Here is a 57,671-nt window from a genome sequence, read left to right as displayed (position 1 = left end):
TATGGCTCCAAACGCTGTTAAATATGGAAAACCGATCATACGAACTGGTAATTTACGGGTCCCTTCCCGATCCCACTTACGGCGAAAAAATAAATGAGTAACAAAAATCATAAACCATGCAAACATAGCGCCGAAACTGGATAATGAAATCATTAAGTTGAAAGCGCTGTCAGGTGAAACAATTGAAAAGATTACCGCAATAACAACCCCCGCCGCTGATAATATAAGGGCCCTCACCGGAACGCCTTTGGTGCTAAGTTTCCCAAGTCCTTGTGGTGCAAATTTAGCTCTGGACAATGAAAACATCATTCGGGTAGAAGTATATAGCTGGCTGTTCATGGCGGAAAGTGCAGCAATAAGGACAACAAAATTCATAATTCCGCCTGCACCAGGGATATTAAGAATATCCATGACTTTAACAAACGGGCTTTCATTGTTCCCGGCAAAATTCCATGGAACAATCATCAACATTAACGCGAGCGTTAAAATATAAAATAGCACAAGTCGAAAAACGGCAGATTTAAGTGCAATGGGGACAGCTTTTTCTGGTTCTTTTGCCTCTCCGGCACTTACCGCAATCATTTCGATACTTAAATAACTAAAAAGCGAAATAAATGTGGCAAACCACATGCCGCCAAAACCATTTGGAAAGAATCCGCCTTTATTTACATAGTTTTGAGGACCAATTTCTGAATGACTTCCTGTACCGAATACAACAAAAAAGGCTAAAAGAATAAAACCAACTATCGCTATGATTTTTACTAAAGAAAACCAATATTCAACAACACCAAACATGTTCACACTTGTCGCATTGACATAAAGGAGGACGGCAGAAAAAACAACTATCCATACATATCCTGGGATATTTGGAAACCAATATTTCATATAGATAGCAATGGCAGTAACTTCCGTCCCAATAGAACAAATAAGGCTAAACCAATAAGAATAGCGGACAGTAAAACCCGACCATGGATTAATATAACGTTCTGCATAAACACCAAATGATCCGGAGGTAGGATGGGCAACTGTCATTTCTGAAAGACAGCCCATAAGCAACAAGGCAATGGCTGCTCCAATAGCATAGCTAATGATGACACTCGGACCCGCTGTTTTGATAGCGGATCCACTTCCAAGAAATAAACCAGTCCCAATAGCGCCCCCAATGGCGATCATTGATAGCTGGCGGGTCGTTAAGCTTTTTTTTAATCCCTTTTCTCCCTCCGTAATGTCTTGAATTTTTTCGGAGTTACTGGCCATATAAATTCCAACCTTTCTTTTGTCTATTAGGAGACTACGCCCCGCTTATTTTCATACTTCTCATACTGCTTGTCTAACATTATTTTCTTTAAGATTTGCACTGTTTTAAAGATATCTTCATATGAAGTATAAAAAGCGATTGGTGCTAGACGAATGATATTAGGCGCCCTAAAGTCCGGCGTAATCTGATTTTCTTTTAGCGCTTTACAAATTCGAATAGCTTCTTCATGTTCTAAACAAATATGGCCGCCCCGACGTTCATCTTCAAGCGGGTTTCCAATTGTAAATCCCATGTTTGAGAGTTCTTCTTTAATTAAATCCATAAAGTATTGAGTCTTGCTAAGGGAGTTCTTTCGAATATTCTCAATAGATACCTTTGCAAACATTTCTAAAGAACTGATAAGCGGTGCTAAACTTAATACATGAGGCGTCCCTATTTGAAAGGCACCAGCTGTTTCTTCAGGAACTAATGTGTGTTCCATATCAAATTGTTTATTCTTATTCGAGCTGTACCATCCTGCTAACCCCGGATGTCTGCCAAAATGTTTTTTATTTACATACAACGCTGCGACACTTCCTGGACCGCCATTTAAATATTTATAAGTACACCAAAATCCAAAATCAACATCCCACTGACTAAAATAGTGAGGAATAGCTCCTACAGAATGACATCCATCAAAACCAATAAGAATGCCTCGCTTATGCGCTTCCGCTGTTAAACGTTGAATATCGAACAGCTGACCGCTTCGGTAAAGTACCGTAGGTAAAACAATTAAAGCAACCTCATCTGTCATTTCCTTAATGATGTCATCTTCTTCAATGAATCTTCCATCACCGCTCTTAACCCGAATCAAATGTTCTTCCGGATCATATCCATGCAGCATCAGCTGACTTTTCAGTGCATAAATATCCGAGGGGAAAGTTAATTCGTCTGCAATGATCTTCGTTCGCTTTCCTTCAGGTTTATAAAAAGTAGCAACAAGTTGATGTAAATTTACTGTCGTGGAACCGGTTACAATTACTTCCTTTGCTTCAGCCCCTACCAGCGGAGCCATCATTTCTCCTAACCTTTCAGATATAAAAAACCATGGATAGGTTCCCTGAGTCCAACCATCAATACCAAGTGTTTTCCAATCGTTTAAAATTTCACTCACCTTATTTTCTGAATGTTTGTTCATTAATCCTAATGAATTTCCATCAAGATAGATCGATCCAGGATTTAAATAGAATTCGTTTCGGTAATCCTTAAATTCGTCTAAGTTATCAAGCTGTAAAGCATAATCATTAGTTACTTGAACTGTTCCATTGGTCATAATTATCTCCCCTATTATACATAATAAATAATATTTTGAATTTATTTAAATATAAAGGAAATATGACGCGATGTCAATATTATTCATCCTTTAATATTTTAATTATTTATAAGAGTCTATCAAAACGACCGCTGTTAAAGTAAAAATTAGCCATTAATATTTAATATTCTTAAAATCCCTTTTATTTTTTAACATTAACATGTATCCTTATATGTTAAAGGGGGGAGGTTCGTGAAAGGCTCAAAAGAAGAAATTGTTGATGGCCGCCATAAGCGTTCAATGTTAACACGTCAAAAATTACTCGATGCCGCACGTTATGTCTTTCTTGAGGAAGGTTTTCAAAAAGCAACGATTTCGCAGATCATTAAACGTGCAAACACTGGTTATGGAACCGCATATGTTCATTTTTCGGGTAAAGACGATTTACTAATCGTATTAATGGAAGATGTCATGGCGGAGTTTATTGAAATCGCAAAAACTTCCTTTTTTCCAACAACAAAAGAAGAAGCAAAAAAAATGGTATTAAACCAAGTAACAGCCTTTCTTAGTTTGGCTCAATCCAATCGCAAGATGATGGAGGTTTTTCAAGAGGCCGTTGGTCTTTCAACCGCAATTAATTTGAAATGGGAAGAAATACGAAATACATTCATTCACTGTATTACTAATGATATTACTTATTCCCAGTGTAAAGGACTAGCCCGTACTGATTTAAAACCGGAATTAGTGGCGCGTATGTGGTTTTTTGCAAATGAAACATATCAATGGGAAATTGTTCGAAATACACACCAGGATACGCTTGAAGAAATCGCGGAAACTCTTACATCAATGTATGTTGACGGGCTTTATCTATAATTTTAAATTTCAATCTGCCGATTAAACATTCATAAAAAATAAACCACTAGTTGTGGTTTATTTCCCCCCCTTTTTAAGATTGTTTAGGCATTTTTATTTTTCTGAATCCGCTATTATTCCCAAAGTGATTTAGAATTAGCTACTTAATTTCCGAATCCCTATTTAATTAATTCTATAAATCTTTTACACAACGAAACCCGAGGTTTCCCGCAGAACTGTCAGGGGTATTTGATGTCCTTGCCGCAACCCGATAGCGATTGCAATAGGATTCATGGCAGAGATAGGATCCGCCTCTCATTGACTTCGTACTCCCTTTAGATGGTCCTTTAGGATTAACTTTAGACTCGTGCAAATGGAATTTTGGACTAAACCAGTTTGAACACCACTCCCATACGTTTCCCGCCATATTATATAAACCAAATCCATTAGGATAGAAAGCATTTACTGGTGCTGTTCCTAAGTACCCGTCTAAGGCGGTATTCTCATTTGGAAATTCACCTTGCCATATATTGCAATAGTGCTCCCCCCCTGGTTCCAAAATATCTCCCCATGGATACTTTTTCTGAACGAGTCCTCCTCTAGCGGCATATTCCCATTCTGCTTCTGTTGGAAGTCTTTTACCAGACCATTTACAATAAGCAACAGCATCATTCCATGAAATGTGAACAACGGGATGATTCATTCGATCAGCAATGCTTGAATCAGGTCCTTCAGGTTTTAACCAAAAAGCGCCTTCAACAGCCGCCCACCATGGCGTTCCTGAAGGAAACTGTTTTACCTTTCTCGCAGTCTTCTTTGATATCAGTTTATAAAAGACAAAGGACCAGCCAAATTTCTCAGCATCAGTTTTATAACTAGTTGCTGATACAAATTCCGCAAATTTAGCGTTAGTTACTGCAAAGCGGTCTATGAAAAATGAATTAACTTTTACTTTTCTTATTGGACCTTCTCCATCTGCATGGAAACCATCTTTATCATTCGTTCCCATGAGAAATTCACCTCCATTGATTAAAACCATTTCTTCTTGATGAAATTCTGCTGCAGTATTCTTATTTAATTCTACCGGTGATTTGATCATGTCTGTTCCTACTGCTATCCTACTAACAGAACAACAAGATGCCTTTTTATTTAAATCCATCATTTATTGACTCCTTTATATTTTAATAAATTTTCTTAAAGTATTTTTTTGCGTAATCTCTAGTTATTCGACTGGATCTTTTTACTCCCAAATGAATTGTTAAGCATTTTTTGAATCTCCATTAGCTTCATCTTAGAATAATAGATATCTATCCTTTTGTAATATTTTTTAATTACCGTTAATATAAGTAGTGCCAAAACAAAAATAAAGCGCTTAGGAAAACGCTTTATTAATAAAATACCTTTTATTTTATTTATCCTGCGCACATGTACAAAGCAGCCATTCTTTTGCAAAATTAACAGCCACACGCTGCCGAAATAAAACAGAATCAGCTGAACCGACTTTTCCTCGTTTTTACGGGAACAGTCTGCGCTATTTCACTTCCAATTTGATGAAAAGAATCATCATCAAATTCAATATCTTTTAATTCTTTTACTAGAAACATTGAAAACGCTTAATTTTATTTTTTCAAAACACCTTTAAGAACAAAGGCTACATTGGCCGGCCGCTCTGCTAAGCGGCGCATGTTATATCCGTACCAATCATCGCCGTACGGTACGTAAATCCGCATATTGTAACCTTCTTTAATGATTTCTTCTTGGCGTTCAGGACGAATACCATAAAGCATTTGGAATTCAAACTGATCTTTCGGGATATTATGCTTTTTGACCAGTTCTTTTGTAAAACGGATAATTTCATCATCATGGGTGGCGATTGATGTGAAGTTTCCTCTTAATAGATGAATTTGAATTAAATTTTTGAAATTTTGGTCGACATCTTTTTTATTTGGAAATGCCACTTCTTCCGGCTCTTTGTAAGCACCTTTTACGATGCGAAGTCTTGGATGATATTCGTCTAATTCATTGAGATCATCGATTGTACGGTACAGGTAAGCTTGAATGACTGTGCCGATGTTATCGTATTCTTTCTTCAGTTCTTTAAATACATCAAGGGTAACACCGCAGCGGGAATGATCTTCCATATCAATGGTAACGAATACGTCATGTTTTTTCGCTGTATCTAAAATCCGGCGCATGTTCTTCATGCAAAGTTCGCGGCTGATATCTAATCCCATTGATGTAATTTTTAACGATAATTGTGAATCAAGATTGTGCCGGTCGATAGCTTCAATAGCTTCAATACAATGATCCGCCATTTCATTTGCTTCTTTTTCATTATCGACAAACTCGCCGAGGTGATCAAGTGTAACCGAAAAACCTTTTTCATTTAATTTATGGAGAGCTTCAAGCGAACCTTCAAGCGTTGCTCCAGCTACAAAACGGCTTGCTCCTAAACTAAGTCCGTATTTTTTAGCAAGCTTCGTCAATTTTTTGTTATCCCCCAGGAACAAAAAGAAATTACGCATCATTTGTTCAATCACGGTGTTCCCTCCTAAAACGCTTTCATAAACTCTTCTTGTTAAATATACCATAACATGACTTAATTTTGGAGAATTTTAAATTAATTTCTGTTCAAACTATTTCCTTTAAATTACAACTTTTGTCGAAATCTTTTTTACCTTATACATCATATTTTATACGGAAAAAGGGCGGACCGCTTACGTCTGCCCTTTATAAAATGGAAACTATTCCTTAATATAAGTCCAACCTTCTTTTTGATAAACTTTCCCTTCTTTCATTAGTCTCCCAAGCGCACGCTTAAATGCCGCTTTACTCATGTTAAATCTTGCTTTAATATCATCGGGATGACTTTTATCCGAATAAGGCATTGAACCATTGCGCCCTTCAAGATAAACATATATTTTTTCGGCATCCGTATCCATTGTTTCATGGCTTCTACCTAATAAAGAAACATTCACTGATCCATCTTCCTTAACTTCAATAATCCTTCCTTCAATCTTCTGACCGAGGCGAGGCTCCTCTCTTCTCTCAGATTTATGAATAAAACCGAGAAAGCCTTCTTCCGTTATGATAAATGATCCTTCTTTTATTAAGCGGTAAACTCTTCCTGCGATATTTTTGTTAAAGTCGTCTTCTGCAGCTTGTTCAGCTATTTCATGCATCACATTTTCTGTCGCCAGCGCTCCAAACAAACGGCCTTTTTTATCAGTTTTTAAAGAACAATATAATTGGTCTCCTTTAACCGGCCATAAATCAATGATATCAGGTAAATCATCCATTGAAATTAGAATATCTTTGCTGATGCCGATTGAAACAAAAACACCTAATTTGGGCTTTACTGCAACAACTTCAGCCCAATCATAACTTCCGATTTTTATAGTCGGAATCGTCATTGTTGCTGAAAGTCTGCCTTGATGATCCTGATACAAAAAAACTGTTTGCGGCTGACTCGCGTCAAAATCCTCACTCAGCTCATTATTATGTAATAGAACATCTTCTTTGCCATTTGATAAAAAGTATCCAAAAGGCGCCTGCCGTTCAACCTTTAAGGTTTGAACAGTACCCGCTTGTAATTTTGTCATTTTCATCCTCTTTTCACACATAAATTCATTTAAATCGTTACCTAAACAAAAGGCAATTATAACATTTTCAGTTGGAATAAAAGGTTTCATTTAAAAGAAAAAGACAGCTTAGTGCTGTCCATCCTTAGTTCAAGTCTATTCAATAACAAAATCAACGGCAAGCGTATCCTCCAAGCCAATTTCATGCAAATAAGCAAGAACAGCTTGATGTTCCTCAGAAGGACCATAATGGTCAAATGCTTCTTTTGATTCCAGACGAACGGTAAGCCCCATCGTATAGCCTTTTCCGCGATCAGTAAAGTTATGCCCCGCCTTAATATCGATAATGCCTGGCAAAACGTCGGCTAATTGACAAAGACGCTTAATGGCTTCATCCTTCTGTTCTTTTGTTGTTTCATCTTTAAACTTAAATAAAACGATGTGTTCTATCATGTACATGACTCCCTCATTACATTATTATCTATTAACAAGATAGCATAATATTTATACAAATCATATCAATAATAAGGAAATTAGATTTCTATTCTTAGACAGAGGGTGAACTTCGGTTAGTAAAATCTATGATCTTTGTTGAGAGCCATTGGCAAACAATAGCATAAATAACAATTTTTAAATCAATAACAAGAGCGGTCATCAGGAAAATTGATATATTGATCCAAAACATAGTTTGTCCAGGCCGGAAACTTCGTGAAGTAGATATTAACAGCGCCGGAACAACCATGCCGCCGCTTGATGCATCATACTTTATCAAAATGCCGACACCTATGCCAAAAAGTATGCCGCCAAGCAATAAATCCAATGCAATATGTACATGGGGTATGGATATAAATAAACTGCACCAATATACTGTCATTGATGTTACGGTTACCGCGTACATCGTTCTTATTGTCCAGGCAAAACCAAACCATTTAAAAGCCATAAACAGCATAGTAAAGTTATTCAGCCATAATGAAAATCCTAAAGATAATGGTGTCAAATGGTTCATTAAGACAGCAATCCCGGCCGAACCGCCGGATGGAACATGATGCGGAAAAAGAAAAAGGGACATTCCCAACCCTTGTACAAATCCCCCTAATGTCAGCATAACAAACCTGATCATTTCTTTATTAAATTCCATATATCGTTTAACTCCCGCCGCTGAAATGAAATAGGATTACTAAAGTATATTTGTCCATGCATCAATTTAGTCATGTAAATTCAGAACGGGAGCTGAGCGGCAAAATTCAGGCTTGTTTCTCTTGCCATCGTCTTTCTGCATAAGCCAAATCATAAATTGGACTATTGGACTTCTCAATGCAAAATAAAAGAAGGAATTTCCAGACGGACTAACTCATTGTTATTGACCTTGATTCTATTCATTTGATTTATATCACCATAATTAATGATAGAAATCATCCCCCTTATCCATGACCCGTGCCCAAAAATCAAAACTTGTTCATATTTCCCATACTGATGAATGAATTGAAAAAGCCTGTGTTCAAAATCAATAAGCCTTTCCCCTAATGTTAACTTTCGCGGATTAATTATCCAGATTTTATTGTTCTGAACAAACTCATCCTTTTCCTTTCCTTCAAATTCTCCAAAATCCAGTTCATTTAATAAAGGTTCCGGACTATAGTCATATCCGTAAATTTCGGCTGTTTGCTGAGTCCTTATTAATTCACTCGATAATATGCAATCAAACGGCTTAAATTTCTCAAGAAGTTCCTTGTTACGCAAAATGCCATCCTTTTGATCTATTAACAAATGCTTATCTATAGGAATGTTTCTTTTCCCTTGTAAAATCCCTTTTTTATTCCATGCAGTGGGAAGATGCCTAATTAATAAAAGCCGCATCGGCTTTCTCCTCCATAAAAAAGGTTTCTGAACGAAGACCTTGACGCTGGGCTTCTAATAATAAAACATCGTGAATTTTGACATTACCCAGATTGACATTAGATCCAATCTGGTTGATAAAAAACATCTGACTTTTTGGATGCGGTGCCTCAAAAATAATCTTTTTGCTGTTAACATTTTGAATCACATCAAAAATTAAGCCTTCTTTAATCTCACCATTGCTTTGATAAATACCGGCTGTACCCGAATCCCTGCCTTCCGTAATCACGTATTGGCAGCCTGCATCTAATAAGGCGATTAATTCATTTTTCCAATCAGGAGCAGCCATATCTTTTTGAATATCTTTGGATCCAACCTCACCGATGACTTTAAAATCCCTTTTTAATCTCAGCACTAAGTCCAAGCGTTTTTCAAGGGGAATATCTATAATGCCTGTCGATATTTCTATATAGTCCAGGCCCAGCTCTTTCAAATATAATAGGTACTTATCCAATTTATTTTGCGAGTAAAATTTCTCAAAAAGTGTACCGCCGCAATAAGGGATGATATTAAACGATTGATAAACGTCTATTTTTTGACGGATATTTGGCGTAACATAAGCTGATCCTATACCAATCTTTGCAATATCAATATATTCATGATAATCAGACAAAGTATTTTTCAGCTCTTTCACTGGAATCCCAAAGTCAACAATTGATGTCATGCCATATGAGCGGCTCTTTTTTGTTCTATAAGGCAATTTCAAATCACCCAATGACTCAGCACCTCCCTAGAGTATGCTGTATGTTATGCGATGAAATAAAAAAAGTGCCCATTTAAAAAACGAATAGAACTTGCAAAATTAGAAATGCTAAAAGAGCATAATATCACAAAAGGGAGTGCAGACTTTGTCAGACCAAAAACCAACAGGGCTGACGATTTTAGCTCTCGGATCAATCCCTATGATTTTAGTACTGGGGAACTCCATGTTGATTCCGATCTTGCCTAAAATGAAGTCCGTATTAAATATTTCACAATTTCAAGTGAGCTTAGTGATTACTGCCTTTTCAGCTGCGGCGGCTATTTCTATCCCAATAATGGGTTATTTATCTGATCGGTTTTCCCGAAAAGCAGTCATTATCCCTTCTTTAATTCTTTTTGGGGGCGGCGGTATTTTGGCAGGATCTTCTGTGGCCTGGTTTGGCAACCATGCTTATATATGGATGTTAACAGGGCGGATCATACAAGGGATTGGCGGTGCAGGTACTGCGTATATTGCGATGGCTTTAGCAGGAGATTTATTTAAAGGGGCCGAGCAAAGTAAAGTTCTTGGCATCATTGAGGCTTCCAATGGTTTTGGCAAAGTGATTTCTCCGATTCTTGGATCACTTCTTGCTTTACTGATTTGGTATGCCGTCTTTTTTGCATTTCCCGCTTTTTGTCTTATTTCTATTCTTCTTACATTATTTTTCGTTAAAGAGAAGGCTAAAAGTGCGGAACCGCCATCACCGGGAGAATATACTAAAGGACTGTTTTCTGTTTTTAAACATGAAGGCCTTTGGTTAATCGTCACATATTTTACTGGCACCGCCTGTCTATTAACATTATTCGGTATTTTATTTTATTTATCTGATGTCCTGGAAAAAAAATATCACATTGATGGTTTGTTAAAGGGATTTATTCTTGCTATTCCATTATTGTTTATGACAACAACTTCTTACATCACCGGTGCCAAGATAATGAAAAACCTAAAATTGATGAAGGTATTAATTATCATTGGCTTATTATTAATGACCCTTTCGTTTGCAACATTAGTCTTCTTCAGCAAGCTGGTTCCTTTCATTTCTATTTTAGCTGTCAGCAGTATTGGAACAGGCTTGGTGCTGCCTTGTATCAACAGTTTTATTACAGGTTCAGTTAATAAGGATCTTCGCGGTTTTGTGACATCATTATACGGATCTGTCAGATTTATCGGGGTTGCCGCAGGACCGCCGATTTATGGTTGGCTAATGGGCTGGTCAAGGTCGGGGATGTTTCTTTGCACAGCCGCACTAACGTTACTCGCAGGCGTGTTGATGCTTCTTTTTATCCATGTAAGCAATCCTTCTTCAGAAGAATCAACAAAATCTTTATTTCAAAAATTAAAATTAACGACAGAATGACGAAAGGAGGACATCGCATTGGAAGTTTACTTTTCACCTGAATTAATTAAGCCGGAGACGCAAATTTTAAATGTTATCAATCAAAACAGTAAACCGGTCGGCTATGTTTCTTTTTTATTTAATGAGAAAAAATTATATATTCATGGTCAAGTTGAAGAATCAGGTGTCAGTGAGGATTTTAAAGATCTCGTCAAACCTTATATTAAAGGATTAATGAACTTAAAACCTGACTGTGAGGTTTATTCTTATTTATCGGCTGGCGGGGAAAAAATTGAAATTGAGCAAAGCAATAATAAGAACCAATAACCTGTTTTCGAAAATACAGAGTATCCCCTAAAAAGCTAAATAGCATTTTCAGGGGATATCTTCTTAAAACCTGTCGTCTTCTTTTTACGCTTATCCTTCAACAAGTTTTTCTTTGTTTGTTACTTGCCTATTTCAGGCAACACTGTTTTGGCGATTTTTCCATCTAAGTCTTCATAATCGTAGTGTTGAATCGTTTCATATAATTCTTTTCTTGTCTGCATGTCATCGAGTGAAGCCTTTTGCGTACCTTTCTCCATAATTTCGGTAAAAACCCGCTCATAGGCTTTTGCAGCCACCCGCAAAGAGGTTACCGGGTAAATCACCATCTGAAAGCCCCAAGATTCAAATTGCTCGGCGGTATAGTATGGTGTCCGTCCAAACTCTGTCATATTCGCTAATAGCGGTGCATCGATTTCTTTAGCAAATTGCCGAAACTCCTCTTCGTTCTGCAAGGCTTCCGGAAAAATCCCGTCTGCTCCCGCTTCCAAATAGCATTTTGCCCGCTCAATTGCGGCATCCATGCCCTCTACTCCTTTTGCATCCGTACGTGCAATGACTGCGAGTGTTGGAGAGACTTCTTTGATTGCTTTAATTTTTTGCATCATTTCTTCTGTTGAAACAAGCTGTTTTCCATTTAAATGACCGCATTTTTTCGGTAGCTGCTGATCTTCAATTTGAACAGCCGCTACCTTTGCCTCTGCCATTTCCCTTGCCGTTCTGGCAACGTTTAACACGCCGCCAAATCCCGTATCAATGTCAACTAACACAGGCAGACCTGTGGCTCTGACTAAATCGCGGGCCCTGTCGGCGACTTCTTGGGAATGAAGAATTCCCAAATCAGGCAAACCGCGGCTTGCCGTATAGGCGCCGCCGGATAAGTAAAGCGCCTCAAAACCAACCTTTTTGGCGATAAGCGCTGCCATGCCGTCATGCGCACCCGGCATCTTCAAAATTTGCGGGGATTGGATGCTTTTAAGAAATTGTTCAGCTAATTCGGATTGGCTGTATTCTTTTCCTACTAACCATGTCATAACATTGTTCCTCCAATATTTCTAGATGACAAATAGTTTCATAAACTCATTAACAGGCGTATTCTCAAGACGCTTTTGATCCATCGTCAGATCCAAAATCTGCTCCAGCTTTTGTTTTGGAAAACGTGTCGATAAGTTTTCTTTATATTTTTCAATTAGTCTAGGGATGCCTTCATTACGGCGCCTGCGATGGCCGATTGGATACTCGCATTCTACTTCTTCGGTTGACGTGCCGTCTTTAAAGTAAACCTTAATGGCATTGGCAATAGAGCGTTTATCCGGATCTAGATAATCCTTACTGTATTGCGGATTTTCCGTAACAACCATTTTATCGCGCAGTGCGTCAATGCGCGGATCGCCGGCGACATCTGCTTCGTAATGATCGGCAGTTAAATCTCCAAAAATAAGACCAATAGCCGTCACATACTGAATACAATGATCACGGTCCGCCGGATTTGTCAACGGGCCTTTTTTGTCAATAATCCGGATAGCTGCCTCGTGTGTCATTATTTCTATTTTATCAATATCTTCAAGACAATCTTTGACAACCGGATGTAACTGAATAGCACATTCAGCCGCGGTTTGAGCATGGAATTCTGCCGGGTAGGCAACTTTTAATAAGACATTTTCCATGACATAAGAACCAAATGACCTTGCCAGCTTGAGCTCCTGACCATTAAATAGAACATCATTAAATCCCCATGTTTTAGCGGACAATGCAGTTGGATAGCCCATCTCGCCATTCATCGCCATTAATGCTAACCGTACGGCACGGCTTGTTGCATCTCCCGCCGCCCATGATTTCCGCGAGCCGGTATTTGGCGCATGACGATAAGTACGCAAGCTGGCACCGTCAATCCAAGCATTTGACAATGCGTTAAGCACCTGCTCACGATCACCGCCCAACATGGCCGTAATGACAGCTGTTGAAGCAACCTTTACAAATTGTACATGGTCCAGCCCTACACGGTTCAAGCTGTTTTCTAAAGCAAGGACCCCTTGAATCTCATGGGCTTTAATCATCGCTGTTAATACATCTTTCATCGAAAGCGGTTGTTTACCCTCAGCCGTACGGGTCCGGCTGAGGTAATCGGCTACAGCTAATATACCGCCTAAGTTATCTGAAGGGTGTCCCCACTCCTTGGCGAGCCACGTGTCATTGTAATCTAACCAGCGAATAATACAGCCAATATTAAAAGCGGCATGTACCGGGTCTAATTCAAATTGTGTCCCAGGGACGCGTGCACCGTTTGGGACAACTGTCCCCGGCACTATTGGTCCCAGATGCTTCGTGCATTCCGGATAGCGAAGCGCAAGCAGCCCGCAGCCAATAGTATCTAATAGAACATGGTGTGCTGTATCGTAGGCTTCTTGACTGTTAATTTTAAAATCAACAGCGTAGTCAGCAATTTCCTGTAAAACTTTATCAAATGCTTCAGATTTTGTTTGGTTTGTTTGTGTAACAGAACTGGTCATGTTTTGTTTTCCTCCGTTCCAGAGATTAAATATTGGATGTTATTTTTAAAGAAAAGCTATGCCTCTTAACTTCTTCTAGGATGTAAATTACGCGGACCCATATAACGAATGCGCGGCCTGAACAAACGGTTATTTTCGTGCTGCTCAATGACATGAGCGCTGATGCCAACGGTCCTTGCAGCCAAAAAGACCGGTGTATACAGATCAATGGGAATATCCAATAAGTAATAAACAGGTGCAGCATAGTAATCAAGATTTGGATAAAGGCCTTTTTCACGGCGCATGACATCTTCGCCAATCTCACACATTTCATACAAATCATGCCGGCCTTTTTCATCTGCCAGTTTCAGTAAAGCTTGCTTCATTAATTGAGCACGCGGATCCATTTTCTTCATATATACACGATGTCCAAAGCCCATAATCCGCTCTTTATTTTTCAGTTTTTTCATAATTAATGGTTCAATTTGGCTTTGATCCCCGGCTTCCAAAAGCATTTTCATAACAGCTTCATTGGCTCCGCCATGCAAGGTTCCTTTCAAGGAGGCAACAGATCCGGTTAATGCTCCATAAAGATCAGATTGCGTTGAAGCAATAACACGGGCCGCAAATGTTGAATTCGGCATTTCATGCTCACTGTACACCATCAATGATTGATCAAACGCCTTGGCTTCACTCTCTGAAGGCACACGGCCCGTAATCATATACAAAAAGTTAGCGCTGTATGACAGATCTTTCCTGGGTTCAATCGGAGATTTACCCATTTTTATATGGTAGCTGTTAGCAACTATAGCCGGTACTTTTGCCAAAAGACGAATCGCTTTTCGGCGATTAGCTTCCCTTGAACGGTCCTCCAGTTCCTTGTCAAAGCCGGCTAATGCTGAAATACCGGTACGAAGCGCATCCATGGCATGAGTATCCTTTGGAAGGGCTTTCAAAATTGAGATAACTGCTTCCGGAATATCGTATTCGGCTTTCAAATCCTTTTCCAAGGATTCACGTTCTGCCTCATTCGGGAGCTTACCATCAAGCAAAAGTCCAACAATATCCAAGTAGCTTACTTTTGTGGCAAGTTCAATGAGATCATAACCGCGAATAACAATTTCTTCCGCATCAACATCAAGAAATGAGAGACTTGTTTCACTGGCAATAACACCTTCAAGACCTGGTCGATAATCTTGTTCGATCGGCATAGCTTTTCCTCTCCTTTGTTATTTCAGAAATTTAAATATCCCCATTCACTAAATTTAATCGAATCTGTTGTAAAGGAGTATAATTGTATACAATTATACCGTCTAGTCTAATTGTATACATTTCGGAAATGAGTGTCAATTAAAAAAATAATGACACGTGAATTTCTTACAAAAGCTGTCAACAAAAATCATTTTGATCAAGATAATACTGCAGTGTTTTTTTAGTTAATTCTAGGCTGCGCCGGATATGTGCACGCATTGCTTTTTCCGCCTCATCCAAATGATGTTCCCGTATGCAGTTAAAAATATTCCGGTGCTCTTGAACAGGCAGCATAGGTACATATTTGGGATTCAAAAAACCGCCAAGACGGCGATATCGCTCAATTCGGCTGTTTATTTGTTCCAGAAAACGGACAGCAGTTTCATTCTTTCCAGCTGTATACAAAATATGATGAAACTCGCTGCCATGACGGATAAGACTAGTATTTTTTCCTTTTTCCGCGGCTCGTTCCATAATAAACAGCACTTCCTCCAACTTATCGCTTTGCTCATCAGTGATATGCTCTGCGGCTTCTCTTGCGATCAAGCCTTCTAACATTTCACGCACCTTAAAAACTTCCTCAGCCTCTTCAATGGTAACAGAGGCCACAGCAATTCTTCCGTTCGCCCGCCGGTTGATCAGCCCTTCTAATTCTAACCGGTGCAAAGCCTGTCTAAGAGGCGTACGGCTTATATTGAGTTCGTTAGTCAGCATTTCTTCACTAAGCGATTGACCCGGTTTGTAATCCAAATCAATAATTTTCTTTTTTATATCATTGTAAGCAACATCACTGACTGATTGTCGTTTAAATTCTAAGTTTGACATCACTTTACGCCCTTCCTGTTCTGTGAATGAAATTTTCAGTCAATTGTATACATATATACTGTATTTTTTAATTCTATTTTTACATAAATAATGATTTATTGCATCCGAACAAAAATTCTGGGTGCTGAATGCGGGCTATTAACCCTTTGCAGTTAGAAGCAGAACAATTTAATTAGAATATATGAATTTATTTCCATTAAAAAGAAAACGAACTTTTCTCTTGATGTAACCGTCTTTTTTCATGAAAGCAACTTACATCAATCGACATACCGCCATTTGATTGTAGAATAATGCGGTCTGTCAAGGAGGATATTATGATCTATCAAATCTATTTCCTAATGAATAAGATTGAAATGGTTCGCGGCGGGATGACAAAAGCACTCTTTAATCGCGCTAATCTCTTATCCGATAATTTTAAACAAATTCATATCCTTTCCTTTAATTTTAATCCGGATTATGACCTCATTCGGCAAGAATTATATCGTTTAGGAAAAATTAAAGGGAATGTTATTATTCATAATCTATATGAATTTCTGGCAAATAAAACAAAGTCGCCTTTTAACGTTCCTATTATTAATCATCCAATTGAAGAAAATGGTTTAGTCGCGCATAAAGATAAAGACCCGAAAAAGAATGCTTATCGCCTTTATAAAGATGGATTATATATAAAATACAAGAAATATAATGAAGACAATAAGCTGGAATTTATCGATTATTTTAATGAAAACCGCTATCGCACCCGCAGGGAAACATTTGATTCCGCGGGACAGCTTCGCCAAATATTGTATATGGATTATGTTTCAAATAAGCCGCGGCAATCTTTATATTTTGATGAAGACGGCCATTGCTTTTTATCTGTCTGGTTTGATCATAAAACCGGCGACTTCAAGAGAATCAATTGGTTCAATCAAAATGGGGATTTGAACCATGTGTTTTACAGTGAAACAGAGTTAAAAAGATATTGGCTTGAAAAATTGACGGAACATGATAGTCACCCAGTATTACTATCTGATTCCCGAAGTACCGATAAATGGGCAGCTGCTGTTCAAAATCCGAATGCTGCAAAAATGCTTGTTATTCATAGCAACCATTTGAAAAAGCCGTATCATTATGGATCACCGTTAGCTGAACGTAACCGGTCAGCACTGGAAATGATGGATCAATTTGATGCAGTCATCTTTTTAACTGAGAACCAGAAAAAAGATATAGAGCGGCAATTTGGTCCCCGGTCAATCTATCATGTTATTCCCCACAATGCTTCAAAAGTGAATTTAGACCGGGAGATTGAACGGGATCCGCTAACAGCCGTAACCTTGGCACGATATGTTAAGAACAAGAATTTGGATCATATGATACGTGTGTTTCGTAAAGTGGTTGATCAAATTCCTAAAGCAAAACTTGAATTATGGGGATTTGGTCCAGAGGAAGAATCTTTACGGAACCTTATTAAACAATTAAATTTGGAATCTAACGTGTTTCTTAAAGGATTTACACTAAATCCAAACGAAGTATACGAACGTGCTGCTTTTTCATTAATAACTTCCCGTACTGAAGCGTTTGGTCTTGTGATCACTGAAAGTATGGCCGCGGGAGCCCCTGTTATTAGCTATGACATTAAATACGGTCCGAGTGATATTATTACAAACGGTGTTGATGGTATTTTAGTCAAGCCAAACGACTCTACGGCATTAAGCAAGGCGATCATTGATTTGTTTACCAATAAGATAAAACAGCAAGCCATGAGCCTTGAAGCGAGAAAGATTGTTGAAAAATTTAGCGATAAAAAATTTGTACAGCAGTGGATTGACGTTTTTGAAAAGGCAACTGAGCAAAAACGGCATCGAATTAAATTAAATCAACCTATATGTGCATTAAAGAACTTGGAATGGGTGGATTTTAAACGCGGGAAAATCAAACTTGATGGAGAAGCTGTTTTTGAAAAAGGAGATAATGAAATTAAAAGTTGTTTACAGCTATCCTTATATATTCGGCAACGGGACAAGTTAGCAGATACGTACGTTCCTGTGGAATTCGAATGGAAAGACAACCGAACAGTCTCTTTTAGCGGGCAGTTTTTAATAGATGATATTGTTAATGATTATTCGCTTGGAAAAGTGTTTGATGTATATGTTAGCTGTTCCGCCCGTAATACCCATGAATTTGTCCGTTTAGGAAAGGGCAAAGAGAAAAGAGCCCCGGTATTAAGTAAAGCTCATTATAAAAAAGTTTCCCCTTATTATACGGAATACGGAAACTTAAGTTTTAAAGTGCAAGAACCGGAAAAGGAAACTGGATTAGAAGCTTCGACAAAACAGGAATTCAAAGGAAAGCTGGCGGGAGTTGTTAGTTTATTAAAAGATAAACTATCTACTTCTTCTTAAAGACTAGGCTTAATCATTAATACAGGGGTTCAACCGGCACAGTGATGACTGCTGGCCGGACCCCAAATCACTACATACTAGAGAAAATGTTTTTTACAAATTGTATTTATAGGGGAATCTTTATGAAATCAAGACCAAAGATTATCAAAAAAATTGAAAGGATATTTGATATCCAAATATCCTGTAATCCCAATCAAAAAACTTTGTTTCGGGCATATGATATTTTATTAAAAAGCAAGGTCATTTTATCACTTGAATGTTTTCTGGACAATGATTTGAAAGAACCTATATATCTACTTTGGTATCTTAAAGAAAATGCTGTTGACAGTGTAGAAATTTTATTTGATAAAAAGCGTCTTAAACAAGTTAAATTTATTAAACAAATATTTTCCCCAAATGGCAATACAATTTAGAACTGGTCAAATAGGCTCCGAAATAATTATAATATAAAAAAAAAGCCTTGTTTTACAAGGCTTAATATTGATTCCTTACTTGAATTGATGCGGTAAACTGTTCCTTTTCAGAAAAGGATAATTCAATTAGTAAACTCTCCGGAATAAATTGATGATAGTCACGTAAATAAACGGCAACAGCATCAATGACGTCTTGTTCATTTAATCGAATTGTCCGGCCGTGGACAATTGCAGTGGCAGCAAACCCAGATGAAGGGTTAAATTCCAAATCCACTTCAACTTGTTCAGGGTTTGCGTCTTCCTCTTCTGCAGTATAGACACAAACACTATCTACGATGTCTTGTTCATTAAATAGTAATTCCATTGTGCAGCTCCTTAATATCGTCTTCTAGTAAAAATCTTTTTAATTACCCAAATAATAATGACAATGACAAGAATATCAACGATAAGTCCTAAGAAAGAAAATCCGTATGAACCTCCATAATAATGTCCTCCAAACGGGTGAAACATATGCCCTAAAAATGCCCCTGCCCCAAAAGCTGCAGCATGGGTTAGAATGCTTTTTGTTCTCGAATGATGTGATTGGTTATATGTTGAATGTGATTGATTATTTCTTGTCACATTGCTCGACGGTGATTTATATCCAGAATGATAAGTCCCGCCGCCGAAGTGAGAACCATACGAGGAATGATGACTTATAGAACTGTGCCCTATAGAGCTGTGACCGCTAAATCCTCTTGCCTCAGCAAAGTTCGGAAAAATGACGGTAAACAACAGTAATGAAAGTAAAATAAATTTTTTCATTATCAAAAACTCCTATCTGTGATGTGCTAGTAGTTTAATATAAAAACATAAAAAGTACATAAAAATAGTTTATGCGGGTGGAATTATTTCTCCACAGTCAAAGTAAATAAATATACAAAAGAATTCGGATTCACCTTCTCATTTAAGGCTTCTTTTAAAGGTCTTTATCCTTTATTTTGTCCGTTTACTGTAACGGAAGTTCCACTTCATTAAAATGACCATTGTTTTTATAAAAAAGTTCATTTTGGTGTCCTGCCGTATACCTTTAGGCTAAAGCAAATCATTAACCCCAAAACGAAAAAAACGCTATTCTTTCACGTTTAAGTGAAGACATAGCGTCCTTACCTTTGAAATTAGGAGGGCTGGAAACAATCATCATTACTTCTCTTACAGACTTTGTACAAGTTGTTCCTTATAATCAAGCAAATTGATCGGTTTCCCCTCATCCAATCTAGATTTTTCAGCCGCAAAAGCCATCATGTGGCTTTCTGTAGAAGTATGAGCCGAAGTAAGACCTTGATGGCCTTGGAAATGGCGAACCTCATGAAGAAAATTTCTCATCAGTTCTGTATCTCCGCCCCCGTGCCCTGATGTTGGTCGATGCACACGGATCTCATTTTCCTCTTTTGTTAAAAAGTCATATATTGTGAAACTGTTCGTTTCCATATAACCGCGTATTTCACCTTTCGTGCCCATCACTTGTATGTTTCGTGTGATATTATGTGTAAAACCGCACATGCTAAATGTAGCAGTCGCACCGCCTTGAAAATCTAAATTGACGACTTGATGATCAACAACATTATTATCAGATTGATAGACACATTTTCCATATGGTCCTGTTCTTAACGCTTCAATAATGCCTTCCCGGGAGGTATCATCAGTAATTTTCCTTGCCCATCCTTTGCCTTCCCCTAAATAAAATCTTGGTGCATAGAACGGGCATTCGTTATAAACTTCACAGCCGTCCAAACAAAAAGGGGCAGAACCTTCTGGTGCATTTTCCTTTCGAAAATGTTTTAGCGATCCAAACGAACTGACCCGTAAACATGGTTTACCAATTAACCATGATAGAATATCCATGTCATGACACGACTTTTGCAAAATCATCGGACTTGTAACATCGGAATTATTCCAATTACCGCGGACAAAACTATGTGCCATATGCAAATAACCAACATTTTCATTTAATTGTATGGAAACAATCTCGCCAATTTTCCCTTCATCAATGACTCTTTTCATAGAAGACCAGAACGGTGTATATCTAAGCACATGCCCAATAGACAGTAACCGATTATTTTGTTCTGCAGCCTGCGCCATTTTGATACATTCATCAGGATGAGGTGACATCGGCTTTTCCAGCAAGACATGATACCCCTTTTCCAACGCACGAATCGTTGGTTTAAAGTGCATCCGATCCAACGTACAAATCACCATTATATCGGCTAATTTCGGCCGATCCAAAACTTCTGTCCATGAATCATAGACGTTGTTCTTATCTATTTGGTGAGTTTGAGCAAATGTATAGCTTCTCTCCTCATTAGGATCAGCAACAGCGACAAATTCCAGTTCATTTGGATAGCTGATAGCATACGGTCCGTAAGCATGCGCCCCTCTGTCTCCGGCACCTAATAATACAGCTGATAGTTTTTTCATAGTCATGCGCCTCCCGGTATATAGATTTAATAAAGTTATAAATTAAAGGTAAGTTTGTCTCGAATAATTGCAATACAGCAAGATAGGGACTCCTAACCCTTAAACTATTAAAATAAAGATTAACCATGGTCAGAGTTATGATTCCCTCCCCATTGTAACCGAAGAACAGGCTGCTTCAGAAAATCATAACTTTATTTTTCGACTCTGCTTTATTTTGATCCTGTGATCGCTATTCCCTCGATGAATTTCTTTTGAAGGAAAATAAAGATTAAGATCATTGGCCATATAGCAAGTACAGAACCTGCCATTAAGATAGAGTAGTCAGTAGAATGCTGGCCTTGAAGAGATGCTAGTCCTGCCGATATCGTCATTTTGTCTGGAGAACTATTAACAATTAAAGGCCACAAAAGGTCATTCCATCCCCAAAGGGAAGTGAAAATTGCTAGCGCTAATAAACCCGGTTTAACTAAAGGCATCATAATGAGCCAATAGATTTTAAAGTGATTACAACCATCTAACCTTGCTGCTTCTTCCAATTCTTTTGGTAAAGACATAAAAAATTGTCTTAAAAGAAAAGTTCCAAACGCACTGAATAATCCAGGAACAATCAGTGCCTTTATGGTGTTCAACCATCCTAATTTCTCCATTATCATATATTGCGGCAAGAGGAAGACTTGAGTAGGAACCATTAGAACAGCCAGCATAAGAATGAATAAAAAGTTTTTCCCTGGAAAGTTGATTCTCGCAAACGCATAAGCTGCTAATGAACAAAAGATCACTTGCCCAATGACCTTTGCCAATGTTGAAACAATGGTATTCCAGTAAAAGGCTAAAAAAGGAAGGCTATTAAAAACATTACTATAATTTGCCCATTGTAATTTTTTCGGAAAAATTACCGGAGGAACTTGAGTCGTTTCCCCAAAAGTCTTAAATGATGTTAACAACATCCAAATAAAAGGAAAAACCATGATTATTGCCCCGATAATCAGTACAATATGAATCAACCACTTTCCTCTTTTCGATGTATTTGGCAATCTCGCCGCCTCCTATTACTCGTAATGTACCCATTTCTTCTGTAACTTAAATTGTATAGCCGTTATAATTAAGATAATAATAAGCAATACCACAGCGATCGCCGCTCCATAGCCTTTATCATTAATGACGAATGCAGCATGGTAAAATAGATAAACAAGCGTTTGGGATTCTCCGATAGCGTTATTTGTTGAACCAATCATCATAAGGATAAGGTCAAACATCTGAAAAGCATTGATTAAAGACATAATCGTAACGAAGAAAAGAACAGGAGAAAGCATTGGCAATGTAATTTTGAAAAACTTCAATAGGGCACCTGCTCCGTCAATCGTCGCTGCCTCATAATATAGTTTAGGAATGCCTTGAAGTCCTGACAAGATGATTACCATGTTATAACCTATCGAACTCCAAATGGCAACAATGATAACTGAATACAGTGCTAAATGCGGGTCGGTAATCCACTGTGGACCTTTGATTGAAAAATAAGATAAAAATTGATTGATAAATCCGTAGTTGGAATTATAAAGCCAGCGCCAAACCATTGCCACAGCAGAGGGCATCGTGACTACAGGCAAAAAATATAGTGTTCTGTATATCGTCAACCCTTTTATTTTCTGATTGAGAAGAACCGCTACGATTATGGAAATTGCAATACCAATAGGCACAGATAAAACAACAAAAATTATTGTATTTTTAAAAGCCTCTATAGTTTCTGGATCATGAAAAAGCCTTTTATAGTTATCTAGACCTGCCCACGTGTGATTTCCGAAAGCTCCCCATTTTGTAAAACTAAAATATATTGTTTGAAGCGTCGGCCATAAATAAAAGATGCCCAACCCGATCATGGTTGGGGCTATCATAAGATAACCCCAAAGCCAATCAGAATAACGTTTTTTAGATAGATTTCTTTTTATTTTTAAATTAGGCTTGATCACTTCCACTGTTTTTTCAGAAGTTGCCACGTAAACACCTCCTTTTTTTGAGTTCTAATGCTCTCCTGCTAAATCCTTATTCATTTTTTCAGCTAATTTCTTAGCAGCCTTATCAACAGGCATTTCTAATGACCAAGCTTTATTGAGAATATTAGTTTCATCATCCCACCATGTAGTCGTATCTTTTGAAGAAGGAAGCGGTACAGCATATTTTGCACTATCGATAAATACTTTTAGATTTACATTCGGATTCGATTTTACCCATGCTTCTTGGGTTCCGTTATATGCTGGAATCACTGTACCCGATTTTGCCTGAATAAGTGCAGCCTTTTTTGAACCTAAAAATGCCAAAAACTCCTGAGCTTCTTTTTTATGCTGCGTATTTTTGGAAATGACATTTGCTAAGCCATGAATAATAGTTGCTTGTTTCTTCCCTTTTGGAAGAGGCGCAACATCTACTTTATCTTTGGTATATTCGTTATGTTTAAATTCAGTCTGCATCCAAGAACCGTCATAGATCATCGCCACTTTACCGGATTCAAACATTTGATCAGGACTTGTTTCTGTCATTTGAGCGTTTGTTGGAGAAGAACCATCCTTTATTAAATCCACCCAGAATTTTAATCCTCCAATCGTTGCCGGTTGATCATATCCAGATTTTGTTTTATCATCCGATATGACGTATCCGCCATTTTGATAAATTGTATTATAGAAATTTTGCTGATTATTTAACATTGCTGCTATGCCCCAAACGCCTTTATCCTTGTTCGTAAGTTTTTTAGCCGCTTCTTGTAATTTAGCCCAATCCCATGTTTTATCAGGATATGGTACCTTTGCTTCATCAAATAATTTTTTGTTGTAATAGAGAGCGATTGTATCATAATCTTTCGGAACCCCACAAGCCGTTCCTTTGTAAGTATATAGGTCTACCAAAGATTTAGGATAATTCCTCATATTAACTTCGCTTTTTTTAACAAGATCATTGATTGGCAATAACATATCATTAGAGGCGTATTCTAAGAAATTGGGACCATTCATCCAAAAGACATCCGGAAGTGTATTTCCGGTAGCCGCTGTCTCTAGCTTAGTAAAATATTGATTAAAGGGCGTAACTTCAATTTTCACATTGATATTAGGGTGCGTTTTATGAAATTCATCAACAATTTTTTGCATAGCCGGTTTTTGATTCTTGTCCCATATGCCATATCTAAGCGTTACTTTAGCCGAACCTGAGCTTGATTCACTATTGGAGCAAGCACTTACGAGGACTAACAAAAAAATGCCCATAATGATTAAGTAAACTTTTTTCATTACTAATCCTCCCGGAATTTTTTTTGCACCAGAAAATACTTCTTGGTGTTGAAAAGGGAAAAGCAGCATAACTATTAAACGCTAATGACAATTACATCAAGAGTTGAGAGCTATTTTTGTAAGCGAAAGTTGAGTAGGTTAATTAAAAAATTCATGTATCCTTAACCCTGCTCCAATCAAACCTGCATCGCCTTTCAAAATACTCGGATAAATCCGGTTGAGAAGATCAGCTTGTTCAGATATGAGATAAGTCTGCAAAGAGTCTTTAACGGCCTTTATTAACTCGGGATTATGGTTAATAACCCCTCCCCCGAGGACAAGTTTATTAGGATCAAGAATACAGATAATTGTATAAAGGCCCTTTGCAAGATAGTCCAATATCTCATTCATAACTTCCAAAGCATATGGTTCTTGATTTCTATATTCCATGATGATTTGTTTGCAACTTTTTATGATAGCGCTTACAGATCCGCTAATAAAATTTTTATTTGATTGAGCCTTTTTATCAGCCAATCTTTCAATTGCCGGACCTGAAGCCATTGTTTCTAAAGGCAATCGTTCACCGGTCAAAGGGTCGACAGCAACCGGCAACATACCGATTTCACCTGCAAATCCCGTACTGCCGCGAATAAATGTTCCGTTATGAATGGTACAACAGGAAATGCCTGTACTTATTGTCAAATATACAAATGTTTCTTCCATCTCCTGTCCATGCTGAATCCATTCAGCGAAAGCTGCCATGTAAACATCGTTGTCAATGACGACCTTTTTAACAGGAAATTGTTCCAAGATTCGCTGCTTTATCGGAAAGTCTGCCCATTGTAAATTATTCTGATAGACTGCAATGCCTTTTTCAGTGTCAACTTTCCCAGGCACACCAATGCCGATGCCTTCGAGCCCCTCTATAGAGCAGCCAAACTGATCGACAACGTCTTTGATGCATCGAACAACTTGTTGATACATGTTTTCTCGGTTTCCAGAAATACTTGGGTGTTGTGTTCTGAATAGGCATTTTCCTTTTTCATCCACTATTCCTGCCGCAATTTTTGTTCCTCCGATATCAACGCCAAGTGAATAGGGCACGATGTCACCTCCTTGTCAATCATTTCAAAAAAGGCTTTATATCTTTTTCACAATCACCTGATTTTGTAATAACGGCAATCTACTGTTGTCAATACTGCCAGTTGTGTAACTTAATGTTGCAGCGGTGCCGAAACCGGCCGCTTTCCGTAATATTTCGGGCAATGGAAGCTCTTTTATAAACCCTAAAGCTAATCCAGCTACGAGCGCATCCCCCGCACCCACTGCTGAAAGCGGATTAATTTTGGGGACTTCGACCTTATAAACGCCCCCTTCCAGGATGGCCAAAACGCCTTTCTCTCCCAGGGATACAACCACGATTTCCGCACCTTTCCGGCATAAATGCCGACCGGCTTGAATGATGTCGTTATCTTCTTTTAATCTGGTACCCATCCAACTTTCTAACTCATGAATATTCGGTTTAATGACAGTAGGCTTGTGATGCAATAAATCTATTAATCTGATGTCGCTTGTGTCAACGATAAAAGGAATACCAAACGCGCACAGCTTAGCAAATAACTTATCTAACCATTCATCCGTTATCCCTTTTGGTATGCTTCCCGATAAAGTTATGCAGTCAAAAGCCTTCATGCCGGTTAAGACTGCTAATCTCTCAAGTAACTGATTTTGCTGTTTTTCAGAAATGACAGGGCCTGGTTCTAATAGTTCTGTAATACTGTTATCCCTTTCATTGATGACAGCGATACAAGTTCTTGTGTTCCCGGCTATCTCTTCATACACCGGATAAATGCCTGCCTCAGTTAATTGACTGGAAATCCATTTGCCGTTCCCGCCGCCTAGAAAACATAAACTATACACTTCTTCACCAGCACTTTTAGCGACTCTTGCTACATTATTGCCTTTCCCTCCCGCCGTTTTAACGACGTCATGAATACGATTAATTTCATTCGCATTAAATGATTTGACCCGGTAAACTGTATCGATGGCGGGATTTAAATTAATGGTTAACAGCGGCATGATGCCATCCAAGGAGAGATATTTTTTCTTTTACAGCTTTGACATAAGCTTTGTGTGCTGGTTTGAGAATTTTTCTTGGGTCAAATTCCTCTGGATTTTCTTCTTGAAAGTCTTTGATCGCTTGAACCCAGGGTGCTTTTAGTTCACTGGCAATATTAACTTTACAAATGCCATTTGCAATCACTTCTTTAATAGTCTTATCAGGAACACCTGAACCGCCGTGTAACACAAGCGGAATGTCTACTTGTTCATGAATTTTTTTCAAACGTTCAATATCAAGCTTTGACGGACCTTTGTATAAGCCATGCTGAGTGCCGATGGCAACAGCTAACGCACTAACATTCGTTAATCTAGCAAATTCGCCGGCATCATCCGGGTTAGTATAGGCATGACTTCCCCCCTCGCAAGCCATGCCAACGTGGCCAATTTCCGCCTCAACAGACACGCCTTGTTTCTTAGCATAAGCAACAATTTCTTGTGTATTCTTAATATTTTCTTCGTAAGGTAAGCTGGAGCCGTCATACATGACTGAGCTGAAACCTGCATCAATACAAGCTTTTACGCGATCCATATCTTTGCCATGATCATAATGAAGCACAATAGGTACTTGAGCTTTTTCAATAATCGGTATGGATAGGGTTATCACGTTATCTAGACCACTAAATCGTAAAGTAGATTCAGTGATTTGCATAATGATCGGTACCTGTTGTTTTTCTGCGGTTTTAACAAGATGCGGAATAATATCTAAATAATGAGCATTAAATGCTCCTACTGCCGCCGGCTTATTCTTCAAACCATTTAAGACATCAGTCAATGTCGCTAAAGGCATATGAAGTCCTCCCTACAATTTAACGACTTGTGTCAGATTCCTAGGTTTATCTAAGTTAAGTCCCTTATGCTCCGCGATATAACAACCCATTAATTGAACCAAGACCAAACCAATGAGACCCACTTGCTCATTTGTCAGACCGTTAACTTGAACTGTCAAATCCGTATTGAAATCTGAAAGATCCTTGTCTCCGCTTTTAATCACCAACGTTTTGCCGTTAAGACCCTTCATTTCTTTCAGTAATTGCAGTTCTTCTTGACTGGCATCAATTGAAGTGAACAGGGTAACTAAGACTTTTTCAGAAACCAGTGACATTGGGCCATGCCGGTATTCAAAGGGATGAAAGACTTCTGAGTTGGAAATCGTCATTTCTTTCATTTTCAGCATAGCTTCATTAGCAACGCCGTACAGTGAACCGCTTCCCAAAAAGACAAAGGTTTCAATCGTGTTATTATTAATAAGCTTCATTACTCTTTCTTCATAGACATCAATAATATTTGAAACAGCTTCAACAATTTGCTTATCAATGGTTACCGCACCCGCCAGTTGTTCTGCAGCATAAACCATTGTTATAAACATTGAAGTAAAAGATCGCGTCATGACAACACTTTCTTCATCAGCCTCATTGATGGCGATTGTTAAATCGGCAGCTTCCGCCAAAGAACTGGCTGATCGGCAAGTCACGGCTGAAACAGTATAATTTTTCGCTTTCAATTTTTTAGCAGCCGACACTATTTCACTCGTATCACCAGATCTTGAAATTAAATGGAAAAGCTTTTTCGCAGTCCCAAGTAAATAGGCATTGTCATGAAATAAAATTTCTGAAGCCGGTACTGCAAACGCTCTCACTTTTAACTTTTCAGAATAAATAAAGGCTAATGATTGAGCCAGGTAATAAGATGTCCCGCAGCCGACAAAAATGATTTCATCATAATTTTCTTGTTTTAGATGATTTACAAATGACTCTATCTTATCAGGACATTGATCAATAACTTTCTTCCAAACTTTTGGCTGGCTTTTAATCTCTTTATAAGTGATTGATTCTGATACTGTCATACCTTTACCTCTCTTTTCTTGGATATCTTTCTTAACACGAATTAATTGATTTAATATTTGAATAAGTAAAATATAACACTTGACAGGTTGTTGGGTCAAGTTGAAAATTTTGAAAAGTCTTTTAGGGGCTTTACCCCCTTTTTATAAGAGTTCGGTGTAAAACCGGCAGCGATCCCCTCTAACAATTGAACGGCAAAATTCTACGGGTCTACGGTTGGCATCATAGCCTATTCTATCTAACAGGAGTGCAGGAAACCCGGGTTTTACTTGTAAGTATTGACTCTCGTATTCCCTGATCAGAACAGGTTCAAAAATTTCCTTTGCGTTAGTAACAATGACGCCATATTCCTTTTGCATATAATCATATAATGAATACTTTTGAATTTTTTCTTTGTCTAAATCGGAGATGATACTTTGCGGAATATAAGATGTTTCTAAAATGATTGGTTCTTCTTTGGCGCATCTCAGCCTCTCCAAAGTAATGATGGGTGCACCTTCCGGAATTTGCAAGTGATTTGCAATATTTGGATCAGCATTAGTTTTATTAATACTTATAATGATATCTTTAGGTTCTAATCCCTTTTCCTCCATTACTTTGCTGAAGCTATAAAAGCTGGATAACGATTGATCTAATTTGGGCATCGCTACAAAAGTGCCTTTACCTTGAATTCTATGTAATAACCCTTCGGCAACTAGGTCATCCAAAGCTTTTTTTACTGTATTACGGCTGATGTTATAATCCTTTTGCAGCTGATTTTCGGAAGGAATGAGTTCGCCCGGCCGCCATTTGCTTGATTCAATGTTATCTCTTAAAATTTCTTTTAGCTGGTGATACAATGGGATAATGCTTGTATTATCTAACTCCTTTTTCATTATTCTTTCCCCTTTACATATTAAGTTCATTATTCTTTTAAAAAATGGAACATTGAATTTTTTAATGGTACTATCAATAATCCTAGGTTGGAAGGTCTGAGATGTCAAGATATTCAAAGACGTTTACTGTTAAAAACTAATATTTTAAAAGGTTGGATTAAACCGAAACATGAAAGGCAGCCATGATGCCAAAAATAAACCCGATAAGTGCTAAGAAGATATAAATCGTCAATTCTTTCTTTCGTTTTTCTGAAATTAATTTTGGCACATCCCAAAATCCCAGCAATACGAAGAAAAGAAAAATAAGGATAACTTTAATCATTATTTGTTCACCCGTCTTTACCGGATAACGATTTGTTAGTTAAGCCGGTCTGTTTAATTTTCACATGAGGGATGACCTTTACATCTGCCATTGGAAAAATGCGTGTCCATTGTTTTTTATAACTTTTCTCCCAAACCTTCGGATAACTTTGATATACTGCTCTTCCGAAACCAAATATATCTGATTTATATTGTTTTTGAATTTTATTAAGCGTCAATTTTATCCTGGCTTTAATTTCGTTTTCCAAATTTGTTTGTAAATATTTTATAACTTTTGGGTCTTCCAAATTTAATTTTGAATCATTCTCATAAACATCCATTTCAGACCGAATGTTCACATTAATTTTAACGTTATTTCCTTCTATTTTAGGGTCAATATTAGTTGATGACTGATAAATTTGGGCGCCTATTCTTCCACCGCCTTTATTTTTCGGAATATTGACTCCAATAACTCCTTGTTTAACATTATTACCCAGCCATAAGATCCCTCTGGTTTCTATATTATTTAACCATCCGATTAACCGGTCATTACGAAATACAGCTGCACCAACAATTGCCACATCCATCATCCCTTGATCAGATTGCGATGCGCTTTCTCCATCTGACCGTTCCGGTTCTCTCTTAAACTGAGCGGCAACGGGTTCGATACCTTCTCCAAGCAACCTGTCGATAAAATCCCTTAAACTGACTTTTATCCCTAAACCTTCTTTATTTAGTTCTCTTATTTCCTCAGAAGACACTCTTTCTAATGGAGTTTTCGTCTCCAGCAAATTGGCCGCCTTTCCTTTTGTAAAAATAATATAGTCATTCAAACGGGCTTCAGGATACCTTGTAAAAAAATCAAGAACTTCCGAAACCCCATGACGAGCCAAGCTTTGCCCAATAACAATGATTCTGCTGTGAGAAAAGAAAATACGTCTGGGCAGTTTTTCTTGAATCCTTCTATATGCCTCCATGACTGTTTTTCCACTGTTTGAAACGACGAATGTACTCCCTTGAACACCGCCGCTTCCTCCCATACCGGTAGGACCTAATTGACTTGGTATAGCAATTTGAAGGATCAGTTTTATGTTTCCGTTCTTCAATTGATCCGCGCCTGCTGCGGTGACCAGCGCCACATCATTTACCTCAATGCTGTCCCAGCAACCAGTAAGAAATGGAATGACGGCTACAATGATGGCCAGCTTTTTCAAAACCTTCATCAAAAAATACTCCTTTAACAGAACTTTGCTTATAATTTATGCCTTCCGTACCTGTCAGAAACGCCTTCTATGGATAACGTCTAGGGATACGCGGACGAAGAAATTTTTTCATTCGCTGCCCGTTATTTTTCCCAAACTCATCCGGACGGTTGATCATCGCCCACCACGGTGCACGAATAAAGACATCTTTAAGATCTCTAAAATGGAAAGGAGCGACAGCAGATAAATACGGGATTCCAAAAGAGCGAAGCCGCGATAGATGGATTAGGATGAAAAAAACCCCTAAAAGTATGCCATATAATCCCAAAGTACCGGCAAGAATCATCATCGGAAAACGAAGCAGTCGAACAGAAGCTGATAAAGCATAATTTGGAAAGATAAAAGAAGCAATGCCTGTGGTTGCGACAACAATCACTAATGGCGCTGAAACAATACCTGCTTGGACAGCAGCCTCACCAATCACTAAAGCGCCAACAATGCTTATTGCTTGCCCGGCCGGAGTCGGCAGGCGTATCCCGGCTTCTCTTAATCCTTCAAAAGAAATTTCCATGAGCAACGCCTCGACAAGAGCTGGAAACGGGACATTTTCTCTTGAAGCTGCCACACTAAAAACTAAATTAGTCGGCAGCATTTCCAGATGAAAGGTGACAATTGCAATATATAAAGAAGGAAACAATAGAGCCGCCAGCAAATACAAATAGCGCAGCATCCGCACAGCGGTCGCCAGCACAAAACGTTCATAGTAATCTTCAGAAGCCGTCATCATATCAAAAAATGTGACAGGAACAACGAGTGCAAACGGCGTATTTTCAACAATAATGCCAACTTTGCCTTCCAATAGACTGGCAACTAACTTATCCGGGCGTTCTGTATATAAAACTTGCGGAAAAACAGAAAAAGCATTGTCTTCAATTAATTCCTCAATGCTGCCGCCTTCTTCCACCGCATCAATTTTAATTCTGTCAATTCTTTTGTGTACCTCCTCAACAATAGAAGGATTGGCAATAGTATCGAGGTATGTAATGACAACTGTGGTTTGCGACAATTGACCTACTTTCTTATTTTCTAATTTAAGCTGAGGAGTTTTCAGCCTTCTGCGGACAAGGCTGACGTTTGTTTTTATACTTTCCGTAAATGCATCTTTCGGTCCCCTGATGGCTCTCTCTGTTTCCGGCTGTTCAACTGACCGTTGGTTTAGTGATATGGCTTTTATGAAAAATGCTTCGTCTATCCCGTCGACAAGCAAGGCAGTTTCTCCTGAAAGGATATGATCCAGGACATCTTGTATTTTCTGCCCGCTCTTTACTTGAGCAGCTGTTATGAGTTGGCGCTGAATAAAATCTTTTATGTCTTTTTTTGTCATTATTAATTGATTCTTCTGCTCTATGCTGTATATCAATAAGGGTCTTAGAACATCGACATCAATTAATGCTTTATCGATAAATCCTTCAAGAAATATGAGATATCCTTTTTGTTTAGTTGCTTTGATTTCAAATTCTCTATACACAACATCCAGTGCTTGACCTAATCGCTTTTTTATAATTTTATAATCCTTTTCTAGAGAGCCGGTAAGCTTGCCATTTTCCGAAGTTGTTTGTTTGTCATCTTTTTGATCCTGGTCATTTGCACCCTTTTTCTTTAGTTTATTTACTTTTTTCAAAATAGCACCTACTTTTATCCTGTGACTTGGTGAGTGCGGGAACTTAACTTTTTGCGAATACAGGCGATAACTAATAACAAAATTGGTATAACAATTTCAAGCGGAATTAGAAAATAAGGAGCAAAATATTTAAACCCGATTTCAAGATGCTCAGGGGCGTTTGAAGCAATTACGATAGAAAGTGAAGTAATCAGTGTCCCCAGAGGAATTAGAATAGAATGATGGTTTGTTAAACCAAATAATTGGCTTGTACCCGCTGCGGCAGCATACATCCACACTCCCATCTTAAAGAAAACACCCGCGATCATCATTAAAATAATAACAGCATCAATATTTTGAATAAAATCAGCGATAGAAACCATCCGGGCCGCTGTAAAAAGCGGGTAATTGACATCTCCGAATAAATTTGGACCAAGAATAGAAAGGTTAATAATAGTATTTAAAGTTAACAATATACCGCCAATCAAAATAACAAGCATTCCCACCTTTTTTATTTTCTTTTTATTGTTCAGTGCCGGAAGCAGCATCATAATTAAAATTTGCTCTCCAAATGGAAAAGTAACAATAAGCGGAAATGCTGAATTTAATACCGGTCTTATTCCTCCTGCCAATACTGGTGTCAGCTGCTTCAGATGAATAAGTTGGGAACCAAACATTAAAATCCAAGTTAAAATAAGCGCCAGCATATAAATGGGAAATATCAATTCTCCCATCCTGCCAAACACTTCAATCCCTCCCCGCAGGCAGTAAATGAGTAAAATCAGAAAACTTCCGATAATAATTATAACGGGTGTTTCTGTAAGAATTGTTCCTTTGATGAGATTGCTAAAATCCCGGCAAGCCCGGGCAGCAGAGTATATAAAATATGATATATAAATAACAACAAGCGGAATTCCGATGATTTTCCCGACGATCTTAGGTATCATTTGAGTGAGTGTATCATAAGGATAAAGGTTAGATAGTTTGATATAGACCCACATTAATATAAGTCCGGAAAGCATAGATAGAAGAATTGACAGCCAGCCGTCCTGCTTAGCATCCGCCCCTAATCCGAAAAGTACGGTTGTCCCGACTTCGAAGCACATCATGATACAGAAAAGCTGAAATGCACTTATTTTTTCCTTTTCCATTCACCCGCTCCTTTCCTTATTAGGATTTCATCTGCGATATTTAAAAATATCCTATTTATAATCTCTTTTAAATGAGATACTTTTATTCACGGTTTTATTATCTATAAAAACATACGCCAGATAAAATAAAAAAACCATAAGACAATAATCTTATGGTGAATTAAAAATATCTCTATAGCAGTTGTCCCTAAAGACCTTAATCCTTTTCAGACCTTTCAATCAATGTTTCTTTTACGCGATGTATATCTGAAACATTATGTTTTGCCATTTTAATATAGCATAGTGCCGATGGAATAAGGAAAATTTGCAGTAATGATAAGGTGATGATATAGCTGTACGGCTCCTTTAGATGTATAGAAAAAACGCTTATCAAAATACTGACACCAATGTTTCCCAATGATCTTCCTAAACTGTTGGAAAGGTTAGCAACACTGAAAGCTGTTCCTCTGTGCTCCGGAAGATTAACATCGGTTATAAGGGCCAGCCAGTTTGGCGTGTTTGCCGATTGAGCAGCAGAAGCGAGAAACGATAAAATGAACAATAAAGTAATCCATGGATTTGTAAGTATTTGCTTCACCAAGCCTATTAAAATAAAAAAAGCATTATGTCCCGCCGGCAAGGATAAGTTGGTCATTGGAACAATGAACATTAAAATATAAAAGGGAATGGTAAGAAATACAAAAACAGATGATAAATAAGCCCTTCCCTTTCGATTTTTCTTTTGAAGCTTGTCCCCAAGATTACCGAACAACATAGAGATCGTTCCGCCAAGCTGAAAGATGCCATAAAGATATCCTGAAGCAGCCATTGCTGTTCCCATCGCATAGCCTTCCTGCTGGATTTTGAAAATATATAATGTTGGCAGCCAGATAAGACTGCCAATGGCTATATTAAATAAAAAAGCCTGCAAAAACAGGTAACGGTTGCTTCCCTTTAAAATGATAGGTAAAATCTGTTTAGTTTCTATAATATAATTATAAGAATAGCCTTCCTTCATAAGCCCTTGCAGCTCAGGCTCTGATCCGCCTCTTGGCGGTTCTGCAACAAAAATATAGAGTATAATTAAAAGAAAACCTATACAACCCACAATATAAAAAGGGGTTCTCCAACCGGCAGAAGGGGCTATTAAAGACGCTAATAAAGAGCCGGCAATGCCGCCCAACCCTTGTGTCATTCCCCAAAGACTTAAAATCATGCCGCGCATTCTGCTTGGAATACAATCAGTTAAAACACTGAATCCCACTGAAGCAATACACCCCAAACCTATGCCGGTTAATATTTGAAATAATAAAAGCTCTATGTAATTTCTGCTAAGGGCCGTTAAAAATACTGATAATACCCATATTAAAGTTCCAATAAAGATAAGCCTTTTCCGTTTGAATTTTCCGGAAAGGTACCCCCAGTAAAGGGAGGAAAGGGCTGTAACCAAAATATTAAGAGCTGATATAATCCCCATTGAGCTGACATTTGTATGCAAGTCTTTAGCTATAGACTTAAAAAGCGGGGGAAATAACCCGATAATGATATTATCGAATGCAGCTAGTGCGATATAAACAACAATCGTATAAATGATTTTAGCTTTTACAGTTTTCAAGAGTGATTAATCCCCTTTAGCAATACCCCTTTAGTCAAGAAAGTTTTTCTTATGGCAATTTTCCGATCAGCATTCGTTTTTAACTGTAAGAGGGTACTGCAGCAGTTTCATAAGAACGATCTTCAACTTGTAATAAGAGCTGAAGGATATCTTCCGCTGCATGAGAATTGATAAATTTCCTTTGGCAGGTTTTAATATCATTTAATTTTTCCCCATTATTTGCAAGCAATTTGTTTATTATACTTTTTATTTCATTTGCATTCTTGCATACTACGCCTAAATTATATTTTTCAGCAAAAGCAGGATTGTCCTCCTCCTGGCCGGGTAAAGCCCCTGTAATGATTATTGGTGTATTCGAAGCAATCGCTTCAAACATCACATTAGGACTGCCTCTGGTAAAGGCAATATCGGAATCAAACATAAGGTCCTGAATATTTTTAGTGAAACCGAAAATCTCAACTTTGTCTCCATATCGGCTTTTAAGCGTTTGCTCCAACTTTGCTTTAAGCTTAGCGTTTCTTCCTGCGACGATTTTAATGGTGCAATCAAAGTTATCAAGCAAATTTTTGGCTATGTTTTGCATATTGCCAACACCCTCGCCGCCGCTCATGATCAAGCATTTTAATGGAGTACCTTTTTTTAAAATGAAATTTCCTGTGTCTCTGTGAAATCTGGAACGAACAGGAAATCCCGAAACTTTTATATTCTCTGCAGGGATACCAAACTCTATACACTTATCTCTTGCTTCAACGGTTGGACTAATAATATAATCGGCTCTTTTATCGGCCCAAAGCGGATAGATGTTGACAAGATCAGCTATGAGAGTAACAAAAGGTATTTTAATCCTTTGTTTCTCTAAAATATTTATGACGGAACCATTAAAATTTGGATGAACCGATAAAATGAGATCAGGTTTGACCTCATCTAATAATTGCAAAAAATCGTTTTTTATCTGAGACTCAATAAATTGGTTAACAAGCGATGGCTTAAGAGACGAAAAATGCCATATCATTTTCCATAAGGTTCCGGACATCCTGGTTATTGGTCCGTATGATTTACCAATATTCATAAGAAATTGACCGCCCATAGAGAAGCCGTCTATGACATGTATTTTAACGTCATGATTTTTTCTAACTTTTTCACATATTGATTCTGTGATACTTTTATGGCCGTGCCCAGTATTATCAGATGAAATAATTAGGATATTTTTAGTCATATGACTCTGCCTTTCCTTCTTTTATTATTATAAAAAGCTTACTTGAGCTGTCTAATCCTTATTCACTTTTTACCTCTGTGACTAATATGATGAATAATGTGCCATTGTTCAAAGTCTTCCTTGACCTCTTGCCAACAGCTGCTTCTCCCCCTCTTAAAAAGGACGGCAAATTAGAAATAAAAGTTCATAGACGTTTATAATTAATATAAACAAAAGTACAAATGATACCCTATTAACTTTTTTATACTTTTAGTATTCGGCAAGTTTTCTTTATTACGGAAACAGAAAGTAAAAATAATCCTGTTTATAATCTTTTTTCGATGACATACTTTTATACATGTTATTTATTTTCAGCATAAAACCATTGGAAGTAAATGCAAAAGAGTCCATAAGATCATGAATCTTATGGACTTTTATAATTAACTATATCATAACTCCCACTATGATTGCTGATAAAACACTAACTAATGTTGCACCATACAATAATTTCAAACCAAACTGCGCCACTTGATTCCCCTGTTTGTCACTGATTCCTTTTGTTGCGCCTGCTATATTACCAATAGACGAGAAGTTGGCAAACGAAACAAGAAATACTGAAATAATGCCAACAGTACGCGCGGACAGGTGTTGCTGAACTTTTGTTAAATCAATCATAGCAACAAACTCATTTGTGACAAGCTTGGTAGCCATAATATTGCCGGCCTGCACAGCATCGTGCCAAGGTATACCCATGACAAATGCCAACGGTGAGAAAATATAACCTAAAATTTGTTGGAACGTGATATGGAAGAAAAACGAGAAAAGATTGTTTATCGCTGCCATAAGCGCAACAAAGCCAATAAGCATTGCAGCAATAATAACCGCCATTTTAAAACCGAGTAAAATATACTCCGTTAACATTTCAAAGAATGACTCTTTTGCTGCTTCATTAATTTCTAAAATATCTTCCTCTTTACTTATTGTATACGGATTAATAATATGAACAATAATAAAGCCGCTGAAAAGGTTTAGAACAATCGCAGTTACAACGTACTTTGGTTCAATCATTTTCATATACGAGCCGACGATAGACATTGAAACCGTTGACATTGACGAGGCACAAAGTGTGTATAAACGGTTTTTTGGCAGCTTGCTTAATTGATCTTTTACGGTAATGAATACTTCCCCTTGACCAACGATTGCCGCTGCAACAGCGTTATAAGATTCTAATTTTCCCAATCCATTGACTTTACTTAATAACCAGCCGACACCCCTGATAATAAGCGGTAAAATTCTTAGGTACTGTAAAATGCCAATGATGATCGCGATAAAAATAATCGGCAATAAAACGTTTAAGAAAAAAGGTGCTTGTCCTTTATTGGCCAGCCCGCCAAACACAAAGTTAATCCCCGCCCCGGCAGTTGCTAATAAATTAGCAAAGAAATCAGATAAGCCTTTTGCGAGTATTGCTCCAAATCTCGTACTCAGCAATATATAAGTCAGAATTAATTCTATAATAATCATAATTATAATTGGCTTGTATTTAATCTTTTTTCGGTCACTGCTTACAAGAAGCGCAAGCAAGTAAACGACAACAAGCCCCACTATAAACATTACTATTTTCATTAATTATCCTCCTATGAAGCGTTATAGTCACCAAAATCCGGTGATACGGTTTTATTTTTCTCTGATCAATTAACCTTGTCCATTACCATTATTTACTCACTATGTTTTTTTAATAACTCAATGATGTAGTCAAAGAAATCGTCTGCACACACATCATATACGAGCTGTGCCGATCTCCCTTGTTCACTTTCTTCTGTGCGGCCTTGACTTGGTCCGTCTGTATGAACAATACTTTTAACTGTTTTTTGTTTAACTAATTCCGGTTTACCAATAAAGGCTGTAGTCAGTACATCCCACAAAAAATAGGTTGAATTCGTCACAAAATGCACAAGAGGCGGTACCATCGCGTAACATTGTCCAACAAAATCAATGGCCGGGTATTTACGAAGAGAAGCCCAACGATCTCGCACATCTATTGTAAGCGGTACTTGATTTGTACTTTCTAAAGCAATCATGTCAACCTCAATATCAGATTCCCAAACGCGCGCTGCTGCTTGCGGATCCCAAAAAGCGTTCCATTCCGCCGTTCCATCATGCTCAGGCTCATGCACGTTTCCTTCTTGTAAAAAAGTGCCCCCCATCCATACAAGTTTTTCAATTTTCTCCTCAATGTCAGGAGCCGCATCTAATGCGCGGGCTAAATCAGTAAGAGGCCCGGTAAACAACAGCGTGGTTTTATCTTGATTCTCTCTTATTTTTTCGATCATATGTAAGTGTGCCGGCTGAGAAGCTAAGGGTGTTTTTACTTCTTTTTGTTCATTTAAAATAGGAAGTGCATCAACATACCAAGCATGCATACGCCAATCAGCCGGAAACGGATTTTTCCCGCGTGAATCAGATTGTGCTACCTCTATGTCATACTTTCCAAATCGATCAATAATTTTTCTGCTTGCCGATACAGCGGGAACCAGATAACAGTCGGCAGGGATGACAGATACGCCGATGACCTCAACGTCTTCCATTTGTGTCAGCAGCAATAACGATACGAGATCATCGACACCGCCATCATGATTAAAATATACTTTTTTTGTCATAAACCTTCTCTCCCTCGCAAAGGATTATTGAATACGCTTTTTCATTTGTATCAAGGTCTACTATAATTCAACTTTCTCCATTAATCCATACAAATATGACTTTTTTATATAAAATTCGACAAGTTTTTTAATCTTTACTTTTTTATAGAAAAGGTTATCCTGATATTTTACATAAAAAACAGCCTCCCCCAACTTTAGAGTTGAGAGAGGCCTTAAATGTTAGAAAACTAACGAGCATTAAGCGTCTCTTTGTCAAATCCGGCTAATTGCTTGTACTTATTAGAAATAGCCTCCAGTTCCTTGCGTGAGATAACCTCATTAATATCAGTAAACCCATTTGGCGCCCGGTCTTCCACTATCTGCATGGCACGCTCAGGTCCCAGCTTCCGGTTGCTTTCTACAATGGAAGCAGTTGTTTCCAGCCGGGCAGCTTCGTATTGCCTGAAAGCGGTTTTCACATCTGGTTGATTAAGCAGAGCTTTCGTTAAGGCCTCAGCATCAAGCATGGCTTGAGAAGCACCGTTCGACCCGATAGGATACATAGGATGAGCAGCGTCGCCAAGCAAAGTTACCCGTCCAAAACTCCAACGAGGCAGCGGGTCACGGTCTGTCATTGGAAATTCGTAGACAGCTGAAGCCGCATTGATGATCTTAGGGACATCCAGCCAATCAAATCTCCAATTTGAAAATGATGGAGCAAAATCCGCCTTATTGGCTTCACGATTCCAATCCCTTTTAGGAGGCACATCGCTATTGATACGCAGTTCGGCAATCCAATTAATCAGTGCCTCCCCTTTATTTTCTTGCTGGGGACGAAGCGGATAAGCAACAAACTTTTGTTTCAAATGGCCTATCATAACCATAGAGCGGCCGGTAAGAAAGGAAGGACATTTACTGAGGCCCCGCCACATGATGTTACCGCTGAATTTCGGCGGACCTTCGTCAGGATAAAAGCTGCGGCGAACAGCAGAATGAATACCATCAGCTCCAATCATGCAATCGGCTCTATATGAACCTATTTGTCTGCCCGTTTTACGATTTTCAAAATGGGCTGTAACTCCGTTTTCGTCAGCATGAAATGATGTTAAATGATGCCCGGTTTTTATCGCATCCTCACCTAATCGTTGTTTTGTAATCCGGAGAAGCAGCATCTGCAAACGGCCTCTATGAACGGCGTATTGAGGCCACTTGTAACCGGCAGCCTTCCCGCGCGGCTCTTGCCAAATTTTTTGTCCAAATTTATTACAATAAATGAGCTCAGACGTTGGCAGCCCTTCTTTAGCAAGTTCATCCGATAAACCAAGATGAGTCAGAACACGGACAGCGTGCGGCAGCAAATTAATACCTACACCTAATTCACGAATATTTTCAACGCTTTCAAATACACGGACAGAGAATCCGGCTTTATGAAGATTTAATGCCGTCACCAGTCCTCCGATACCGCCTCCAATAATCATCACGTTGTCACTTTTTGGCATAAGCATTCCTCCAATAAGGGTAAGATTTTAGCTTCGGTATTTAAATCTTATCATTATATTCAGATTATTCATACCCATACGGAATTTTTACTCCAGCCGTCTTTTGCGTATTGTCTTAACAACAATTCGTGCTGCCAATGCAATAATTAACAGGACAGCAATATAACTGAGCGGTTTAAGATACTGCTGAGCTTCCTCCCAATGCTGTCCTAACTTCCAGCCAAGGTAAGTGATAACAATATTCCAAGGAATACAGCCCAAAAGAGTAAAGGTTAAAAAACGCTTAAATCTCATTCGGACAACCCCGGCAGGCAAAGAGATAAAAGTTCGAATAACCGGTAACATCCGTCCGAAAAAAGTTGCCCAATCTCCATATTTATTAAACCAACGATCAGCAGTATCTAAATGTTTCTTATTAATCAATACGTATTTACCGTATTTCTCCAGAAAGGTACGCCCGCCTTTCTTTCCAATCCAGAAAGTTAAGATTGATCCAGTTAAATTTCCCAAAACGCCTGCCAAAACTACAAGCCAAAAAGTTAATTTCCCTTGCACGGCTAAAAATCCGCCAAAAAGTAAAATAACCTCACTCGGCAGTGGAATACAGGCACTTTCAATTGCCATCCCAAAAAAGATCCCCCAATAACCAAATGCTGTAATTAAGTCTGTTGTAAAGGAGCCAAGCCACTCCGTAATTTGATGCAACATGATAATCAATTTCCTCTCCCATAACATACGGCTTCATATATTTTCTTCCTAAAAATAAAAATCACTTTTACCTCTTAAGTCCTTATATTCTTTTTAACATTCTTCTCACTATTATTTTGAAATACAATAAACTTTTGTCCAAAGTAGTTGGTGACCGTGTATAGAACTGCGCCTAACAAAGCGGCTGCATCATCTCTTGGAAATGTGTAAAAAAACTTTGAAATCCAAGTGGAGATAACCATGCTTAAATAATAGGAAATAATATAACAGGATCCCACCACAATGATGAAAAGAAAGCCGCTCTTACTGATAGATTTATTACTTTTAAACGTGTATCTTCTATTTAACGTGTAACTGACTATTGCACCAATCGTATTGCCAATAGCTGTTGATAAAAAGTATGAAAATCCAAGCACATGGAGGCATAAAAACATGATTGAAAGTCCGATGATTGTGTTAAAAACACCAACCAAAAGAAAACGGAAAAAAGAACGGTTCATTTAATCACCACTTTTCCACCTCAAAAACCCCTTGTTTTTGATGCGGGAGGCTTGCTTTTTCATGTGAATATAGGTCTGTTTCAATTGCATATTTTGGCCGCCTTTTTGTTTCATTGAAGATTTTTCCTATATACTCTCCGATTAATCCTATCCCCATAAGCTGTAAGCCGCCGATCAGCCAAATCGAAATCATTAGCGATGTCCAGCCTGACTCGGTATGTCCAAGCAATTCTTGAATAAAAGCGTAGCCGGCAGCACATATACTTAACAAGGAGGAGAAAGCGCCTATCAAAGTAACCAATCTAATCGGTGTGACACTAAACGATGTGATGCCGTCAAAGGCAAATGACAGCATTTTCTTCAAAGGATATTTAGAAGTTCCTGCAAATCGTTCTTTCCGGTCATACATGACTTTGGCCGATTTAAAACCAATAAGGGGAACGATCCCGCGCAGAAATAGATTAGCTTCCTGATAATGACTTAACTCATCAAGCGCACGTTTCGACATCAAACGAAAATCAGCGTGATCCGGGATCAGGTGAATGCCCATTTTACGCATCAAACGGTAAAAACCTCTCGCTGTTGACCGTTTGAAAAAAGTATCTGTCTCCCGTCTTTTGCGAACGCCGTATACGATGTCATATCCTTCATGGTATTTAACGATAAAATCCTTGATAACTGAGATGTCATCTTGCAGATCTGCATCAATCGAAATCACACAATCCGACATGTTTTTTGCTGTTTCAAGCCCAGCCAAAAGGGCATTCTGATGCCCGACGTTACGGGAAAGCTTTATCCCTGTTACATAATCATTTAACGAACTCTCTTCCTCTATTAAAGACCATGTCCCGTCACTGCTTCCATCATCAACAAATAGGATTTTACTTTTGGAATCTATAAAAGTTTGTTCTTCTAAATTTTTCAAAACGGAAGATAGTTGTTTTGCCGTCTCCTTGAACACTTCTTCCTCATTAAAACATGGAACGACAATCGTTAATATTGGGTATTTCACATTGATCACCTCGGGTACCTTTATTTCGCTTTATAAAGATAGATTTTCCAAACTGACTGTGAATCGGTAAAAGATCTCATAAATTTAAGCCCATCCTGCTTAGCATTTACAATCGGAACAGCTGAAAAGATATACTGGCCGCCTAATTTCTTAAAAGCATGCATATTTAACTGCAAGTGATAAATTTTCTTAGAAGAATCCTTTTCAAACATATAATTTTTTCCTAATTCAGCCGCGAAAATATAACATCTTCCGCCCCAATCATCGAAGTAATCTCTTAACGTATGATTCTTATCCAGTTCCTTTGCGATTATTTTCCGGAACTGATGTTTATATGTAAGAGGATAAAAATTGTTATAAGTATCAATCGTATAGAAACCGTTATATTGAGCAATGGACGGATGAAGTCCAATACTTGCGACACGATAGGAACTTTTTGGCTTTCCAATATAATGATCAATTTTTTCAAATAAGTGCGTTGAGTAAAACTGTTTGACAGACGGATAACCTATGACTCTATAACGAATTTCCTCGTTATAACAGAACAGTAAAATTAATTGAAGCGATAAAAAAATAATCGCAATCTTTTTCCAAGCCTTCCTCCTATGCCAAAGAAACCGGCACGCCAACGCAAAAGAAAGATAGATAACTATAGGATGCAAAAAATGAAATCTGGAAAAATTGAATGTATCTAAAAGCGAAATTTTTTCTTTGATCGGCTGCCAGCCTTTGTAAAACCAAAAAGCATACCAGACAGACAAAAGAAAATTTAACACCATGAGATAGACGAAATATTTCTCTTCTTTCCACGATCTTTCTTTAATTATCAAAAATAGAACAAGAAATAATACAGGCAATATAAAATAGGTGTGCAAGGTCATCACATGGGTATGGCCCATAAAAAAGTTTTTAAAGACCAGGCGTATCGTATCCCAGAACCCATTTGTCGATTCCACAAACTCATTTCGGTTCGTCGGCGGCTGCGGTATTAAAAGTGAATAAACCAGTCTATATTCAACTAAAAGATACAGCGCCGTCATATAAGCAATACTTAATAAAAAACGCAAATGCCATTTTCTTTTAACAATTAAATCCCGCAGCCAAAGGAAACCTACTGCAGTCAGAAAAAAGAAAAAGCCTAGTACAAAACTCGAATATAGCGGCAATAATGTAAGCGTCAGCCAATCCTTCCATGTCGAATTCTTTGCTCTAATATTGAGAAAAGCCCACAGTGCCAAGGGCATGCCCAAGGTGCTTAACATTCCGGATGGCCAGAAAGGGGTCAATGCAAAGGCAAGTGATACACCTATACGTATAAATGATAGTTTTTCTTCTTTGATAAAGTACGTTTTTAACAATAAATACATACCAATGAAGGCAAATACTCTTGTGATCGTTTGACTTATAGCATACGCCGTCATTGTTGGAAATAATGCATATAACCAAACGATCCCGCTAAATTGCGAATCAAAGGCATTTCGCGGCAGCCCATTAATAATTTGCGGTATCGTTGCGTTAACATTCCCGAAAATCTCACCGCTTCTGGCTAGCACTTTATACCAAGTAATATTAGAATCGAGATTATCATGAATTCTTATATGCGCATTATCGCCCAATATATAAAGCGGCGAAAGATAAATGATGAGGATTAGAGCTGAAAATATAATATATTTAGTTTCCTTATTTAATTTCAACCAATATGACTTCATAGCAAACTCCTAAAATTGCTTTTGTAATAAAAGTTTGTAGACTTGATTAAAAGTTTGAGAGTACTGTTTTATCCTCTCAAACTTTTAATCAGTTTCCCTTCAAATGAATAATCGTTTCAACTTAACCGCTAATTTAATAACGAGACAAATGGTAATATACAATCCCGCCCGGCCCCGCTTGTGAAAGAAATTTATCAGCTTGTTTGCCACTGTCAGCCCGCTTGATATAATGGTTTGTTTATATTTTCGATAAAGGAAAAATATAACGGCAGCTAAAGCCGCAATGACACAAATGATAACAAGATATTTTTTGGCTGAGTTATAATACAAATCCCAACTTGGTCCTATAACTTTTCCTATAGATATAAACATCCCTGTCCATATAAAGGCGCCAATATAAGCATAAGGCGCATAGACGCGGAATGGAATTTTTGTAATTCCGGAGAAATAACCTGTGAAATGCCTGACACCGGGTATGAAATAGGCAATAATAATCACTTTATTTCCGGACCTTCTAAACCATTTTGACATTTTCTCCAAACGTTCGGGTCCTATATGAATCCGGTATCCATATTTTTCAAAAAATGGTGTGCCGAGTTTATATCCAATCCAATAGGATAATGTCATACCAGCCGAACCGCCGAGTCCAGCTGTTATAATGGTCATTATCCAATTTAAATGCCCTTCGGAAATAAGGACTCCGGAATAACTCATCAGAACTTCAGTTGGTAACGGCAAAGCCAATAATTCCAGCATTAATGAGACAAAAAGGACAACATAGCCATATTGATGCATATAATCCATAACAAAATTCACAGGTTGTCCCTCCTTCTTTGTTGTATTGTCCAGAACTTTTTATTATTAGGGTTCAACAATTTCTCTTCTTTGAATAAAAAGTGTTACATATTAAATGACCGACAGCTCAAAGCAAAAGTTCATTTTTTTAAAATTAGTTTCAGAGTGGTAATGATTTATCCCGGTGCAAACGTCCGTAAAACTCCCGCCTTAAAACTTAAATGAATCATTAAAGTTTAGGCGGGAGTTAACGGAGGTGCTCCTGCGCGATGATATAACAAAGAAGTTAAAGCAAAGCTCGTCGCAAATTGCACAGAGGCAATTCATGTAGTTGCTTCGCTAACACCCCGATAAGTTCAACTAACCATCAGTAGGGGATAAAAACAAAACCCCACTGATGGAAGTTTCACTTTATAACTATGTATTCGCCATTTGTTTTATTAAAGCCTATACATGGCAAGAATAAAGGCTATCTTTTTTTCATAATTTCAGGCTTTTAATCATGGATATGCGTAAATAAGAATGATGACATGGAGGAGAAATATGCAATTTATTACAACCTGGGTTGAGCATTATGGATATATCGTATTATTTATATCTCTTATGTTAGAACTCCTTGCCCTGCCGCTGCCTGGAGACTTCATCATGGGTTACGCAGGCGTTCTTGCATTTCAAGGGAAATTAAATTGGATACTTTGCATTGGCGTCGCAGCTTTAGGCAGTTGCATCGGCATGACTATCTCTTATTGGATAGGCTATAAATTAGCCCCTTTATTTTATAAACATGGACATCGGATACATATGGGGCCTGATAGATTAGAAAAAATGTCTCGCTGGTTTAATAATTTTGGGAACAAGTTATTAGTCATTGTCTGCTTTATCCCAGGGGTTCGCCATTTTACAGGATATTTTTCAGGCATTACTCATATTTCTTTTCGAAAATATGCGTTATATGCTTATATTGGCGCCTTTTTATGGACGGGCACTTTTATTTCTTTAGGTAAATTATTTGGACCGCAATGGGAACAGTTCCACAGTTCAATAAAAAAATATTTTTTAATTGGAAGCATTATTGTCATCATTATTTTGGCCTTATTCTATTTGTTTAGATATTATAAACTGCAGATCAAAGAATATATCATCTCTTTCTTGGGAAGGGGTGTAAAGCGATTTCACTCTTTGCGCCGGCTAAGGCTTCTGATTATTGGTGCAATGATTTTATTTATAGGTTTTATCTTTCTTATTGGCAGTTTGACTGAAAACTACTTAAATAATGAATTTAAACAATTTGATACAATCGTTATGACACTGATTTCTTTAATATTTGGTGAACGCTTTAAACACGTCATGAATCAATTCATTTTATTAACTTCTGTAAAGGTGCTTACTGTACTTATTGTTTTAACTTTTCTTTGGATTTTAATAAAAGGGAGAGAACGGTTCATCGAAGTAAGCTTTTTAATTATCGTAGTTATTGGCGGAGAAATTTATGAGGAATGTATAAGGCGTTTGTTTCATTATTTGCACCCTGTTCACCGCGCTTTAACCAAAAGTATTCTTTATCCGTTTCCCAGTGAACAGATGTTAACAGCCTTTATATTGTACGGTTTTTCTGCCTTTTTGTTGGTCAGGCATGCCAAAAGCGCATGGCTTCATACATTTGCATTTATTGCCTTTCTTATCATATTGCTTTTAATTGGATTAAGCCGAATATACTTTAAAATACAATACCCAAGTGATGTTGTTGCGGGTTATGCCTTTGGCGGAGTATGGCTGAGTCTAAACATCCTGGTCATGGAACTTTTCCGCTTTTCACACCGGCTTAAAAAGGTGAAGGCTATCTTATAATCAGTAAGAATTCAACTCCTAAACTAAGTTTAATCTTTTTATCATAAATGGAATGATGGTATGATTAAAATGTAATGATATTTTATATCATATGTGAAGTCAGGTGAACATTATGGAAAAACAACATATGGAATCGCTTCATGAAGAAACCCTTCAAACAGCTGCTCAAATTTTTAAAGCGTTGTCTGAACCGACACGAATAAAAATCTTGCATTTGCTCTATCAAAAAGAGTGTTCTGTCAATGAAATTTCTAAAACGCTTGATATGCTGCAATCAACTGTTTCTCATCAGCTGCGTTTTTTAAAGCAGCTGCGTCTGATAAAATCGAGGCGTGACGGCACCACCATTTACTACTCCCCTGATGATGACCATGTCCTGAACTTGTTGGAACAAACTTTAAAGCATGCTCAACATAATTGAAAAGACCTTGTTTATTGTCCTTTTTATCAGGATATCTATTTTTGTTAAACAAACGAATCATTTCTTTACCCCATGAGAAACTAAGCTTAAGTGAGGAGGGTAAAGATAATGAGCGCTCAAGACCATGCCCACGATCATAATGGTGTTTTCCATTCCCATGCACCGGCAGGCAAGATGCAAAAGGCTTTTTGGCTAACGATCCTCATTTTACTCGCTGAAGTCATTGGAGGGGTCATTTCCCATAGTTTAGCCCTGTTATCCGATGCCGGCCATGTTGTTACAGATTTAGGAGCCATAGGCTTGTCCTGGTTTGCTTTAAAACAGGCGGAAAAACCTGCTGATAAGACTCGTACTTTTGGTTACCATCGTGCCGGCATCCTTGCTGCTTTTATTAACGGGATCGCACTTATCGTGATTACAGTAGTTATTCTTTGGGAAGCATATAGACGTTTTCAAACACCCCATCCAATTCATTCAACTTGGATGTTTGTTGGCGCCGGTGTCGGATTAATTATTAATTTGTACTTAGGGCTTGGCATGAGAAAAGAAGAAAATCTGAATGTCAAAAGCGCTGTTCTTCATATACTTGGGGACGCTGCAGCCTCAGCAGGTGTCATTGTCGGCGGCATTATTCTTTATTTTACAGGCTGGTATGACATAGATCCTCTTCTAAGTGTTGGAATCGCTGTATTAATTGCTTTCAGTGCTTGGCGTATTGTAAGACAAACGATCGGTATTCTTATGGAAGGAACACCTGAAAATGTTGATTTAAATCAAGTCATAGCGGCTATCCGGTCCGTTTCGGAAATAAAAAATGTACATGATCTTCATGTCTGGAGCATTACAAGCGGAAAAAACGCGCTATCATGCCATATTGTCCTGGATGGTAATTTGACCGTTTCGGAAAGTCAAAAAATTATAAGAGAAGCGGAAGATAAACTTAAAGATCAAAATATCGATCATACGACTATTCAAATTGAAGATACAAACCATCCTCATAAAGACCTTATTCTATGTGATGATCCGCCTGATGCCAAAAAGAACGTTAAAAATCCCGACTTAAAGTTAAAAAGCACTTAAAAGCTTACTATGTAATTTTTGTAAAAAGCGGACTTTTTGAAAACGATTAGTGAAAAGCCAATCATGTCGACATGATTGGCTTCTTTGAAGTTATATATTTTTAACATTTAATACCCTCATAGCGTTTAATACGGCAAGCAGTGTCACTCCTACATCCGAGAAAACCGCTTCCCACATAGTTGCAATGCCAAATGCCCCTAATATAAGGAAGATTGCTTTGACCCCTAAAGCAAATATGATATTTTCCCAAACAATACCGCGGGTGCGTTTTGCAATACGAATAGCTGAAGAGATTTTATACGGTTCATCAGTCATAATGACAACGTCTGCTGCCTCAATGGCTGCATCAGAGCCTAAACCTCCCATTGCTATTCCCACATCTGCCCGAGCGAGAACAGGCGTATCATTAATACCATCGCCAACGAAAGCAATTTTTTCCTTCGGCGCTTTATGTGTTTCCAATTTTTCTATTTCTTCTACCTTATTTTGCGGTAATAATTCAGCATGTACTTCATCCAGTGCTAACTCTTGACCGACTGTATCTCCAACCGCTTTGGCATCACCGGTCAGCATAACTGTTTTTTTGATACCCAGTTCTTTTAAAGTACGGATTGCTTTAGCAGAGTCTTCTTTGACTTGGTCAGAAATCACGATGTAACCGGCATATTTCTTATTAACAGCTACATGAACAATTGTCCCGATTTCATTTGGCTCCTGAAATACAATTTGTTCTTTGTTCATAAACTTGGCGTTCCCGGCTAAAATCCCTTTACCATCAAAATTGACCTGAGTACCATGACCGGAGATTTCGTTATAAAGTTGTATATCTCTGTCCTTTATTTCTTTTCCGTACGCTGTTCGAATGGACTGAGCAATCGGATGGTTGGAATGAACCTCAGCAATTGCGGCGTATTCCAGCAATTGTTTTTTTGATATCGTTTCTGTTGGCTGAATATTTGTGACTTCAAAGACACCTTTTGTCAGGGTGCCTGTTTTATCAAACACTGCATATTTAACGGCATTTAAAGCTTCTAAATAATTACTTCCTTTAATGAGAATACCATTTTTTGAAGCTGCGCCAATCCCGCCAAAAAATCCAAGGGGAATGGAAATGACAAGGGCACATGGACAAGATATAACTAAGAATACTAATGCTCGGTAAATCCAATCAGAAAATGCCGCACCGTCAATAAATAGAGGCGGTATAAAAGCTAACGCAGCTGCAACAATGACGACGACCGGTGTATAGTAACGGGCAAACTTGGTAATAAAATTTTCTGTAGGCGCTTTTCGGCTGCTTGCATTCTGAACCAGCTCTAAAATTTTTGTTACTGTTGATTCTCCAAATTCTTTAGTAACTTTTACAGTTAGCATGCCGTTCTTATTAATAAAGCCGCTAAGAACATCACTTCCTGTTTCTACTTCACGCGGTACTGACTCTCCTGTTAAGGCAGATGTGTCAACCATGGAACTGCCATCCAGGACTTTTCCATCTAACGGTACTTTTTCACCAGGTTTTATCACGATAATATCACCAATTTTTACTTGTTCCGGTGACATTCGCTGTATATTGTTTCCGGCTTTTACATTTGCATAGTCCGGGCGAATATCCATTAATGCACCAATGGACTGACGAGAACGATTAACTGCCATGCTTTGAAACATTTCTCCCACCTGATAGAACAGCATAACCGCTACAGCTTCAGGGAACTGCCGAACAGCAAATGCCCCAATTGTTGCAAGAGCCATAAGAAAATTTTCATCAAATACTTGCCCTCTTAAAATGTTTTTTACAGCTCCTGCTACAATGTCGACGCCCACAATAATATATGCAATAATAAATAATCCCAGCTCTGCTGTATTCGAAACAGGCGCAAACATGCCAATTGCGGTGAGAACGGCGCCAATTCCCAAACGAGCCGCCATCTTTTTTGTTTGTTTATTGCCATGATCATGACTGTGACCGTGGTTATGCTCATGGTTGCCCGATTCCGAAACAACTTCCACCTCCGGTTCCAGCCGTTTAATGATTTTTGTTGCTTCTGATACAATGGCAGGTTCTTGTCCTTGATCAGTTTCTAATGTCAGTGTCTTAGTTACAAAATTAACGGAACAGGCAGAAACACCGGGTATTCCTTTTACGCCGCTCTCAATCTTCATGGCGCAATTGGCACAATCTAATCCTTCTAACAAAAATTCTCTTTTCACTTTTTGCTGCGGCTCGCCCATTTGTTCTCATCTCCTTCTCTCCCTTTGTATAAGCCGTGGAAAGATCATCCACAGTAAGGAGCTTCATCCGATTAAGTTCTGCTTTTAACAATTAAAAATTAATATCATCAATCAAATTTTATTTAGTTAATAAAGTCAAACTTCTATGTCAGTGGGGGTTTTGTTCATCCCCGCTGATGGTTAATAAAGCTGCTTTATGTAGAGGTAATTTTTGTGCTTTGCAACGAGAAGTTGTCAATAAAGCTTTTATAAATTTTAATATATGAACAATTAAACATATATTGTTTGACTTCATTATATGATCCCTTTCTTTCATTTGTCAATCCATTAACACATTATTAAAAATTAAACTTTTTACTGCTCCAGTACTGTAATTTTCTAATGTTAAGACCAAACGGCTTCTAACTGGAATACGTTAATGTTTAAATGCGAATGATAAGGAGAAGGAGGTGAAGGAAAATGGCTGAAGCTATTGAACATAAACATAATCATTACACATGGTCGCTATGGGTAGGCTGGATAGGAATTATTGTAGGAATTATTGCTTTTTTCGTCGCCCCTATTTGGCTCGGAATAGCTGCAATAATTTTAGGTATTATTGCATTGTTCGGTAAGTCTGTTGCTCTTGGATGGTGGGCAATTGCCATTGGAATTGTCGCTATAATTGTTCGATGGTTCTTCTTTTAACCATTTTCGAACGTAAACAAAAAAGTAAACATTTTCAAGCTCTGCTTTTCTTACTGGCAGAGCTTCATTTATTTCCAATTTTATTTTTATCTAAATGTTTTTAACTGGATATCCTAGACTTAATGGGGTGTTTAACAATGAAAAACTTTTGGCTTGGATTTTTGTTATGTATATTTTTAACAGGCTGCGGCCAACCGACTGTCTATGAATTAAATAAAAATGTTAAGGAAGCTGGAACGGCAATCACTAATAAGTCCTGGAGTAAAGCGGAAGAAGAAACAAGAAAGTTTTTAGATAACTGGATGTATGTCCGTTCAAACTACAGTCATAAAGACAGAAAAAAGTTAGAAAGGCTGACGGAAAATCTTGAGATGAGTTTGGCGGTTTCCAATAGTAAAAAAGCAAACGAAGATTGGAAAAAATTAAAGCATCAATGGGACTTAATGAATGATTAAATAAACGGATTGTCACTTAAAATATTTAAAGACACCTGAACTTTAAGTATTCAGGTGCCAAGAGTTCCCCGATTAAGCTAAAACTTGTGTTAAATTAGGAACAATTTGTTTTTTACGTGAAACAACATCTTTTAGAACAGCAGTATTATTGGCTAAAGTAACATTAAAAGCTTTTTCCACTGCAGATGCTTCATTGCCAAGTGCGATAGCCGTGGAATCATTGTTTAATATATCTGTTACCACTAATAAAAACAAATCTAATTTTTTCTCATCGATAACGTTTGCGATTGTTGTTTCCAACTCCGCTTGGCGGCTCATGACGTCATTCGTATCAACCGCATTAACTTGGGCAATTTCAACTTTGCGGGAACCCATTTGAAACTCTTTTGCGTCAAGAGAAATCAATTGATCAACTGATTTATCACTTAAATCAGCTCCGGCTTTTAACATTTCTAATCCGTAGCTTTCAGGATCGACGCCAGCAATTTTAGCTAATTCATGCGCAGCATCAATATCTTCTTGCGTGCACGTTGGCGATTTGAACAGCAATGAATCAGAGATAATCGCTGATAACAACAATCCAGCTACTTCTTTGCGGATTGTTACGCCATTTTCTTTGTACATTTTATTTAAAATTGTTGCTGTACATCCAACCGGCTCAGCGCGGTAATATAAAGGATCGTTCGTTTCGAAATTGGAAATACGGTGATGATCAATGACTTCTAATACTTTAACCTGATCGATATCATTTGCACTTTGCTGTCTTTCGTTGTGGTCGACTAAAATAACACTTTTCACTTCATTTGCGACAGTTTCAACTTGGCGGGGAGCTTCAACGTTAAAATGTTTTAACACAAACTGAGTTTCTTCGTTAATACCGCCTAAACGAACCGCTTCAGCGTTCCAACCTAGCTTGTTTTTCAATTCCGCATAGGCAATTGCTGAACAAATCGTGTCTGTATCGGGATTTTTGTGTCCGAAAATAAGTACTTTTTCCATTGCTCTACTCCTTTTAAATAAGTTCCATTTTAGAAAAGTTATCGCTTTCTAGTAGTTATTTTATCGAATATCCACTTCATTGAAAAGCCTAATGACAGCCAAGTAACAATAAGAAATATCACGAAACCAATTAACGGGAAGTTAAAGACTGATACAATCAGTATTGCACCAGTTAAAAATAACAGCCAATCAGGCTTATCATTTATCCCATTAATCCGTTCCGCAACTGCCTTACTCAACACAGCCATACCAATGATTAATGAAATGATAGTATAGAGCAAGAGAATCGCGCCAATCGGAATACCAATAATCGTAATTAATAATAACAGGGTTACCGCAATGATCGCTAAACTTGCAATAGCACCTGTCGCCATAAACCGGCCCACTTGCTTGTTAATGATGTCAGCGGGATTCAGGCGCTTTCTTAGAAGTATGCCTGCTAAAATGGTAATTAAAACTAACACAATGCTTCCGGCCAGTCTTAACAGCCAATTACCCAACAAAAGAACAATACCCAGAATCAAACTATTTTGCATCTTATTATTTAAATTTAATGACATGATATCTTCTGTTACATGAGCCCCGGCCTGTTGTTTAATCTGTCCGCCAACGACGAGAACAAATCCGTGAATATTTGCCGTACGTTTGATATCTAAATTCCCATTGATAACAATGACCGCGTTTTTTACTGAACCGCTGATATGCGCGTCGTTTCCAAATACAATGACATGCTCAACCTTTTGATGCTCAGGCACTACCGTTTCCTTGGATTTGATGATGCCTTTTTCTGCAGCAAAAGCAGGGTGAATCAGAAATGCAGCAAAAAATATGATCGAAAGGAAGCCTAAAATATAACGAGATTTTTTCATTTCACTCACCTTTTCACCCTGTTGTTTTCGTACCAAATAATCGTCTTACTGACCAACCTGAAATGACAATTAAGATCAATGTCACAATAATAAATGCTCCTAATAAATAAGGCACATCACTTACAATAACGAGCAACGCATGGGTAATTCTTGTACCGACAGCAAATAAAGTGTATACGACCCTTAGGCTGGCATATAGTATAGGCGATAATTTCAATAAAGCAAAGATAATGACTAATATTCCAATGACAAGAGCGGTACAGAACTTCCAACTAAAGGCTTTTCTGTTTTCAGCCTCTAATATTTGAATTTTCCTTATAACTTCTTGTTCAAAACCTATATCAGGAATCTCAATTGTTTTATATGCGGATAACATTTGTGTCTTAAGAAAGCGAAGATCTTCAACTTCCTCCCTGCATTGTTTGCATGTTTTTAAATGCTGCTCAACAGCCTTCCGCTCTTCGCTGTTTAATTCATCATCAATATATGGTGATAGAAGCTCTTCCACATATTCATGCATTTTCATCACCTCTCGTCATTTCTTTCTTTAGACTCGCCCGTGCTATATTAATCCTTGATTTAACTGTTCCGAGTGGGATATTTAATATGCCGGCAATTTCACTATAGGAATACCCTTGCATATCTCGTAAAATAAGTGCTGTTCGATGCTCTTCCGATAATGTTTGCAAAGCCTCATTAATTGTCAATTTAAGCTGTGTATTTTCCATATCTGATTTTGGATTGGACAACTGGCTGGTATCCTCATTATCTGTTTGAAAAACTAACTTTTTTTTATTTAATTTTTTGAGGCTATCATGACATAAATTTGTCACAATCCGCGTCAGCCACGAAACGAACGCGTATTCCTTTCCTAATTTAGGCAGATAAAAGTAAGCCTTCACAAATGCTTCTTGTGCAATGTCTTCTGCCTCCATCCGATCATTAACCATTGCGTATGCATGGCGGAAAACCTGTCCTTTATATCTTTTAACTAACTCTGAAAAGGCGTCTTGATTACCTCGCTTTGCTTGTTGAATTAATTGGAACAGTTCCTGATCCACACGTTTTCATCCTCTATCTTCGGTTCAAGTTCCTTTATTAAACCGGTTCTACATAAATGGACGTCTAATATACTTAAAAGGTTCATTTTATATCCTTCAATTTGACACAAAATATTAGCGATTTATTAATTTGGCTGCTGAAATTAAAAAAAATTATACTTTGACTAAACTTTTAATGCAGAATAACAGTCTATTAATATAAGCGGCTTTTTAAACAGGACTTTTAAATTTACTTTTTTCAACATATTTGCAATAAAAATGGAGTGAAAGACATGTCACATAACATTCTTATATTTACCGGTCACTACGGAGAAGGACATAAGCAAGCTGCCTTAGCTATTAAAGACGCTATTTATCATAAGTATACTGATGCTTATGTAACAGTTATTGACCCTGCAAAAGAAACACATCCATTCTTAGATTCAGTCAGCAGACGCTTTTTTATTAACAGTATGAAAATATTTCCTTCTATATATAATTATTTTTACGAAAAAACCCGTTATCTCAATTACTCCGGGATGATGTTAAAGGGACTAAACCGAATTGGCATTAACCGTGTCTTTGATTTGGTTTCACATATGGAGCCCGATGTCATTGTTTGTACTTGTCCAGTTGCAGCGGGAATCATTTCAACTCTCAAAGAGTACGGTTTAATTGATATTCCGACAGTTACAGTCATTACAGATCATACTGTTCACAGCTACTGGGTTTACCAAAATACCGATATTTATATCGTGGGCTCCGAAAGCGTAAGACAAGGGTTAAAACAATTCGGAATTAAGGATAAATGTATCAAAGTAACGGGAATACCTATTAATCCAAAATTTTTGGATCATTTTAATCAACAGGCCTTAAAGAAAAAATATAAACTCGCTGAAGATTTACCAACTGTTTTAATAAGCGGAGGCGGCTATGGGATTATCAAAGGGATCCTTTCTACATTAAAAGTATTAGAAAAAATTCCTTTTAAGATACAGTTAATTATAACTTGCGGACATAATCAGCGTCTCTATCAACGTATTAAACAGCATATTGGTTATTCAAAACACGACATTTTTCTTACCGGCTTCGTAGACTATATGGAGGAGTTGATGGCCGTTTCAGATATCATGATTACAAAAGCCGGAGGATTAACTGTTACGGAAGCTGTTACAATGGAACTGCCTATGCTTTTGTACAAGCCTATAGGGGGACAGGAACAAGACAATACAAAGTTTCTCATCAATAGAAAAGCAGCGCTTCTTGCTGAGGATGATAAGGATTTGTATGTAAAGATCATTGAAATGTTAACAAATCCAGAACTTATTACATCCATCCAAAATAATGTTCAAATGATCCAGCATCAAAAAAATGCAGCATCTCATGCCGCTCATGTCATTTTAAACATATTGTCAAAACAACCTAAAATTTTTCTTTCGGAGGAATACCTGTTATGACAACCTTATTTATAGGAAAACACCTCTTGGCGTTATTAATCCTGCTGACAATTTATATTTTGTGAAATGATGTTAAACATTCTTATCAAATAAAAAATAAAGGAGTATCCTATGAATCCATTTGATACAGCTGTCTATCATGCTATAAATAACTTATCCGGCCATGTTAAGTGGTTTGATGATTTAATGGCTTTTATTTCACAGTATGCCATAGAAATATACGGTGCTTTGTTTATCATATTTTGGTTTACTTTGCCAAGATCCAAAGTAGACAAAAGACAAACTTTAGTCGTGGCCTTTGTCGCTGGTGTATTTGCCCTGCTTATTAATTTTGTCATTGCTCATATATGGTACCGTCCGCGCCCGTTTGTGTCTTTGCCCAGCGGAAGTTTCCACCAGCTTATACCTCATGCTGCAGATGCTTCATTCCCAAGCGATCATGCATCAGGCAGTTTCGCGTTCGCATCAGCTACATGGGGCAAAAAGTCCAAATGGGTCAGTTGGTCTTTTACTATACTTGCCATTGCAGTCATGTTTTCAAGGGTTTATACCGGTGTTCATTGGCCAACAGACGTGATTGCAAGTTTCATAGTTGGAACAATTGCCGGCCGTCTGTCTTGGAGACTCTCACCGCTTCTCTATCCTGTAACAAAATTTGCCGTTAAAATATTCCGTCTTGAACCAAAAAAGAAAAATACGGATCATACTGTATAAAAATAACCCAGGCTGATTTTTAAGAGCCTGGGTTATTTTTTATATTGAACTTTTACATATTATGCCTGGAACTAATTCGATAAATATATTTTATACCTAAAACGAGCAGGAAGCATAACAAAGAGAAAGTAATAATAGCTCCCCCGGTTGCAATGCTTAAATAATATGATAAAACCAATCCTATCAAAACAGCAAGTTCCCCAAAGATAATCGCAAGGACAAGGACTGATTTAAAGCTTTTGCCGATAAATATCGCTGTAGCAATAGGCAGTGTCATAAGTCCGGTTACGAGCATGACACCGACTGCCTGAACAGACACCGATATAGTTAATGACATTATGACCATAAAAATTAAATCTATCCATTTTTTACGAATACCTGAGACTTGCGCATATTCTGCATCGAAAGTGATCAAGAGCAGCGGTCTGTAAAAGATTAAAAGAATAACAACGACAATAATGCTGATGGTCAGCGTGTTATTTAAATCACTTTGATTGACGGCAATTAAGCTGCCAAATAAGTAATTGAAGAAATCGGAATTAAATCCATGGAGGATACTGAAGAAGAGCGCTCCAAGTCCTGTACCCAAACTCAAAATAATTGGAATGCTCATATCAGAAAAATCTCTGAAAACCTTTCTTAACAATTCCACAAGAAAAGCTCCGATGAGAGCAAACACAGCTCCATAAATAGAAGGGTTAATCCCGCTTAAATAAGG

56 protein-coding genes (2 of these 56 cut by a window edge) are annotated in these 57,671 nt (G+C 37.8%); 12 read left to right on the top strand and 44 right to left on the bottom strand.

Annotated features, from left to right (window positions below):
- A protein-coding gene (locus ACFQRG_RS03795; RefSeq protein ID WP_380963772.1) for an amino acid permease crosses the window boundary here: on the bottom strand, positions 1-1,257 show its 5' portion. The gene continues 180 nt to the left of window position 1, outside the view; the window shows 1,257 of its 1,437 coding nt (coding positions 1-1,257); its start codon is at positions 1,255-1,257; its stop codon lies beyond the left edge, outside the window.
- Between the two features lie 26 nt (positions 1,258-1,283).
- Positions 1,284-2,570: a kynureninase gene (gene kynU / locus ACFQRG_RS03790; protein ID WP_380963769.1), complete on the bottom strand. Its 1,287-nt coding sequence runs from the start codon at positions 2,568-2,570 to the stop codon at positions 1,284-1,286.
- A 279-nt stretch (positions 2,571-2,849) separates the two neighbouring features.
- Between kynU and ACFQRG_RS03785 the strand changes: the two genes are divergently transcribed.
- Positions 2,850-3,422 carry a TetR/AcrR family transcriptional regulator gene (locus ACFQRG_RS03785; protein WP_380964954.1) on the top strand — a complete coding sequence of 191 codons (573 nt, stop codon included), beginning with the start codon at positions 2,850-2,852 and terminating at the stop codon, positions 3,420-3,422.
- Positions 3,423-3,594: 172 nt separating this feature from the next.
- Here ACFQRG_RS03785 and ACFQRG_RS03780 read toward each other — a convergent pair whose 3' ends face one another.
- The 7 genes from ACFQRG_RS03780 to ACFQRG_RS03750 all read right to left on the bottom strand — a co-directional run bounded on the left by ACFQRG_RS03780 (position 3,595) and on the right by ACFQRG_RS03750 (position 9,593).
- The gene (locus ACFQRG_RS03780) at positions 3,595-4,563 is read right to left on the bottom strand and encodes a formylglycine-generating enzyme family protein (protein WP_380963766.1); all 969 of its coding nucleotides are present in this window, start codon (positions 4,561-4,563) and stop codon (positions 3,595-3,597) included.
- A gap of 457 nt (positions 4,564-5,020) precedes the next feature.
- On the bottom strand, positions 5,021-5,938 hold the full coding sequence (locus ACFQRG_RS03775) for a proline dehydrogenase family protein (RefSeq protein ID WP_380964952.1): 918 nt from the start codon (positions 5,936-5,938) through the stop codon (positions 5,021-5,023).
- Positions 5,939-6,145: 207 nt separating this feature from the next.
- Positions 6,146-7,003, bottom strand: coding sequence for a CvfB family protein (locus ACFQRG_RS03770; protein ID WP_380963763.1), 858 nt, complete (start codon positions 7,001-7,003; stop codon positions 6,146-6,148).
- A gap of 135 nt (positions 7,004-7,138) precedes the next feature.
- The gene (locus ACFQRG_RS03765; RefSeq protein WP_380963760.1) at positions 7,139-7,435 is read right to left on the bottom strand and encodes a Dabb family protein; all 297 of its coding nucleotides are present in this window, start codon (positions 7,433-7,435) and stop codon (positions 7,139-7,141) included.
- Positions 7,436-7,529: 94 nt separating this feature from the next.
- The gene (locus ACFQRG_RS03760; RefSeq protein WP_380963757.1) at positions 7,530-8,120 is read right to left on the bottom strand and encodes a YitT family protein; all 591 of its coding nucleotides are present in this window, start codon (positions 8,118-8,120) and stop codon (positions 7,530-7,532) included.
- 173 nt (positions 8,121-8,293) lie between these two features.
- On the bottom strand, positions 8,294-8,839 hold the full coding sequence (locus ACFQRG_RS03755; protein WP_380963754.1) for a histidine phosphatase family protein: 546 nt from the start codon (positions 8,837-8,839) through the stop codon (positions 8,294-8,296).
- Positions 8,820-9,593 carry a phosphosulfolactate synthase gene (locus ACFQRG_RS03750; RefSeq protein ID WP_380963751.1) on the bottom strand — a complete coding sequence of 258 codons (774 nt, stop codon included), beginning with the start codon at positions 9,591-9,593 and terminating at the stop codon, positions 8,820-8,822. Before ACFQRG_RS03750 ends, ACFQRG_RS03755 begins: the two co-directional genes overlap by 20 nt.
- A 187-nt stretch (positions 9,594-9,780) precedes the next feature.
- Here ACFQRG_RS03750 and ACFQRG_RS03745 point away from each other — a divergent pair, with 187 nt between their 5' ends.
- Both ACFQRG_RS03745 and ACFQRG_RS03740 read left to right on the top strand, forming a co-directional pair.
- The gene (locus ACFQRG_RS03745) at positions 9,781-10,980 is read left to right on the top strand and encodes an MFS transporter (protein WP_380964950.1); all 1,200 of its coding nucleotides are present in this window, start codon (positions 9,781-9,783) and stop codon (positions 10,978-10,980) included.
- An 18-nt stretch (positions 10,981-10,998) separates the two neighbouring features.
- A complete protein-coding gene (locus ACFQRG_RS03740) occupies positions 10,999-11,286 on the top strand; it encodes a hypothetical protein (protein ID WP_380963748.1) in 288 nt (95 codons plus the stop codon).
- Between the two features lie 119 nt (positions 11,287-11,405).
- On the opposite strand, the gene prpB is transcribed toward ACFQRG_RS03740, so the two are convergent.
- The 4 genes from prpB to ACFQRG_RS03720 all read right to left on the bottom strand — a co-directional run bounded on the left by prpB (position 11,406) and on the right by ACFQRG_RS03720 (position 15,848).
- Complete coding sequence (gene prpB, locus ACFQRG_RS03735) at positions 11,406-12,317, bottom strand: methylisocitrate lyase (RefSeq protein WP_380963746.1); 912 nt, start codon at positions 12,315-12,317, stop codon at positions 11,406-11,408.
- 21 nt (positions 12,318-12,338) lie between these two features.
- Positions 12,339-13,793 (bottom strand): bifunctional 2-methylcitrate dehydratase/aconitate hydratase, encoded by a 1,455-nt coding sequence (locus ACFQRG_RS03730; protein WP_380963743.1) that lies wholly within the window; start codon positions 13,791-13,793, stop codon positions 12,339-12,341.
- Between the two features lie 65 nt (positions 13,794-13,858).
- Positions 13,859-14,983, bottom strand: coding sequence for a citrate synthase (gene mmgD / locus ACFQRG_RS03725; RefSeq protein WP_380963741.1), 1,125 nt, complete (start codon positions 14,981-14,983; stop codon positions 13,859-13,861).
- Positions 14,984-15,161: 178 nt separating this feature from the next.
- Positions 15,162-15,848 carry a GntR family transcriptional regulator gene (locus ACFQRG_RS03720; protein WP_380964948.1) on the bottom strand — a complete coding sequence of 229 codons (687 nt, stop codon included), beginning with the start codon at positions 15,846-15,848 and terminating at the stop codon, positions 15,162-15,164.
- Between the two features lie 314 nt (positions 15,849-16,162).
- Here ACFQRG_RS03720 and ACFQRG_RS03715 point away from each other — a divergent pair, with 314 nt between their 5' ends.
- Both ACFQRG_RS03715 and ACFQRG_RS03710 read left to right on the top strand, forming a co-directional pair.
- The gene (locus ACFQRG_RS03715; RefSeq protein WP_380963738.1) at positions 16,163-18,229 is read left to right on the top strand and encodes a glycosyltransferase; all 2,067 of its coding nucleotides are present in this window, start codon (positions 16,163-16,165) and stop codon (positions 18,227-18,229) included.
- Positions 18,230-18,351: 122 nt separating this feature from the next.
- Complete coding sequence (locus ACFQRG_RS03710) at positions 18,352-18,642, top strand: hypothetical protein (RefSeq protein WP_380963735.1); 291 nt, start codon at positions 18,352-18,354, stop codon at positions 18,640-18,642.
- A gap of 61 nt (positions 18,643-18,703) precedes the next feature.
- Here ACFQRG_RS03710 and ACFQRG_RS03705 read toward each other — a convergent pair whose 3' ends face one another.
- The 25 genes from ACFQRG_RS03705 to ACFQRG_RS03585 all read right to left on the bottom strand — a co-directional run bounded on the left by ACFQRG_RS03705 (position 18,704) and on the right by ACFQRG_RS03585 (position 45,175).
- Positions 18,704-19,006 carry a DUF2653 family protein gene (locus ACFQRG_RS03705; protein WP_380963733.1) on the bottom strand — a complete coding sequence of 101 codons (303 nt, stop codon included), beginning with the start codon at positions 19,004-19,006 and terminating at the stop codon, positions 18,704-18,706.
- A gap of 11 nt (positions 19,007-19,017) precedes the next feature.
- A complete protein-coding gene (locus ACFQRG_RS03700) occupies positions 19,018-19,446 on the bottom strand; it encodes a hypothetical protein (RefSeq protein ID WP_380963730.1) in 429 nt (142 codons plus the stop codon).
- Between the two features lie 387 nt (positions 19,447-19,833).
- Positions 19,834-21,099, bottom strand: a complete 1,266-nt coding sequence (locus tag ACFQRG_RS03695; RefSeq protein ID WP_380963727.1) for a Gfo/Idh/MocA family protein — start codon at positions 21,097-21,099, stop codon at positions 19,834-19,836.
- Positions 21,100-21,308: 209 nt separating this feature from the next.
- Positions 21,309-22,067 carry a carbohydrate ABC transporter permease gene (locus ACFQRG_RS03690; RefSeq protein WP_380964946.1) on the bottom strand — a complete coding sequence of 253 codons (759 nt, stop codon included), beginning with the start codon at positions 22,065-22,067 and terminating at the stop codon, positions 21,309-21,311.
- A gap of 81 nt (positions 22,068-22,148) precedes the next feature.
- Positions 22,149-22,991 (bottom strand): carbohydrate ABC transporter permease, encoded by an 843-nt coding sequence (locus tag ACFQRG_RS03685; protein WP_380964944.1) that lies wholly within the window; start codon positions 22,989-22,991, stop codon positions 22,149-22,151.
- 126 nt (positions 22,992-23,117) lie between these two features.
- Entirely contained in the window at positions 23,118-24,374 is a 1,257-nt protein-coding gene (locus ACFQRG_RS03680) for an ABC transporter substrate-binding protein (protein WP_380963724.1), read from the bottom strand.
- Between the two features lie 138 nt (positions 24,375-24,512).
- Positions 24,513-25,457, bottom strand: a complete 945-nt coding sequence (locus ACFQRG_RS03675) for an ROK family protein (protein WP_380963721.1) — start codon at positions 25,455-25,457, stop codon at positions 24,513-24,515.
- Positions 25,458-25,493: 36 nt separating this feature from the next.
- Positions 25,494-26,432 carry a 1-phosphofructokinase family hexose kinase gene (locus tag ACFQRG_RS03670; RefSeq protein WP_380963719.1) on the bottom strand — a complete coding sequence of 313 codons (939 nt, stop codon included), beginning with the start codon at positions 26,430-26,432 and terminating at the stop codon, positions 25,494-25,496.
- Complete coding sequence (locus ACFQRG_RS03665) at positions 26,413-27,261, bottom strand: class II fructose-bisphosphate aldolase (protein ID WP_380963717.1); 849 nt, start codon at positions 27,259-27,261, stop codon at positions 26,413-26,415. Before ACFQRG_RS03665 ends, ACFQRG_RS03670 begins: the two co-directional genes overlap by 20 nt.
- A gap of 12 nt (positions 27,262-27,273) precedes the next feature.
- Complete coding sequence (locus tag ACFQRG_RS03660; protein ID WP_380963714.1) at positions 27,274-28,317, bottom strand: SIS domain-containing protein; 1,044 nt, start codon at positions 28,315-28,317, stop codon at positions 27,274-27,276.
- A gap of 141 nt (positions 28,318-28,458) precedes the next feature.
- Complete coding sequence (locus ACFQRG_RS03655) at positions 28,459-29,190, bottom strand: GntR family transcriptional regulator (protein WP_380963712.1); 732 nt, start codon at positions 29,188-29,190, stop codon at positions 28,459-28,461.
- A 157-nt stretch (positions 29,191-29,347) separates the two neighbouring features.
- Complete coding sequence (locus ACFQRG_RS03650; protein WP_380963709.1) at positions 29,348-29,512, bottom strand: hypothetical protein; 165 nt, start codon at positions 29,510-29,512, stop codon at positions 29,348-29,350.
- 7 nt (positions 29,513-29,519) lie between these two features.
- A complete protein-coding gene (locus tag ACFQRG_RS03645; RefSeq protein WP_380963707.1) occupies positions 29,520-30,713 on the bottom strand; it encodes a Ger(x)C family spore germination protein in 1,194 nt (397 codons plus the stop codon).
- A gap of 67 nt (positions 30,714-30,780) precedes the next feature.
- Entirely contained in the window at positions 30,781-32,373 is a 1,593-nt protein-coding gene (locus tag ACFQRG_RS03640) for a spore germination protein (protein ID WP_380963704.1), read from the bottom strand.
- Between the two features lie 14 nt (positions 32,374-32,387).
- On the bottom strand, positions 32,388-33,503 hold the full coding sequence (locus ACFQRG_RS03635; protein WP_380963702.1) for a GerAB/ArcD/ProY family transporter: 1,116 nt from the start codon (positions 33,501-33,503) through the stop codon (positions 32,388-32,390).
- A 196-nt stretch (positions 33,504-33,699) separates the two neighbouring features.
- Complete coding sequence (locus ACFQRG_RS03630) at positions 33,700-35,097, bottom strand: MFS transporter (protein ID WP_380963699.1); 1,398 nt, start codon at positions 35,095-35,097, stop codon at positions 33,700-33,702.
- Between the two features lie 79 nt (positions 35,098-35,176).
- Positions 35,177-36,313, bottom strand: coding sequence for an MGDG synthase family glycosyltransferase (locus ACFQRG_RS03625; RefSeq protein ID WP_380963696.1), 1,137 nt, complete (start codon positions 36,311-36,313; stop codon positions 35,177-35,179).
- A 423-nt stretch (positions 36,314-36,736) separates the two neighbouring features.
- Positions 36,737-37,918 (bottom strand): NupC/NupG family nucleoside CNT transporter, encoded by a 1,182-nt coding sequence (locus ACFQRG_RS03620; RefSeq protein ID WP_380963694.1) that lies wholly within the window; start codon positions 37,916-37,918, stop codon positions 36,737-36,739.
- A 92-nt stretch (positions 37,919-38,010) separates the two neighbouring features.
- Positions 38,011-38,952, bottom strand: a complete 942-nt coding sequence (locus tag ACFQRG_RS03615; RefSeq protein WP_380963692.1) for a nucleoside hydrolase — start codon at positions 38,950-38,952, stop codon at positions 38,011-38,013.
- A gap of 227 nt (positions 38,953-39,179) precedes the next feature.
- Complete coding sequence (locus ACFQRG_RS03610; RefSeq protein ID WP_380963690.1) at positions 39,180-40,430, bottom strand: flavin-dependent oxidoreductase; 1,251 nt, start codon at positions 40,428-40,430, stop codon at positions 39,180-39,182.
- Positions 40,431-40,517: 87 nt separating this feature from the next.
- A complete protein-coding gene (locus ACFQRG_RS03605) occupies positions 40,518-41,138 on the bottom strand; it encodes a DedA family protein (protein ID WP_380964942.1) in 621 nt (206 codons plus the stop codon).
- Positions 41,139-41,212: 74 nt separating this feature from the next.
- On the bottom strand, positions 41,213-41,638 hold the full coding sequence (locus ACFQRG_RS03600; RefSeq protein ID WP_380963688.1) for a GtrA family protein: 426 nt from the start codon (positions 41,636-41,638) through the stop codon (positions 41,213-41,215).
- 4 nt (positions 41,639-41,642) lie between these two features.
- Positions 41,643-42,650, bottom strand: coding sequence for a glycosyltransferase family 2 protein (locus tag ACFQRG_RS03595; RefSeq protein ID WP_380963686.1), 1,008 nt, complete (start codon positions 42,648-42,650; stop codon positions 41,643-41,645).
- A gap of 20 nt (positions 42,651-42,670) precedes the next feature.
- Complete coding sequence (locus tag ACFQRG_RS03590; RefSeq protein ID WP_380963684.1) at positions 42,671-44,359, bottom strand: DUF6044 family protein; 1,689 nt, start codon at positions 44,357-44,359, stop codon at positions 42,671-42,673.
- A gap of 99 nt (positions 44,360-44,458) precedes the next feature.
- Positions 44,459-45,175 carry a DedA family protein gene (locus ACFQRG_RS03585; RefSeq protein ID WP_380963682.1) on the bottom strand — a complete coding sequence of 239 codons (717 nt, stop codon included), beginning with the start codon at positions 45,173-45,175 and terminating at the stop codon, positions 44,459-44,461.
- Between the two features lie 522 nt (positions 45,176-45,697).
- Here ACFQRG_RS03585 and ACFQRG_RS03580 point away from each other — a divergent pair.
- The 3 genes from ACFQRG_RS03580 (at position 45,698) to ACFQRG_RS03570 (ending at position 48,503) form a co-directional block, all read left to right on the top strand.
- Positions 45,698-47,002: a VTT domain-containing protein gene (locus ACFQRG_RS03580; protein WP_380963680.1), complete on the top strand. Its 1,305-nt coding sequence runs from the start codon at positions 45,698-45,700 to the stop codon at positions 47,000-47,002.
- Positions 47,003-47,114: 112 nt separating this feature from the next.
- Positions 47,115-47,423, top strand: a complete 309-nt coding sequence (locus tag ACFQRG_RS03575) for an ArsR/SmtB family transcription factor (protein WP_380963678.1) — start codon at positions 47,115-47,117, stop codon at positions 47,421-47,423.
- Between the two features lie 108 nt (positions 47,424-47,531).
- Positions 47,532-48,503, top strand: coding sequence for a cation diffusion facilitator family transporter (locus ACFQRG_RS03570; RefSeq protein WP_380963676.1), 972 nt, complete (start codon positions 47,532-47,534; stop codon positions 48,501-48,503).
- A 90-nt stretch (positions 48,504-48,593) separates the two neighbouring features.
- Here the strand turns inward: ACFQRG_RS03570 and ACFQRG_RS03565 are convergent, their stop codons facing one another.
- The gene (locus tag ACFQRG_RS03565; protein WP_380963674.1) at positions 48,594-50,732 is read right to left on the bottom strand and encodes a heavy metal translocating P-type ATPase; all 2,139 of its coding nucleotides are present in this window, start codon (positions 50,730-50,732) and stop codon (positions 48,594-48,596) included.
- Between the two features lie 459 nt (positions 50,733-51,191).
- On the opposite strand from ACFQRG_RS03565, the gene ACFQRG_RS03560 reads away from it, so the two are divergent.
- Positions 51,192-51,419: a hypothetical protein gene (locus tag ACFQRG_RS03560; RefSeq protein WP_380963672.1), complete on the top strand. Its 228-nt coding sequence runs from the start codon at positions 51,192-51,194 to the stop codon at positions 51,417-51,419.
- Positions 51,420-51,556: 137 nt separating this feature from the next.
- Positions 51,557-51,874 (top strand): hypothetical protein, encoded by a 318-nt coding sequence (locus ACFQRG_RS03555; RefSeq protein WP_380963670.1) that lies wholly within the window; start codon positions 51,557-51,559, stop codon positions 51,872-51,874.
- 72 nt (positions 51,875-51,946) lie between these two features.
- Here the strand turns inward: ACFQRG_RS03555 and ACFQRG_RS03550 are convergent, their stop codons facing one another.
- The 4 genes from ACFQRG_RS03550 to ACFQRG_RS03535 are packed head-to-tail and all read right to left on the bottom strand — an operon-like array spanning position 51,947 to position 54,803.
- Entirely contained in the window at positions 51,947-52,873 is a 927-nt protein-coding gene (locus ACFQRG_RS03550; RefSeq protein ID WP_380963668.1) for a manganese-dependent inorganic pyrophosphatase, read from the bottom strand.
- Positions 52,874-52,911: 38 nt separating this feature from the next.
- The gene (locus ACFQRG_RS03545) at positions 52,912-53,742 is read right to left on the bottom strand and encodes a hypothetical protein (protein ID WP_380963666.1); all 831 of its coding nucleotides are present in this window, start codon (positions 53,740-53,742) and stop codon (positions 52,912-52,914) included.
- Between the two features lie 13 nt (positions 53,743-53,755).
- A complete protein-coding gene (locus tag ACFQRG_RS03540) occupies positions 53,756-54,262 on the bottom strand; it encodes an anti-sigma factor family protein (protein ID WP_380963664.1) in 507 nt (168 codons plus the stop codon).
- Entirely contained in the window at positions 54,255-54,803 is a 549-nt protein-coding gene (locus ACFQRG_RS03535; protein ID WP_380963662.1) for an RNA polymerase sigma factor, read from the bottom strand. The genes ACFQRG_RS03540 and ACFQRG_RS03535 overlap by 8 nt, the downstream gene beginning before the upstream one ends.
- Positions 54,804-55,075: 272 nt before the next feature.
- Between ACFQRG_RS03535 and ACFQRG_RS03530 the strand changes: the two genes are divergently transcribed.
- Positions 55,076-56,239 (top strand): MGDG synthase family glycosyltransferase, encoded by a 1,164-nt coding sequence (locus ACFQRG_RS03530; protein ID WP_380963660.1) that lies wholly within the window; start codon positions 55,076-55,078, stop codon positions 56,237-56,239.
- 111 nt (positions 56,240-56,350) lie between these two features.
- Positions 56,351-56,953 (top strand): undecaprenyl-diphosphatase, encoded by a 603-nt coding sequence (locus ACFQRG_RS03525; protein ID WP_380963658.1) that lies wholly within the window; start codon positions 56,351-56,353, stop codon positions 56,951-56,953.
- A gap of 52 nt (positions 56,954-57,005) precedes the next feature.
- Here ACFQRG_RS03525 and ACFQRG_RS03520 read toward each other — a convergent pair whose 3' ends face one another.
- Positions 57,006-57,671 carry the 3' portion of a metal ABC transporter permease gene (locus tag ACFQRG_RS03520; protein WP_380963656.1) on the bottom strand. Its footprint extends 186 nt past the window's final position, so the window shows 666 of its 852 coding nt (coding positions 187-852); the start codon falls outside the window, past its right edge; it ends in the stop codon at positions 57,006-57,008.

The sequence above is a fragment of the Scopulibacillus cellulosilyticus genome (assembly GCF_042665295.1).
Taxonomy (GTDB): Bacteria; Bacillota; Bacilli; order Bacillales; family Sporolactobacillaceae; genus Scopulibacillus_A; species Scopulibacillus_A cellulosilyticus.
This window is presented reverse-complemented; position numbering and strand designations above follow the sequence as displayed.

What these genes read in the sequence shown, in the direction of transcription:
- ACFQRG_RS03575 (WP_380963678.1), top strand. Translation starts at nt 47,115, where the DNA reads ATGGAAAAACAACATATGGAATCGCTTCATGAAGAAACCCTTCAAACA.
- ACFQRG_RS03685 (WP_380964944.1), bottom strand. Translation starts at nt 22,991, where the DNA reads ATGATAGCCCCAACCATGATCGGGTTGGGCATCTTTTATTTATGGCCG.
- kynU (WP_380963769.1), bottom strand. Translation starts at nt 2,570, where the DNA reads ATGACCAATGGAACAGTTCAAGTAACTAATGATTATGCTTTACAGCTT.
- ACFQRG_RS03780 (WP_380963766.1), bottom strand. Translation starts at nt 4,563, where the DNA reads ATGATGGATTTAAATAAAAAGGCATCTTGTTGTTCTGTTAGTAGGATA.
- ACFQRG_RS03665 (WP_380963717.1), bottom strand. Translation starts at nt 27,261, where the DNA reads ATGCCTTTAGCGACATTGACTGATGTCTTAAATGGTTTGAAGAATAAG.
- ACFQRG_RS03580 (WP_380963680.1), top strand. Translation starts at nt 45,698, where the DNA reads ATGCAATTTATTACAACCTGGGTTGAGCATTATGGATATATCGTATTA.
- ACFQRG_RS03530 (WP_380963660.1), top strand. Translation starts at nt 55,076, where the DNA reads ATGTCACATAACATTCTTATATTTACCGGTCACTACGGAGAAGGACAT.
- prpB (WP_380963746.1), bottom strand. Translation starts at nt 12,317, where the DNA reads ATGACATGGTTAGTAGGAAAAGAATACAGCCAATCCGAATTAGCTGAA.
- ACFQRG_RS03650 (WP_380963709.1), bottom strand. Translation starts at nt 29,512, where the DNA reads ATGATTAAAGTTATCCTTATTTTTCTTTTCTTCGTATTGCTGGGATTT.
- ACFQRG_RS03545 (WP_380963666.1), bottom strand. Translation starts at nt 53,742, where the DNA reads ATGAAAAAATCTCGTTATATTTTAGGCTTCCTTTCGATCATATTTTTT.
- ACFQRG_RS03700 (WP_380963730.1), bottom strand. Translation starts at nt 19,446, where the DNA reads ATGAAAAAATTTATTTTACTTTCATTACTGTTGTTTACCGTCATTTTT.
- ACFQRG_RS03710 (WP_380963735.1), top strand. Translation starts at nt 18,352, where the DNA reads ATGAAATCAAGACCAAAGATTATCAAAAAAATTGAAAGGATATTTGAT.
- ACFQRG_RS03565 (WP_380963674.1), bottom strand. Translation starts at nt 50,732, where the DNA reads ATGGGCGAGCCGCAGCAAAAAGTGAAAAGAGAATTTTTGTTAGAAGGA.
- ACFQRG_RS03655 (WP_380963712.1), bottom strand. Translation starts at nt 29,190, where the DNA reads ATGAAAAAGGAGTTAGATAATACAAGCATTATCCCATTGTATCACCAG.
- ACFQRG_RS03755 (WP_380963754.1), bottom strand. Translation starts at nt 8,839, where the DNA reads ATGCGGCTTTTATTAATTAGGCATCTTCCCACTGCATGGAATAAAAAA.
- ACFQRG_RS03620 (WP_380963694.1), bottom strand. Translation starts at nt 37,918, where the DNA reads ATGAAAATAGTAATGTTTATAGTGGGGCTTGTTGTCGTTTACTTGCTT.
- ACFQRG_RS03760 (WP_380963757.1), bottom strand. Translation starts at nt 8,120, where the DNA reads ATGGAATTTAATAAAGAAATGATCAGGTTTGTTATGCTGACATTAGGG.
- ACFQRG_RS03570 (WP_380963676.1), top strand. Translation starts at nt 47,532, where the DNA reads ATGAGCGCTCAAGACCATGCCCACGATCATAATGGTGTTTTCCATTCC.
- ACFQRG_RS03670 (WP_380963719.1), bottom strand. Translation starts at nt 26,432, where the DNA reads ATGCCGCTGTTAACCATTAATTTAAATCCCGCCATCGATACAGTTTAC.
- ACFQRG_RS03540 (WP_380963664.1), bottom strand. Translation starts at nt 54,262, where the DNA reads ATGCATGAATATGTGGAAGAGCTTCTATCACCATATATTGATGATGAA.
- ACFQRG_RS03555 (WP_380963670.1), top strand. Translation starts at nt 51,557, where the DNA reads ATGAAAAACTTTTGGCTTGGATTTTTGTTATGTATATTTTTAACAGGC.
- ACFQRG_RS03645 (WP_380963707.1), bottom strand. Translation starts at nt 30,713, where the DNA reads ATGAAGGTTTTGAAAAAGCTGGCCATCATTGTAGCCGTCATTCCATTT.
- ACFQRG_RS03590 (WP_380963684.1), bottom strand. Translation starts at nt 44,359, where the DNA reads ATGAAGTCATATTGGTTGAAATTAAATAAGGAAACTAAATATATTATA.
- ACFQRG_RS03785 (WP_380964954.1), top strand. Translation starts at nt 2,850, where the DNA reads ATGTTAACACGTCAAAAATTACTCGATGCCGCACGTTATGTCTTTCTT.
- mmgD (WP_380963741.1), bottom strand. Translation starts at nt 14,983, where the DNA reads ATGCCGATCGAACAAGATTATCGACCAGGTCTTGAAGGTGTTATTGCC.
- ACFQRG_RS03635 (WP_380963702.1), bottom strand. Translation starts at nt 33,503, where the DNA reads ATGGAAAAGGAAAAAATAAGTGCATTTCAGCTTTTCTGTATCATGATG.
- ACFQRG_RS03625 (WP_380963696.1), bottom strand. Translation starts at nt 36,313, where the DNA reads ATGACTAAAAATATCCTAATTATTTCATCTGATAATACTGGGCACGGC.
- ACFQRG_RS03765 (WP_380963760.1), bottom strand. Translation starts at nt 7,435, where the DNA reads ATGATAGAACACATCGTTTTATTTAAGTTTAAAGATGAAACAACAAAA.
- ACFQRG_RS03715 (WP_380963738.1), top strand. Translation starts at nt 16,163, where the DNA reads ATGATCTATCAAATCTATTTCCTAATGAATAAGATTGAAATGGTTCGC.
- ACFQRG_RS03550 (WP_380963668.1), bottom strand. Translation starts at nt 52,873, where the DNA reads ATGGAAAAAGTACTTATTTTCGGACACAAAAATCCCGATACAGACACG.
- ACFQRG_RS03705 (WP_380963733.1), bottom strand. Translation starts at nt 19,006, where the DNA reads ATGGAATTACTATTTAATGAACAAGACATCGTAGATAGTGTTTGTGTC.
- ACFQRG_RS03605 (WP_380964942.1), bottom strand. Translation starts at nt 41,138, where the DNA reads ATGTTGCATCAAATTACGGAGTGGCTTGGCTCCTTTACAACAGACTTA.
- ACFQRG_RS03695 (WP_380963727.1), bottom strand. Translation starts at nt 21,099, where the DNA reads ATGAAAAAACTATCAGCTGTATTATTAGGTGCCGGAGACAGAGGGGCG.
- ACFQRG_RS03770 (WP_380963763.1), bottom strand. Translation starts at nt 7,003, where the DNA reads ATGACAAAATTACAAGCGGGTACTGTTCAAACCTTAAAGGTTGAACGG.
- ACFQRG_RS03560 (WP_380963672.1), top strand. Translation starts at nt 51,192, where the DNA reads ATGGCTGAAGCTATTGAACATAAACATAATCATTACACATGGTCGCTA.
- ACFQRG_RS03660 (WP_380963714.1), bottom strand. Translation starts at nt 28,317, where the DNA reads ATGACAGTATCAGAATCAATCACTTATAAAGAGATTAAAAGCCAGCCA.
- ACFQRG_RS03690 (WP_380964946.1), bottom strand. Translation starts at nt 22,067, where the DNA reads ATGGTTTTTCCTTTTATTTGGATGTTGTTAACATCATTTAAGACTTTT.
- ACFQRG_RS03525 (WP_380963658.1), top strand. Translation starts at nt 56,351, where the DNA reads ATGAATCCATTTGATACAGCTGTCTATCATGCTATAAATAACTTATCC.
- ACFQRG_RS03615 (WP_380963692.1), bottom strand. Translation starts at nt 38,952, where the DNA reads ATGACAAAAAAAGTATATTTTAATCATGATGGCGGTGTCGATGATCTC.
- ACFQRG_RS03720 (WP_380964948.1), bottom strand. Translation starts at nt 15,848, where the DNA reads ATGTCAAACTTAGAATTTAAACGACAATCAGTCAGTGATGTTGCTTAC.
- ACFQRG_RS03730 (WP_380963743.1), bottom strand. Translation starts at nt 13,793, where the DNA reads ATGACCAGTTCTGTTACACAAACAAACCAAACAAAATCTGAAGCATTT.
- ACFQRG_RS03600 (WP_380963688.1), bottom strand. Translation starts at nt 41,638, where the DNA reads ATGAACCGTTCTTTTTTCCGTTTTCTTTTGGTTGGTGTTTTTAACACA.
- ACFQRG_RS03745 (WP_380964950.1), top strand. Translation starts at nt 9,781, where the DNA reads ATGATTTTAGTACTGGGGAACTCCATGTTGATTCCGATCTTGCCTAAA.
- ACFQRG_RS03610 (WP_380963690.1), bottom strand. Translation starts at nt 40,430, where the DNA reads ATGCCAAAAAGTGACAACGTGATGATTATTGGAGGCGGTATCGGAGGA.
- ACFQRG_RS03680 (WP_380963724.1), bottom strand. Translation starts at nt 24,374, where the DNA reads ATGAAAAAAGTTTACTTAATCATTATGGGCATTTTTTTGTTAGTCCTC.